Genomic DNA, 56,893 nt, shown 5'->3' with positions numbered 1-56,893 from the left:
CGGCAGCGGGACCGGCTCGGACGACAGGTTGGCCAGGCAGACCAGCCCGTCAGGGCGGGTGAAGGCCAGCACCCCGGGCGGCGCCTGCAGCCACTCCAGCGATCCGCCGCCGAAGCCGGAGGCGGCGCGGCGCAGCCCGAGGGCCGTCCGGTAGAGGGTGAGCATCGAGTCCGGGTCGCCGGCCTGCCGGTCCGCGGCGTACGCCGGCCAGTCCGCGGGCTGGGGCAGCCACGGGTCGTTCCACGGCTCCGCGCTCCAGGGCAGCGGGACCCGGCAGCCGTCCCGGCCGGGGTCGGTGCCGCCGGAGCGGAAGTGCATGGGGTCCTGGATGCGGCCGCGCGGTACGTCGGCTTCCGGCAGCCCCAACTCCTCGCCCTGGTAGACGTACACGGCTCCGGGCAGGGCGAGGGTCAGCAGGGCCGCGGCGCGGGCCCGCCGGGTGCCGAGCGCCGGGTCGGTCGGCGTCCCGAAGGCCTTGGCGGCGAAGTCGAAACCGGTGTCGGCGCGCCCGTAACGGGTGACCGTACGGGTCACGTCGTGGTTGCACAGCACCCAGGTGGCCGGGGCGCCGACGGGCGCGTGCTCGGCGAGGGTCTCCTCGATGGAGGTGCGCAGCCGGTCCGCGTCCCAGGGGCAGCTGAGGAAGGAGAAGTTGAAGGCGGTGTGCAGCTCGTCGGGGCGCAGGTAGCGGGCGAAGCGCTCGGAGTCCGGCAGCCAGACCTCGCCGACGAAGATGGCCCCGTACTCGTCTGCGATGGCGCGCCAGGAGCGGTAGACGGTGTGCAGGTCGTCCCGGTCGATGTAGGGGTGGACCTCGCCGGGCCAGGGTTCGGGCGAGCGGCCGGCCAGGTCGGGCAGGGCGGGGTCCTTGGCGAGCAGGGCCGCGGAGTCGATCCGTACGCCGGACACGCCGCGCTCGAACCAGAACCGCAGGACTTCCTCGTGCTCCCGGCGTACGGCGGGGTGGTCCCAGTTGAGGTCGGGCTGCTGCGGCGTGAACAGGTGCAGGTACCACTCCCCGTCCGGTACCTGCGTCCAAGTGGCGGCGCCGTTGAACTGCGAGGGCCAGTCGCCGGGCGGCAGTTCTCCGTGCTCGCCGCGGCCGGGCCGGAAGTGGAAGAGCTCGCGCTCCGGGCTGCCGGGGCCGGCGGCGAGGGCGGCCTTGAACCAGGCGTGCTGGTCGGACACGTGGTTCGGGACGATGTCGACAATGGTGCGGATGCCCAGCTCGCGGGCCTCGGCGATGAGCTTCTCCGCTTCGGCCAGGGTGCCGAAGGCGGGGTCGATGGCGCGGTAGTCGGCGACGTCGTAGCCGCCGTCGGCGAGCGGGGAGAGGTACCAGGGGGTGAACCAGAGGGCGTCCACGCCGAGTTCGGAAAGATAGGGGAGCCGGGCCCGGACGCCCGCGAGGTCACCGGTGCCGTCCCCGTCGCCGTCGGCGAAGCTCCGTACGTACACCTGGTAGATGGCGGCCGAGCGCCACCAGTCGGCGGCGTTTTCGGGCAGGGGAAAGTCAGCCACGGAGGGGTCCTTTCACGGCGTTCTTTTCGCAGGGGGCGGCCGGGCAGGGCGGCGGTTCGGGGTGGTGGTCACCCCTTGAGGGAGCCTGCCGTCAGGCCGCTCATGATGTTGCGCTGGAAGATCAGGAAGATGATGAGCGTGGGCGCCGAGGCCATCGCGAGCGCGGCGACGAGATGGTTCTCGGGTACCCCCCTGGCCAGTGAGTAGATGCCGACGTTGAGCGTCTGCAGGGCCGGGTCGGGGAGGGTCAGCATGGGCCAGAGGAAGTCTTTCCAGACCCCTACGATGGCGAAGATCGACACGACGCCGAGGACGGGCCGGGACATCGGCAGGACCACGGAGCGCAGGGTGCGCAGGGCGGAGGCCCCGTCTATGGCGGCGGCATCGAGGATCTCGCCGGGGATGGAGTCGAAGAATCGTTTCAACAGGAAGATGTTGAAGGCGTTCGTGACCGAGGGCAGCCAGATCACCCAGGGCGTGTTGAGCAGGTTCCGCTCGATGATCGGCATGTCCAGGACCGTGAGGTACTGCGGTACGACCAGGACGGTGGCCGGGATCATCAAGGTCGCCAGCATCATCCCGAGCACGACCTTGCCGAAGACGGGCCGGAGCTTGGACAGCGAGTACGCGGCGGCGACGTCGAGGACGAGTTGGAAGGCCAGGGCCCCGAAGGCGTAGTAGAGGGTGTTGAACAGCAGCTTGGCGAGGTCCATGACCCGCCAGGCCGCCGAGTAGTTCTCGGGGTGCAGGGAGTCCGGCACCAGGGTCGGCGGGACCTGGGTGAACTCCTGGGTGCTCTTGAGGCCGTTGACGACCATCCAGTAGAGGGGCCCGAGGAAGACGACCGTGAAGCCGATGAGCACCACGGCGAGGGCGGTCCAGTAGAGGACCTTGCCCCGGGTGCGGCCGAGTTGGGCCGGTGATATCAGCGTGCGCTCTGCCATGTGAGTGCTCCCGTCAGTTCTCGTTGTCGCGGCTCAGCCGGACGTACACGGCGGAGAAGCCGGCGAGCAGGACGAGCAGGCACAGGCCCAGGGCCGCGGCGCCGCCGTACTGGTTGAAGCTGAAGGCGTACTGATAGATGAGGACGACGACGGTGGTGGTCGATCCCTCGGGGCCGGCGCCGCCGGTCAGCATGAAGGGTTCGACGAACACCTGCATCGTGGCGATGATCTGCATGAGCAGCATCAGCGAGAGGATGAGCTTGGTCTGCGGGATCGTGACGTGCCAGATCTTGCGCAGCACCCCGGCCCCGTCGAGCTCGGCCGCCTCGTAGAGCTCGCCGGGGACTCCCTGGAGGGCGGCCAGGTAGATCAGGGTCGCGCCGCCCATGTTCATCCACGTGGAAGCGATGACGACGGAGAGCATCGCGGTATCGGTGGATTGCAGCCAGTCTTGCGCCGGCAGGTGCAGGAATTCCAGGATCTTGTTGAAGATGCCGTAGCCGGGATCGTAGAAGTACTTGAAGAGCAGGATCGAGGCCACCGGCGGCATCATCACCGGCAGGTAGACCAGCAGCCGCAAGTATCCCTGCGCGTGCCGGAATTCGTTGAGCACGACCGAGACGACGAACGGGACGACGAAGCCGAGGATCAGCGCGAGCCCGGTGAAGAGCAGGGTGTTGCGCCAGGCCTGCCAGAAGGCCGGGTCGTTGAAGACGTAGCGGAAATTGTCCCAGCCGACCCAGCGGACGGTGCCGCCCTCGGTCTTCTGGAAGGCCAGCAGGAACTCCCGGACCATCGGGTACCAGGAGAAGAAGGAGAAGCAGAGGACGGCGCCGATCAGAAAGCCGTGGGCCGAGAGGTTCCGCTTGAACGCCCGGGCGAATTCCTCGCGGGAGTTACCGGACAGGGTGGGAGCCGACATCGCCGCTCGCTCCTTGGTGGGTCGTCGCCATCGATATGCGGGGGTGCGGGGGCGGGTCCGGGCCGGGGAGGCCGCGCCCGGACCTCCCCGGCCGGTCCGGCTACTGGTTGGCCAGCACCTGGTTGACGGCCTTCTCGGCCTCCGCGAGGAGCTGCGCCGAGTCGGCGTCCTTGTTCGTCAGGACGCCCGACATCACCTTGTCGAGGACCTTGTAGACCTCCTGGGCCTTCACCGGCTCGGCCTTGCCGGGCACCGGGTTGTCCAGGAACGGCTTGAAGTTGACGACGGGCATGGTGGCGTTGGCGGCCTTGAGCTCGTCGTCCTTGGCCTTGCTGGCGCCGGTGAAGAAGGCGGGCTGCGGAAGTCCGACCGGCAGGCCGTCGGTCTTGTTGCGGTCGTACTGGAACTGGCCCTTGCCGACCGAGAGCGTCTTGAAGTTCAGCCAGGCGATGGCGGCCTTGACCTTGTCGGGCGAGCTGCCCTTCTTGATCATGTAGCCGTTGCCGCCGGCGAGCGTCGCGGCGCCGCCGGGAATGGGGCCCATGCCGAAGTTCTCGTACTTGGCGGAGAGCTGCTGGACCATGTAGCTGATGTCGTCGGGCGCGGCGAGGAACATGCCGAGCTTGTCCGAGGCCATCTGCTTCTGCAGGTCGCCCCACTTGAGCAGCTGGGTCTTGCCCATGCTGTCGTCCTCCCAGCGCATGGCGCGGAGGTTGTCGACGACCTGCTTGCCGGTCGGGTTGTTGAAGGCCGCCTTGCCGTCGGCGCCGACGATGTCGCCGCCCATGCCGTACATCGCGGCGGTGAAGTGCCAGCCGCCGGTGTTCTCGACGCTGTACTCGCCGTAGCCGGAGGTGCCGTTGCCGAGTGCCGCGATCTTCTTGGCGGCCGCGCGGACCTCGTCCCAGGTGCGGGGCGGCTGGTCGGGGTTGAGCCCCGCCTGCTGGAAGAGCTTGCGGTTGATCAGCAGGCCCATCGTGTAGTTGCTGGTGGGCAGGGCGTAGAGCTTGCCGTCCGCCTTCAGGGTGTTGACGACGTTCTTGTCGACGTCGTCGAAGGCGGGGACCGACTTGGGCGTGACGTACGCCGAGATGTCCTCGGCCCCGTCGTTGTCCAGGACCTGCTTGAGGTCGGTGAAGTAGGCGTAGAACACGTCGGGCTGCGACTTGGCCTTGAGCATCGCCGTGAAGCGCGGGGGCTCCAGACACTGGCCGGGGGTGGAGCGGCCTTCGATCGTGACGTTCGGGTAGAGCTTGTTGAACGCCGCCACGTCCTCCTTCCACTGCTTGAGCTCGGGCGCCTTCGCCGCGGGCGGCATGCAGTCGATGGAGATGGTGACCTTGGTCTTCGGGTCGAGCGGCGCGGCGGCGTCCGCGGAACCGCCGGTCGGCTGGTTCTTCTCCTCGTCGCCACCGCTACTCGTACCGCAGGCCGCGAGGGCCGTGACGGCGAGCGCCGAGACGAGGGCGGCCGCGGTGGTGCGGCGGATGTTGGTTCTCATCGGTGGTCCCCTTCGAGCATCAAGCAGGAGGCGTGGGGCGAGTGTGGGGGCGAGCGCGGCACACTCAACCACCACCGACAGATGAACGCAATATCTCGCGCAGATTTCGCAAGACCTTGGCAGTTGCGCGACGGACAGGTCGGACAGAGAACGCAAAACAGGGCCCCGAAACGTCAGCAGACGTTGCGGGGCCCTGAGTTCGAGGGGCGGAGCGGAGCGGGGTGTTACGCGGGCCGGGGGCGCGGGACCTGCGCCGTGGAGCCGCGCACCACGAGCTCCGGCTCGAAGAGCAGCTCGCCGGGCTGCACGGCGTGCCCCTGGATCTGCGCGGTGAGCAGCTCCACGGCGGCCCTGCCCATGGCTTCGATGGGCTGCCTGACGGTGGTCAGCGGGGGTTCGGTGCAGTTCATGAAGGCCGAGTCGTCGTAGCCGACGACGGAGACCTCTCCCGGCACGTTCAGACCCCGGCGGCGGGCGGCCCTGATGGCCCCCAGGGCCAGCGGGTCGCTCGCGCAGATGATGCCCGTCACCCCCCGGTCCAGCAGCCTGGAGGTGGCCGCGTGGCCGCCCTCCAGGGAGAACAGCGCCCGTTCCACGTGCTCGGCGGGCAGCTCGGAGCCGGCCGCCGCGGCCACCGTCTGGGCGGCCACCAGCTTGCGCAGCGAGGGGATATGGTCGGGCGGACCCAGCACCAGGCCGATGCGTTCGTGCCCGAGCGAGGCCAAGTGGCGCCAGGCCTGCTCGACCGCGACGGCGTCGTCGCAGGACACGCACGGGAAGCCGAGGTCCTCTATCGAGGCGTTGATGAGCACCACCGGGACCTTGCGGTCGTGGAGCAGCCGGTAGTGCTCGTGCGGGGCGTCGGCCTGGGCGAACAGTCCGCCCGCGAAGACGACGCCGGACACCTGCTGTTGGAGCAGGAGCTCGACGTAGTCGGCCTCGGACACCCCGCCGGTGGTCTGCGTGCAGAGCACCGGGGTCAGCCCCTGCTGGGCGAGCGCCCCGCCGATGACCTCGGCGAAGGCCGGGAAGATGGGGTTCTGCAGTTCCGGGAGTACCAGGCCGACCAGCCGGGCGCGCTCGCCGCGCAGCTGGGTGGGGCGCTCGTAGCCGAGGACGTCGAGGGCCGTGAGCACGGACTGGCGGGTCGTCTCCGAGACGCCCGGCTTGCCGTTGAGCACCCGGCTGACCGTTGCCTCGCTGACCCCCACCTTCTTCGCTACTTGAGCAAGTCGTCGCGTCATGAGCGCAAGAGTAGCGCAAACAATGCAAGTTCCTTGCAGTTCGATTACGGCCAGTTTGGCCCATCGGAATCCGGTACGGAACCCCCTGCGCCCGGGTGGCTGCGCGATCACGCCGAGCAGCGGCGGGGCACCCCGAGGGGGTGCCCCGCCGCTCTCTTGGTCGGGCTCCGGGTCAGACCCTTGACGGGCCGCCCGCTACGGCAGTTGGTTGATCTTGAACGTCGAGGTCGTGTTGCGCACGTCCACGGCGTTGTCGCCCATCCTCAGGTTCTGGATGGTGACCTCACCCACGGCCGGCCCCTGTCCCGCCTCGGGCATCTCGTTGGCCCAGAGGCCGAACCCGGACTTGGCGTCGAAGGCGTCGCCGCTCTTCTTGGCCCCGGTGATGGTGATGTCCTTCAGAATGGTGTCCTTGATGGGATTGACGGGCTGCCCTCCGATGTACTGCGTCTGGAACATGATTCCGCTGTACGTCGGATCGATGATGTCGACGTTGTTGATCCGGATTCCCTGGAACACCTTGGAAGCCGAGAAGATCCAGATTCCGGGGAAGGTCTGGGCTCCCCAGAAGTGGCCGCCGGACCGGACGATCGAGATGTTCTCGAAGGTCGTCGGGTCGGTCCCGAACCCGTTCATCGGGTACCCGAAGTCCAGCGAGCTGATCGTGATGCCCGAGTAGACGAGGATGTCGGCGATGTAGATGTTGCGGAAGGTGTTGTTGAAGCCGCCGTAGACGGCCACACCGGCCGCGCGCCAGGTCAGGATCGCGCTCAGGTTCTCGTAGACGTTGTTCTTCATGTCCGCGCCGCCCGCGTCGATGGCGGAGAACAGCGCGAAGCTGTCGTCACCCGTGGAGCGCGCCTCGATGTTGGTCACGAGGTTGTCCGTGCTGCCGTTGGTCATGTTGATGCCGTCGGCGAAGGTGTCGCGGATCCGCGAGTTCTTGATCGTGATCCGGTCGGTGTTGGCGCCCCAGTAGAGGCACACCTGGTGTTCGTTCCAGATGTTGTCGATGGTCATGTCGGTCACGTTGGAGAAGTCGAAGACCTTGCCGGGACCGTCGATGCGCGAGGTGTAGTTGCCGAAGTAGGCGAAGCCCGAGAAGGACGAGCCCTTCGCGGTGCCCTCCGCGCGCCAGCCGTTGTCGGTGTTGTCCTGCGTTGCCGGGGCGTGGAAGCGGGTGAACCACGGTCCGGCGCCGACGACCTGCACGGCCTTGCCGTACACCTGGAACTTGCTCGCCGTCTGGTAGTCGCCCGGCGGCAGGTAGACGCCGACGAGCTTGCCCGTGGTGTCCATGCGGACCTTGTCCAGGGCGTTCTGCACGTCCTGGTGGGTGAAGCCGGCGGGCACGGTGTAGGTCGCCGGGTCGGGGTTGGGGATGACCGTGGCCTGCTCCAGGCTCACGAAGTCGATCGCGTAGGTGGAGGTGTTGGCCGCGTCCTTCTGGAGGCGGATCTTGCTGCCCTGCGGGACGGTCTCGCCGAGGAGGATGTTGGCCTCGTCGTAGATGTGCCGCGGCGCGCCCGCGCTCGGCGCGTTGCCGGGACCGGCCTCAGCGCCGTAGAGCCAGGCGTACTTGGAGGTCAGCGGCAGGGCCTTCTTGAGGACGCCGTTGACATAGACGTTGATGGTGGAGTCGATGCCGCCGCCGCCCGGGGCGTCCGGGATGGAGAAGCGGGTGACCAGGGTGTTGGTGGCGGCGCGGGTGGTGAACTCGACGTACTCGCCGGTCGCGTCGAGGTTCACGGCCTTGCGGCCCGAGGCCTCGCCGGCGATGTCGCCGACGGTGCGGTTGGGGCCGACGACGTTGGCCCCGCCGCCGACCACGCCGTCCTCCGCCTCGTACGTGTCGAAGGGCATGTTCGCCCCGCGGCCGACGAAGAAGGGCTTGGTGGAGGTGTTGTTGCCGCGCTTGACCGGCAGTTCGTTGGCGTCGTCGGCGAGGACCACCTTGACGGTGTACTTGCCGTTGGCGGCCGTCCAGTTGCCGAGCGGGATGGGGGCCGTGGTGGCTCCGGCCGCGAGCGCGCCGCTGAAGGAGCCGGCCAGCGTGCGGACGGTGGCGCCGCCCGCGTCCTGCAGGGTGAGGGTGACGTGGTGCGTGCCCGCGGCGGCGGCCACGGTGCCCTGGTTCTTGACGGTGACGGAGAAGTCGACCGTCTGGCCCGCGGACGGGGCGCTCGGCGACCAGGTGACGGCCGAGGCCACCAGGTCCGAGCTGTCGACCGGCCGGATGACGAGCGGCGGGCCGGTGAGGCTGTTGTTCGTCTCGTTCTGCTCGACCACCGCGTTCGCCTCGTCGACGACCGCGCTCAGCGGGTACGTGCCCGCGTCGCGCGGGCCGATGCCGGCCGTGACGGTCGCCGTGGCGCCCGCGGCCAGGGCCGGCACGCCGGCGGTGGCGACCTTGGAGCCGCCGAGCTGGAAGGAGACGGCGGTCGCGGCCGCCGGGGCCGGGCCGGTGTTCTTGACGGTGGCGGACAGCGTGACGGAGTCCGATTCGACGGGGGCCGCCGGGCTCGCGCCGAGGGCCGTGACCTGGAGGTCCGGGTTGGGCGCCGGGACGCCGATGACCTGGAACTCGGCGATCTGGCCGTTGGAGGAGCCGGTGTTGGACGTGAAGCGCAGCTGCACGTCCGCGACGCGGGCGTTCAGCGGGATGGTGACGGTGTTCGAGCCGGCGGCCGGGTTGAACACGTAGTCCTTGGCGGCGACCAGACTGGTGACGCCAGGGGCGCCCTGCTCGCGGCCGAGGACCTGGATGTTCTGGGTGCGGGTGCCCCAGCTGCTGTCCGGGTTCAGCTTGAGGACCAGGCGGTCCACGTCGGCGTTGGAGCCGAGCGCGACCGTCAGGGTGCTCGGGTAGGCGCCGCCGGCGCCCTCCCAGTAGGTGCTGGTGCTGTTGTCGTTGGCGTTCTCCGCGACGAAGGTGTGGATCACGGAGGAACCGCTGATGGGCCTGCCGACGGCCAGGTTGGAGCCGCCGCCTCCGCTGCCGTTGCGGGTGACGGAGTTGCTGTCCCCGGACCGGTTGCCCGCTGCGTCCTTGGCCCGGACGAAGTAGCTCACGGTGGCGGTGGCCGGCTGGGTGTCGGTGTGGGTGGTGGCGTTGCCCGCGACCGTGGCGACCGGCACGTTGTTGGCGAACACCTCGTAGCCGGTGACGCCGACGTTGTCGGTGGAGGCCTGCCAGGTGAGCTTGATCTGGCCGGACGCCGGCTCGGTGAAGGCCAGGGAGCCCGGCACCGTCGGGGCCTGGGTGTCACCGGTCTCGCCGGCGCGGGTGACGCTGTTGCTGTTCGCCGACTGGTTGCCGGCCGCGTCCTTGGCCCGGACGTGGTACGTCACGCTCGCGGAGGCCGGCTGGGTGTCGGTGTAGGTGGTGGCGTTGCCGGCGACGCTGGTGCGCAGCTGGTTGTTGGCGTAGACGTCGTAGCCGGTGACGCCGGTGTTGTCGGTGGAGGCGTTCCAGGTGAGCTTGATCTGCCCGGTGGCGGGCTCGCTGTAGGCGAGTGCGGTCGGGGCGGTCGGGGCCTGGGTGTCCCCGGTCGTCGGTCCGTAGATCTCCAGCTCGGACAGCTGCCCGCCGGGCTGGACGGAGTTGAGCGATATCCACACGCGCACGTGGCGGGTGGTGGTGGCGTCGAAGGCGATCGTCACCGCGTTCGCGCCGGCGGCGTTGAAGTCGTAGGCCTTGGAGGCGGTCAGGTCCGTGTAGTCCGTGCCGTTGGCACTGCCCTGGATCTTGAGGGTCTGGGTGCGGGCGCCCCAGTTCTCGGGCAGCTTGAGGACCACCTTGTCCACGCGGACGGAGGAGCCGAGGTCGGCCTGGAGCCACTGGGGCATGGCGTTGTTGACGCTCTCCCAGTAGCTGGCCGTGTTTCCGTCGTTGGCGTTGCCCGCGACGTAGGACTGGGTGCTGGTGCTGGCGGTCAGCGTCTTGCCGAGCGCCAGGTTGGTCCCGGACTCGCCGGGGGCGCGGACCTCCAGCTCGGAGAGCTGGGCGGCCTGCCAGCCGGTGTTGGCGGTGATGTCGATCCGCACGTACCGGGTCTGGGTGGCGGGGAAGCCGATGGCGACGGTGTTCCCCCCGCCCTGGCCGAAGGTGTACGTCGCCGAGCTCACCAGGGTGCTGTAGCTGGTGCCGTCGGCGCTGCCCTGGACGGACAGGGTCTGGTTGCGGCTCTCCCAGCCCGCGGGGAGCTTGAGCACGACCTGGTCGATCCGGGTGGTGGCCCCGAGGTCGGTCTGCACCCATTGCGGGAAGGTCGAGCCGGCGCTCTCCCAGTACGAGGACTGGTTCCCGTCGGTGACGTTGGCGGCCGTGTAGCCGCCGTTCGTACTGCTCGCGCCGGCGGGGCGGCCCGCCGAGATGCTCGGTCCGCCGGCGGCCACGGCGGTGAGAGCGGGCCAGCCCAGCATCAGCAGGGCCGTGCTGATCAAGGCGGCCAGGGCCCGCCATCTCCAGTTGTGCCTTCTCATATGTCCTCGTCCCTCGACATGAGCTTTCTGAACCATGGGAGATAGGAATTTGCGGTCTGCCGTGCGAGAGTTGCAGAGCATTGGCGAGTCGTCTACAACTCTGACCGCACTTTTATGCCGTCATCACTTGCGCAAGCTGGGCGCAAATAACGCAAGCCATTTGCGTGAGTGAGAAGAATTCCGCTTACGGGCCCGCCCTGACCGGCACGACACCCTCTAGGGTTCCTAGGCATGCGGTTCCCCCACATGAGCGCTCGGCGCCTCGGGCTGCCCAGACGGGCCGTCTCCCAGATCCTGCTGACCCAGCTGGCCATCGCCGCCGGGGTCCTCGCCCTGGCCACCGGACTGTTCCTGGCCCCGCTGAGCGCGCAGCTCGACGACCAGGCCATGCGGCGCGCACTGGCCATCGCCCAGAGCGCGGCGGCCGATCCGGCACTGGCCGCCGGCCTCCTCGCATCGGGGCCGGCTGCGGACGGCCCCGTGCAGGCCTCCGCCGAGCGGCTCCGTCGAGCCACCGGCGCCGAGTACGTGGTCGTCATGGACCTGGCCGGAATCCGCCGCTCGCACCCGAGCCCCGACCGGATCGGCCGGCCCGTCTCCACCGACCCCGGTGACGCCCTGGCGGGCCGCGAGGTCATGGAGATCGACGAGGGCACCCTGGGCCGCTCCGCACGCGGCAAGGTCCCGCTGCTCGCCGCCGACGGCGAGATCGTCGGCGCCGTCTCGGTCGGCATCGCCTACGACAGCGTCCAGGGCCGCCTGCTCGGCGCCATCCCGGGCCTCCTCGCGTACGCGGGCGGCGCCCTGGCGGCCGGGGCCCTCGCCGCCTACCTGCTCTCCCGCCGGATCCAGCGGCAGACCCGGGACCTGGCCTTCTCCGATATCGCGGGCCTGCTCGCCGAGCGCGAGGCCATGCTGCACTCCATCCGCGAAGGCGTGATCGCCCTCGACCGGGAAGGCCGGGTCCGGCTGGTCAACGACGAGGCGGCCCGACTGCTGGGCCTCGCGCCCGACTCCGCCGGCGCGGTCGCCGGGCGCGCTCTGGACGACGTACTCGGCGCGGGCCGCACCACCGACGTCCTGGCCGGCCGCGTCACCGGCCACGACCTGCTCACCGTCCAGGGCCCGCGGGTGCTGGTCGCCAACCGGATGCCCACCGAGGACGGCGGAGCCGTGGCCACCCTGCGCGACCGCACCGAGCTGGAGCACCTGGGCCGCGAGCTCGACTCCACCAAAGGCCTGATCGACGCCCTGCGCGCACAGGACCACGAACACGCCAACCGGCTCCACACCCTCCTCGGCCTGCTCGAACTGGGCCTGTACGAGGAGGCCGTGGAGTTCGTGACGGAGGTCGTCGGCGTGCACCGCAGCACGGCGGAGCAGGTCACCGAGAAGATCCACGACCCGCTGCTCGCCGCGCTGCTCGTCGGCAAGGCCACCGTCGCCGCCGAGCGCGGCGTCCCGCTGCGCCTGGCCGACCGCGCCCTGCTGCCCGACCGCCTCGTCGACCCGGGCGGGCTGGTCACCATCGTCGGCAACCTGGTCGACAACGCGCTGGACGCGGCGGCGGGCTCGCTCGCGCCTCTGGTGGAGGTCGACATCCGGGCGGAGGGCCGCACGGCCGTCCTGCTGGTCCGCGACAGCGGCCCCGGCGTCCCGGCGGCGCGCCGCGAGGAGATCTTCACCGAAGGCTGGTCGACCAAGCAGCCCCGGGCCCACCGCGAGCGCGGGCTCGGTCTCGCGCTGGTGCGGCGCCTGGCCGAGCGGCAGGGCGGCACGGTCCGGGCCGGCGAGACAGCGGACGGAGGGGCGGAATTCTCCGTCGTACTCCCGGAGGCCCTGCGATGAGCGCGACCCCGGACGGGATCCCCGGCGTGTCCGGTGGCGGCGCCGACCGCGGTGAGCCCGGCGACTTCGACGTATTGGTCGTCGACGACGACATGCGTGTTGCCCGGATCAACGCGGCCTATGTGGCGAAGGTTCCCGGCTTCCGCGTGGCGGCCCGGGCCCATTCGGCGGCGCAGGCCCTGGCGCTCCTCGACTCCCGCCCGGTGGACCTGATCCTCCTCGACCACTACCTCCCGGACGAGAACGGCCTGGACCTGGTCCGGCGCCTGCGCGAACGCGGCCAACACACCGACGTCATCATGGTGACGGCCGCCCGCGACCTGGCCACCGTCCAGGCCGCGATGCGCCTCGGCGCCCTCCAGTACCTGGTCAAGCCCTTCACCTTCGCCGGCCTGCGCACCCGCCTGGAGGCCTACGGGGCCCTGCGCCGCACCCTGGACACGGGCGGCGAGGCCGAACAGGCGGAGGTCGACCGGATCTTCGGCGCCCTCGCCGCGGCCGGCGCCCCCAACGACCTCCCCAAGGGCCACTCCCCCACCACCGCCGAGCTGGTCCGCCGGATCCTGCGCACCGCCGAAGGCCCGCTCTCCACCCAGCAGATCGCCGACCTCGCGGGCATCAGCCGCCAGACCGCCCAGCGCTACCTCAAGCTCCTCGACCGCTCCGGCCGCGTCACCCTGGCCCTGCGCTACGGCGAGACGGGCCGCCCGGAACACCGCTACTCCTGGCAGCCCCCCGCCACCGGGCCCGCTCCCCGGCCCCCTGCGAGCTGACGCCGGCGAGCTGACGCCGGCGAGCCGGCCTAGACCGCCCCGGCGCCGGTCAGGGAGCGGACTTCCGTCTCCGCGTGCCGCCGCTCGTCCGGCTCCTCCGCCGAGGTGACCGTGCCCAGCCAGCCCGCCAGGAAGCCCAGCGGGATCGACACGAGGCCCGGGTTCTGGAGCGGGAAGTACTGGAAGTCCACGCCCGGGAACAGCGATTCGGGGCTTCCGGAGACCACCGGCGAGAGCACGACCAGCAGCACCGCGGGGACCAGGCCCCCGTACACCGACCAGACGGCCCCCCGCGTGGTGAAGCCGCGCCAGAACAGCGAGTACAGCAGCACCGGCAGGTTCGCCGAGGCCGCCACCGCGAAGGCCAGCCCCACCAGGAACGCCACGTTGAGGTCCTGCGCGAGCAGTCCCAGCGCGATCGCCACCGCCCCGATCCCGACGGCGGCCACCCGGGCCACCGTCACCTCGCTGCGCTGCCGGGCGTGACGGCGCTTCAGCGAGGCGTACAGGTCGTGCGCGACGGAGGCCGAGGAGGCCAGGGTGATCCCCGCGACCACCGCGAGGATCGTGGCGAAGGCGATGGCGGCCACGAAGGCGAACAGCACCGCGCCGCCGGTGGATTCGGCCCCTCCGCCCAGGAACGCCGCGAGCAGCGGAACCGCCGTGTTCCCCGAGGCGTTGGAGGCCTTGACCTGCTCCGGCCCGAGCAGCGCCGCCGCCCCGAAGCCCAGCACGATGGTCATCAGGTAGAAGCCGCCGATCAGCCCGATCGCCCACACCACCGACCGGCGGGCGGCCCGCGCCGTCGGCACGGTGTAGAAGCGCGACAGGATGTGCGGCAGCCCGGCCGTCCCGAGGACCAGCGCGAGTCCGAGGCTCATGAAGTCGAAGCGGGCCGTCCAGTCGCCGCCGTACTTGAGCCCGGGGCCCAGGAAGCGGTCCCCGTAACCGCTGCGCTCGGCGGCGCTGCTGAGCAGCTGGTCGAAGTTCCCGTGGAAGCGCAGCAGCACCAGCACGGTCAGCGTGATCGCCCCGCCCATCAGCAGGACGGCCTTGACGATCTGGATCCAGGTCGTGGCCCGCATTCCGCCGAAGGACACGTAGATGACCATGAGGGCGCCGACCCCGATCACGGTCAGCGTCCGTGCGGTCCGGCCCGAATCGGACAGCAGCAGGCCGACCAGGCTGCCCGCGCCGACCATCTGCGCGATGAGGTAGAGCACGGAGACGACGACCGAGGAGGTCCCCGCCGCGATCCGCACCGGCCTCTCGCTCATCCGCGCGGCGACCACGTCGGCGAGGGTGAAGCGGCCGCAGTTGCGGACGAGTTCGGCGACGAGGAACAGCACGACCAGCCAGGCGACGAGGAAGCCCACCGAGTACAGGAGGCCGTCGTAGCCGAAGAGCGCGATCAGGCCGGAGATGCCGAGGAAGGAAGCCGCGGACATGTAGTCGCCGGCGATGGCGAAACCGTTCTCCATCGGGGAGAAGAGCCGCCCGCCCGCGTAGAACTCCTCCGCCGAACCGTGCCGGTTTCGGCTCACCCACGTGGTGATCCCCAGGGTGACGGCGATGAAGACGCTGAACAGCAGCAGCGCCAGGGTCTGGTGCTCGGTGGTCACCGGCCCGCCCCCCGCGCCCGGGTGCGCTCCCCGGCGTCCGCCCGGCGGACCTGCTCCTGTTCGAAGACCGTCCAGCGCAGGTCCAGGGCGGCCCGGTCGCGCCTGAGCCGCGCGTGCCGGGCGTAGGCCCAGGTCAGCACGAAGGTGCTGAGGAACTGGCCGAGGCCCGCGAGCAGGGCCACGTTGACGGAGCCGACCACGGGCCGGGCCATCATGCCGGGCGCCGTGGTGGCCGCGATCACGTAGGCGACGTACCAGAGGAAGAACCCGGCGGTCGCGGGGACGACGAACCTTCGGTAGCGGCTGCGCACCTCCTGGAAGGCCGCGCTGCGCTGCACTTCGAGGTAGATGTCGGACGCGCCGGGCGCGTGCGGACCTCCTGGGGCGGAGCGCGGCGGTGACGTTTCCGCACCCTCGCCGGCCGATCCGCCGGGCCCCGCGCCTACGCCGGCACCCGCGCCCTCGCCCCATCCGACGGCCAGCGCGTCGTACCAGGGGTCGTCCAGCCGGATCGTTCCGGCATCACGACCTTCGTGCTTGTCCACCGAACTCTCCTTGTCCGCTGCCGCATTGGCCGCGTGCCCACAAGGATGTGCGGGAGGAACCGTTTCCGGACTGGTGTCCCGGTGCTCTTCACTCCATCAGGTGATGGAGTGAAGAGCACCGGTGTGCCAGGACTCAGGAGGTGCCACCGGGGGCACCCGTGGTTCCCGCCGTCCGGTCAGGCGTCGATCCGGGAGCGGTCCAAGGTGGCGGCGGAGCTGGTGATGAACTCCTTGCGCGGGGCCACCTCATTGCCCATGAGCAGGTCGAAGACCGACTCGGCCGAGTCCAGGTCGCCGATGTTGATCCGGCGCAGGGTGCGGAAGCGGGGATCCATGGTGGTCTCCGCCAACTGGTCCGCGTCCATCTCGCCGAGACCCTTGTAGCGCTGGATCGAGTCCTTGTAGCGGATGTTCTTGCGCTGGTACTCCAGCAGGTTCTGGCGCAGCTCGTTGTCCGAGTACGTGTAGACGTACTTGTCCTGGCCCTTCTTCGGCTGGACGAGCTCGATCCGGTGCAGGGGCGGCACGGCGGCGAAGACCCGGCCCGCCTCGACCATCGGGCGCATGTAGCGCTGGAAGAGCGTGAGCAGCAGGCAGCGGATGTGCGCGCCGTCCACATCGGCGTCGACGAGCAGGACGATCTTCCCGTACCGGGCGGCGTCGATGTCGAAGGTCCGGCCCGAGCCGGCTCCTATGACCTGGATGATCGCCCCGCACTCGGCGTTCTTGAGCATGTCCGAGACCGAGGACTTCTGGACGTTGAGGATCTTGCCGCGGATGGGCAGCAGCGCCTGGAACTCGGAATTGCGCGCGAGCTTGGCGGTGCCCAGGGCCGAGTCCCCCTCGACGATGAACAGCTCGCTGCGCTCCACGTCGTCGCTGCGGCAGTCGGCCAGCTTCGCGGGCAGCGAGGAGGTCTCCAGCGCGGTCTTGCGGCGCTGCGCCTCCTTGTGCTGACGGGCGGCGATCCGGGTCCGGGCGGCCGCGACGATCTTCTCCATCACGGCGCGGGCCTGCTGCTTGTCGTCGCGCTTGGTGGAGGTCAGGAAGGCCTTGAGCTCCTTGGCGACGACGGCCGCGACGATCCGGGTGGCCGCCGAGGTGCCGAGGACCTCCTTGGTCTGGCCCTCGAACTGCGGCTCGGCGAGGCGGACGGTGACGACGGCCGTCATGCCCTCCATCGCGTCGTCCTTGACCACGTCGTCCTCGGCGACGCGCAGCAGCTTCGCCGAGCGCAGGACCTCGTTCACGGTCTTGGTGATCGAGCGCTCGAAGCCGGAGATGTGGGTGCCGCCCTTGGGGGTGGCGATGATGTTCACGAACGACTTGACGTTCGTCTCGTAGCCCGTGCCCCAGCGCAGGGCGATGTCGACGCCGAGCTCGCGGGTGACCTCGGTGGGCGTCATGTGGCCGCGGTCGTCGAGGACCGGGACGGTCTCCTTGAAGACGCCCGTGCCGGTCAGGCGCAGGATGTCGCAGGCCGCCTTGTCCTGGGCGAGGTACTCGCAGAACTCGCTGATGCCCCCGTCGAAGCGGAAGGTCTCCTCGGTCTTGCCGGACCCTTCCAGGGCGCGCTCGTCGCGCACGACGATGGTCAGGCCGGGCACGAGGAAGGCCGTCTGGCGGGCGCGCTGGTACAGCGTGTCCAGCGTGAGCTTGGCGTCCTTGAGGAAGATCTGGCGGTCGGCCCAGTAGCGGATCCGGGTGCCGGTCTTGCCCTTGGCGACCCGCTTGCCCTTGCGCAGGCCGTTGGCGGGATCGAACGGGCTGTCGGGGCCCTGCTCCGTGAACATGCCGGGGACGCCGCGCCGGAAGCTGATGGCGTGCGTGGAGCTGCCCCGGTCGACCTCGACGTCGAGTCGGGCGGAGAGGGCGTTGACCACGGAGGCGCCGACGCCGTGCAGGCCGCCGGAGGCGGCGTAGGAACCGCCGCCGAACTTTCCGCCGGCGTGCAGCTTGGTCAGGACGACCTCGACCCCGGACAGGCCGGTCTTGGGCTCCACGTCCACGGGGATGCCGCGGCCGTTGTCCCGGACCTCCACGGAGGCGTCCTCGTGGAGGATCACCTCGATGTGGTCGCAGTAGCCGCCCAGGGCCTCGTCGACGGAATTGTCGATGATCTCCCAGAGGCAGTGCATGAGGCCACGGCTGTCGGTGGACCCGATATACATGCCGGGGCGCTTGCGGACGGCCTCGAGGCCTTCGAGGACGAGCAGGTGCCGCGCGGTGTAGTTGGAGCCGTCCCGGTCTGCTCCGGTCAGCAGTGCGCTGGAAGGCACGGACGTGTCGGCGGTCACGCAGTTCGCTCCTCGCTGAATTTCTTTGTCTGGCCCGGTCGGGCGCAGAGGTGGCTCGGCTGCCGCTGGAAGGGTACCGAGGCCTGGTAGAGCCGATGCAACGCCACCCCACGCCCTTCGTCAGCCTAGTCCAGATGCGCACGGATGTTCGATCCCCCGTGGGGGTGAAGGAAACATCACGTTCCCTTCCACGCATGAACCATTTAGTGTTCGGGCACGTCCTCATGAACAACCGGCACTCAGCCGGAGAGGGCGGAACTGCAACAAGCGAACGACCTGACAACGCGAAACCGTAAAGCAACGCAATACGGCTCCTTCGCCGCCAACCGGCAGCAGCCGGCCAGCTTCGGAAGGAAGTTTCGAGGAAAAGCCGCGAGCGGGAACGTTTTCGGCCTGGTTGGATGTTGACCCTGGTACGACAGCTCGTCGAGCTAGAGAAGAGGCGACGTGACTACTGTTCTGACACCCGCGACCCCGCTGACGGCCGCTGACCGATGCGACCGCTGCGGCGCCCAGGCATATCTGCGCGTCGTCCTGCTGAGCGGTGGTGAACTGCTCTTCTGCGCCCACCACGGACGTAAGTTCGAGCCGGAACTCAAGAAGATCGCCGCGGAAATACAGGATGAGACCGAGCGGCTTACGTCCGCTCCGGCGGCCAGTGCCGCCGAACCCGAGGACCGCTGACACAAGGCCTGCACCTCGCATCCGACGAGCCAGGACCGGCCAGGCCGGTCGACGGGCGGCACCTCTGAGACCCAGGGGTGCCGCCCGTCCTCATGCCCGGACCTGCCCGGATCCGGGCCTCAGCGCCTGGACGGGGGCCAGTCTTCCGCCACGGGGGCCCTTCCGGGCCCCTGAGCGGGCCGTACGCCCACCCCCAGGCCCGCGCGGACCTCAGGGCGCTCCCGCTTCGCCTGGGCCGCCTCCGGGCCGTTGGCGAGCTCGGCGACGAAGCCGAGCAGCGGTGCGATCCGCGTGTACACCCCCGGGCTGTCGGCGCGCCCGCAGCCGCGCCCCCAGGACACCAGTCCGATGAGCCTGCCCTGGGCCACCAGCGGCCCGCCGCTGTCCCCCTGGCAGGCGTCCTTGCCGCCCTCGCGGTCCCCCGCGCACACCATGGAGTCGGCCCGGTACTGCCCGTCGGCGTCCCCGGGGTAGGCCCGCCCGCACACCTCGTCCGCCAGCACCGTCACCCTGGCGGCCCGCAGCGCGTAGGCGTAGTCGCCGAATCCGCTCGTGTCGCCCCAGCCGTACACGGCCGCGTCCGTTCCCGCCCCGTACGCCGGATGCCCGGCGCCGGCCATCGGCAGTACGTACTGCGGCGGCACGGCTTCGTCCAGTTCCAGTACGGCCAGGTCGCCCGCGTTGCTGGCGGGGTCGTAGCCGGGGTTCACCCGGGCGGAGCGCACCGCGATCTCCCGCCCCTCGGCGGCGCGCAGCTCCGTACGCCCGGTGATCACCCGGAAGTCTCGGACCGAGTCGACCGGGCCGCCGAGCACCTGGCGCGCCAGGCAGTGCGCCGCGGTCAGCACCTTGGTCGGGGCGACGAGCACACCCCCGCAGAACTGTCCGCCCCGCGTACCCCCGAACCGGTCACGGCTCGCGAGGGCCACGACCCACGGGGCGTCCGCCACCTTGACCGGCTTTCCGCCTATCACCACGCTGTCCGCCGCGGCTCGCGGCGCCTGGCTCAGCGGCGCCGCCGCCGCTCCCGCCACCAGGGTCAGCGCGCCCGCCAGGACACGGGCAAAGGGACGACGCATGAGGCCTCCTGACTCCGAGTGTGCATGACTCCACCCAGAGTGGGACGCCCGGTGGCCGTGCGCACCCGCGCGACCACCGGCGACGACCTGCACGGGCCCGCGAGGACCCGCCCGCCGGCCGGTCCGGGTCAGTCCAGGTAGTCGCGCAGGACCTGGGACCGGGAGGGGTGACGGAGCTTCGACATGGTCTTCGACTCGATCTGGCGGATGCGCTCGCGCGTCACCCCGTAGACCTTGCCGATCTCGTCGAGGGTCTTGGGCTGGCCGTCCGTGAGGCCGAAGCGCATGGAGACCACGCCCGCCTCGCGCTCGCTCAGCGTGTCGAGCACGGAGTGGAGCTGTTCCTGCAGCAGCGTGAAGCTCACGGCGTCGGCCGGGACGACCGCCTCGGAGTCCTCGATGAGGTCGCCGAACTCGCTGTCGCCGTCCTCGCCCAGCGGGGTGTGCAGGGAGATCGGCTCGCGACCGTACTTCTGGACCTCGATGACCTTCTCGGGGGTCATGTCGAGTTCCTTGGCCAGTTCCTCCGGGGTGGGCTCGCGGCCCAGGTCCTGGAGCATCTGGCGCTGGACGCGGGCCAGCTTGTTGATCACTTCGACCATGTGCACCGGGATGCGGATGGTGCGGGCCTGGTCGGCCATGGCGCGGGTGATCGCCTGCCGGATCCACCACGTGGCGTACGTGGAGAACTTGTAGCCCTTGGTGTAGTCGAACTTCTCGACCGCACGGATCAGACCCAGGTTGCCCTCCTGGATCAGGTCCAGGAAGAGCATGCCGCGGCCGGTGTAGCGCTTGGCCAGCGAGACCACGAGGCGGAGGTTGGCCTCCAGCAGGTGGTTCTTGGCGCGGCGGCCGTCCTCGGCGATGATCTCCAGCTCGCGCTTGAGCTTGGGCGCCAGCTTGTCGGAGTTGGCGAGCTTGTCCTCGCCGAAGAGCCCGGCCTCGATGCGCTTGGCGAGCTCGACCTCCTGCTCGGCGTTGAGGAGGGGGACCTTGCCGATCTGCTTGAGGTAGTCCTTGACGGGGTCGGCGGTGGCGCCGGCCACGACGACCTGCTGGGCGGGGGCGTCGTCCTCGTCGTCCGAGATGACGAAGCCCTTGTTCTCCCCGCCTTCCTCGTCCTCGTCGGACTCGCCCTTGGCCTCGGCGGAACCGTCCTCCGTGCCCTCTTCATCGCCGTCGTCGGCGTCCTTCTTGCCCGCGGTCTTCTTCGCGGCGGTCTTCTTGGCCGCGGTCTTCTTGGCGGGCGCGGCCTTCTTGGCCGTCGTCTTCTTCGCCGCCGCCTTCTTGGCGGCGGGTTCGGTCGCGGTCCCCTCCGCGAGGGCGTCCACGGTCAGCAGAGCCTGCTCCGCGGCCTCCGCGGCCTCCGCCGGCGCGGCCGCCGTTTTCGCCGCCGCCTTCTTGGCAACGGGTTCGGTCGCCGTCCGCTTGACGGGGCTCTTCGCTGCGACGCTCTTGCGGGTGGTGCGCTTGGGCGACTCCGCGGCACTGACCATCAGCGTCACACCCTCTTCCTCGAGGATCTGGTTGAGGCTGCGCAGAACATTCTTCCACTGGGTCGCAGGAATCTGGTCAGCCTCGAAGGCCCGACGCACGTCATCGCCGGCGATCTGCCCCTCGGCCTTGCCCCGCTCGATGAGCGCCATCACAGACTCGGAATCGGCGATCTCCGGCGGGAGCGTACGGGATGTGCTGGCCGACACGAACAACCTCTCGGAACGATGGAAACGGCTTCCGACCCCGGGCCTGGTGGTGCTGGACCGGAGCCGACGACCACCGACTGGGGATGGGCCGGGGGCGCGGGCAGGGGCCGGGGAGCTGTACAGCACCCGCAAGGGCTGCTGTCTTCCCTCCGTCGGCCATCACCTCTTAGGTCATCGCGTGACCTCGCTGAGCGTTACGCCCAATCTTCGTGGCCCGAGTCACACCCCGTTGAGCGGTGGGACGCACCGGCACCGGGCAGCTCTTGGACCGTCATGGCGGCGTACACCTCCTCGTGGGAAGCGGGCGGGGAGGGCCCCGGGTGTGAGGCCCCTCACCTACCGATTGTTCGGTTGTCCGCGCAATTTGGCTACAGGCAGCCCCAGGCTGTGGACAAAGTGGCGGCGGGGCCCTGGGATGGGTGCAGGACGTCCAGGAGAGGCAGGCAGCGGGCGATGGCGGATGAACAAATGGCCGGAGCGGGTTCCGGAGTGGTGCCCGGGGCGGGGGGCGCATCCGGGGGCGCACTCCCGGGTACCGGCGCACCGGCGGGCCCGCCGGTGCCGCCCGGAGCGCCCGGACCGGGCGGACCGCCCGGACCGCCGCGCCCCCTCGACTCCATCGACCGCTCGATCGTGCGCCTGCTCCAGGCGGACGGCCGCGCCTCGATACGGTCCGTCGCCGAGCAGGTCCACGTCTCCCGGGCCAACGCCTACGCCCGCATCAACCGGCTCATCGACGACGGCGTGATCCGGGGCTTCACCGCCCGCGTCAACCACGAGCGCGCCGGGCAGGGCGCCTCCGCCTACATCACCCTGAAGATCGTCCAAAACTCCTGGCGGACGGTCCGCGAGCAGCTCCGCGAGCTCCCGGGCGCCGCCCACATCGCCCTGGTCAGCGGCGATTTCGACGTCCTGCTCCTGGTCCACACCCCCGACAACCGCACCCTGCGCGAGCTGGTCCTGACCCGCCTCCAGTCCATCCCGGAGGTCCTCTCCACCCGCACCCTGCTGGTCTTCGAGGAAACGGACCTGCTGGCCCGCGACCCGTCCGCGGGCCCGACGATCTCCGAGGACTGAGCCTCCGCCCCGCCCTGCCCCGCCCCGCCTGCGCCGAGCCGGAGGCCGGGCGTGCGCCCGGTCAGCGCTGGGTGCGCAGGCCGTCCAGGGCCATGCTGACCACCGCGTCCGCCAGCTGGTCCGAGGTGGTGCCCGGGTGCGGGCGGTACCACTCGACCAGGGAGTTGACCATGCCGAAGAGGAGGCGGGTGGCGAGGCGGATGTCCACGTCCGCCCGCAGGTCGCCCTCGGCGGCGGCGGCCTTCAGGAGCTCCGCGACCTGGTGGTCGAACTCGCGGCGCCGCTCCAACGCCCAGCGCTCGGTGCGGGTGTTTCCCCGGACCCGCAGCAGCAGCGTCACGTACGGCAGTTCCGCGACGAGGACCTCGACCGTGCGCCGGGTGACGTACTCGACGCGCTCGACCGCGCGTCCCCGTACCGCCCCGGGCTCGCCCAGCACCGCGAAGAGCTCGTCCAGCGCCCGGCTGACGGCCCGGTGGAGCAGCTCCTCCTTGCCCGCGACGTGGTGGTAGATCGAGGACTTGGAGATGCCGGCGGCCTTGGAGAGGTGCTCCATCGAGGTGCCGTCGTAGCCGCGCTCGTTGAAGACCTGGACGGCGACGGACAGGAGGGTCTCGGGCGTGTAGGTGTCCCGCTTGGCCGTCGTCATTCCGTCTCCCCCGCCTCGTCGTACGCCTCGTCCCCGTCCTCGGCGTCTTCCTCCCCCGCCGCGTACCCCAGCTTGTACAGCGCCAGCGAGGGCGCGTACCGGCCGCCCGGACAGCGCGCGTCGAGGTGGTGCAGCAGGTCGTACGCCCAGTCGCGGCCGAGCCGGTCGTGCCATTCGGCGGGGCCCGCGGGGTAGTTGACCCCGAGCCTCATCGCCGTGTCGATGTCCTCGGCGACCGCCACCCCGCGCGCGACGGCATCGGCGGTGAGGTCGATCAGCATCGCGACGGTCCGGGCCACGATCATGCCGGGGACGTCGCCGATGACGGAGACCTTCTTGCCGAGCTTCTGGAACAGCCCGACGGCCTCCGCGAGGGTCCGCTCGCTGGTGTCCTCGCTCACCGAGAGCGCGACGCGGGTCGCGGCGCGGTAGTCGAAGGCGAGGTCGAAGTAGACGACGTCGGCGAACTCGATCGAGGTCTTGCCGTCGGCGAGCACGAGCTGCCCCTCGCCGGGGAGCTGGATGTACGGGCCCCCGTGGCCGACGGCCGTGACCGCGATCCCGGCCTCCTCCAGGAGCTCGGTGAGGCCGGCGGCGGGCCCGAGGTCGCCGACCACGGTGACCGCGCCCGGAGCGTCCTCGGGTCCGGCCGTGTGCGGGGCCGGGGCCTTCGCGTCCGGGCCGTACGGGTACCAGCCGTGCCCCGACTTGCGGCCGAGGCGGCCCGACTGGACCAGCCGGCGCTGCGCGAGGGACGGGGTGAACTTGGGGCTGCGGAAGAAGGACTCCCACACGGAGCGGGTGACGGCCTCGTTGACATCCTGGCCGATCAGGTCGGTCAGCGCGAAGGGGCCCATCTTGAAGCCGCCGCTCTCGCGGAGCACGGCGTCGATGGTGGCCGGATCGGCGCCCTGCTCCTCGTACACCGCGAAGGCCTCGGCGTAGAAGGGGCGGGCGATCCGGTTGACGATGAAGCCCGGGGTGTCGGCGCAGCGCACCGGCGTCTTCCCCCAGCCCAGCACGGTGCGGTACGCGCGCTCGGCGGCGGCCGGTTCGGTCGCGAACCCGGAGACCACCTCGACCAGCGGGAGCAGCGGGGCCGGGTTGAAGAAGTGCAGGCCGAGGAAGCGGCCGGGGTGCGCGAGGCCCGCGGCGAGCTCGGTGACGGAGAGGGAGGAGGTGTTGGTGGCCAGCAGCGCGTCCGGCGAAACCACCTCTTCGAGTGCGGCGAACAGCGCGCGCTTGACGGAGGCGTCCTCGACGACCGCCTCGACGACGAGGGCGGCGCCCGCCAGCCCGGACAGTTCGGCCGCCGAATCGATTCGGCCGATCGCGTCCTCGGCCTCGGCCCGATCCAGCCGGCCCTTGGCGGCCATCCGCTCGACGCGGTCCTGCACGAAGCCGACCGCGTCGGCGGCGAGGACGGCGTCGATGTCGTAGAGCAGCACGCGGTGACCTGCGAGAAGGGCGACCTGGGCGATGCCCTGCCCCATGGTCCCCGCGCCGACTACCGCCACTGTGCGGGACCGCTCGATTGCTGTCATGACCCGATCCTCCCGCACCGACTTGTCCACAGGCCCGCCGGGCCCTCTTGTCCCGACCGATCGTTCGGTTACTCTAACTCCAGTCTGCTCTTCTTCATCCCTTCTTGCCCGACCCGATCGCCTGATCCCGCCCGGCTCAACGAGGAGTTGGTCCCTGATGGCCGCCGAGCTCACCGTCCCCCAGCTGTCCGCCAAGCACCGGCCCACCCTGGACCAGGCCCTGGCCACGATCCGCAGCCGCGCCTACTGGTCCCCGCACCCCGAGCACCCCAAGGCGTACGGGGAGACCGCCGGAGCCGACGGCCTCGCCGCCTTCGAGGCGCTGCGCGGCACCCGGCTCGACCTCGGGCAGCCCGGCACCGACGACTGGACGGGCGCGGAGACCTCCCCGTACGGCGTGGAGCTCGGCGTCGAGTACCCGCACGTGGACCCGGACGTGCTGCTGCCCGCGATGCGGGCCGGCATGGCGGCCTGGCGGGACGCCGGTCCGGAGACCCGCGCCCTGGTCTGCATCGAGATCCTGGCCCGGATCTCCGCGCGGACGCACGAGTTCGCGCACGCGGTCATGCACACCAGCGGCCAGGCCTTCATGATGGCGTTCCAGGCGGGCGGCCCGCACGCGCAGGACCGCGGCCTGGAGGCGGTTGCCTACGCGTACGAGGAGCAGACCCGGGTCCCGGGGCAGGCCGACTGGTCGAAGCCGCAGGGCAAGAAGGACCCGCTGGAGCTGGGCAAGACCTTCACGGCCGTCCCGCGCGGGATCTCCCTGATGATCGGCTGCAACACCTTCCCCACCTGGAACGGCTACCCGGGGATCTTCGCCTCCCTCGCCACGGGCAACCCGGTGCTGGTCAAGCCGCACCCGCGCGCCGTGCTCCCGCTGGCGCTGACCGTCCAGGTGGCCCGCGAGGTCCTCGCGGGCGCCGGCTTCGACCCGAACCTGGTGGCGCTGGCGGTGGAGCGGCCGGGCGAGGGCATCGCCAAGGAGCTCGCCGTCCGCCCCGAGATCAAGGTCATCGACTACACCGGGTCCACCGAGTTCGGCGAGTGGCTCGAGGCCAACGCCCGCCAGGCGCAGGTCTACACGGAGAAGGCCGGCGTCAACACCGTCGTCCTGGACTCCACCGACGACTACAAGGGGATGCTGTCCAACCTGGCCTTCTCGCTGTCCCTGTACAGCGGCCAGATGTGCACCACCCCGCAGAACCTGCTGATCCCGCGCGACGGCATCGAGACGGACGCCGGGCACAAGTCGTACGACGAGGTCGTCGCGGACCTCGCCGGCTCGGTCGGCGGTCTCCTCGGCGACGACGCCCGGGCCAACGCGCTGCTCGGCGCGCTGGTCAACCCGGACGTCAAGGCCCGTCTGGAGGCGGCGGCCGGGCTCGGCGAGGTCGCGCTGGCCTCGCGCGAGATCACGCACCCGGAGTTCCCGGGAGCCGTCGTGCGCACGCCGGTGATGGTGAAGCTGGACTCCTCCAAGCCGGACGAATCCGCCCCCTACCTCTCCGAGTGCTTCGGCCCGGTCTCCTTCGCGGTGGCGGTCGACTCCACGGCGGACGCCCTCGAACTGCTGCGGCGCACAGTCCGCGAGAAGGGCGCGATGACGGTCGGGGCGTACACGACCTCCGCGGACACCGAGCGGGCCATCGAGGAGGTCTGTCTGGAGGAGTCGGCGCAGCTCTCGCTGAACCTGACGGGCGGGGTCTATGTGAACCAGACCGCGGCCTTCTCCGACTTCCACGGTTCGGGCGGCAACCCCGCGGCGAACGCGGCGCTGTGCGACGGGGCGTTCGTCTCCAACCGCTTCCGCGTGGTGGAGGTCCGCCGCCAGGCCTAGACCGGCTCTTCCGGATCCTGCCGGGGCCCGCCCCAGTGGAAGAGGGCCATCGCCACGCTGGTGGCCAGGTTGTAGCTGGAGACCTGCGGGCGCATCGGCAGGGACACCAGGTGGTCGGCGCGGGCGCGGAGCTCGGGCGAGATGCCGTGGCGTTCCGAGCCGAAGGCGAGCAGGGCGTCGTCCGGGAGGGTGAGGGCACGGATGTCCTCGCCCTCCGGGTCGAGCGCGTACAGCGGGCCCGGCGGCAGGGTGTCGAGGTCCACCCGGTCCACGGTGGTGGCGTAGTGCAGTCCCGCTCCGGCACGGACCACGTTGGGATGCCAGGGGTCGAGGTCGCCGCGGGTGACGACGCCGGTGGCGCCGAAACCGGCGGCGAGGCGGACGACGGCGCCGACGTTGCCGAGGTTGCGGGGGTTGTCGAGGACGACGACCGGGGCCGTCCTGGGCAGCGCGGCGAGCCGGGCCAGCCCTTCTGCGCGGCTCGGCCGGACCGCGAGGGCCGCCACCCCGGTGGGGTGCACCCGGCCCCCGCCCAGCAGCGCCTTCAGCGGTGCCCGGCGCACCAGCCGGGCGACGTCCGCCGCCACGTCCGGAGCCAGCTCGTGCGCGAGGTCCCGTACGGCATCCGGCTCGTCGGCGACGGCGATGCGCACGTCCGCCCCGAAGCGCAGGGCGTGCTTGAGCGCGTGGAACCCGTCGAGGAGGACGAGGTCCTCCCGCGCGGCTGCCTCCCGCCACTGCCGTTCGGTGCCGTCCGTGACCTGGGGATCTTCGGGATCCGCGTGCTGCTCGCTCATACCGCCGAGCCTACGGTCCCCGGCCGTTCCTCCCGCTCCCGCTCCGGGCCGGGCCCCGGCTCAGCCTCCGCCTCCGCCTCCACCTCCGGAGCGGGCCGGCGGCCGCGCGGGCGCAGCGCCGCGGCGCGCGCGCCGAGCCAGAGCAGGAACGCCGTCGGCAGGAAGACCGCGTCCGCGGCGATCATCGCCAGCGAGAAGAACGGCAGCCCGAGCAGCACGGCGATCCCCACGTGCTCCAGCATCATCAGCGCCAGCAGCACGTTCTTGATCCGCCGGTTGAACAGCGTGAACGGGAAGGCCACCTGGACGGCGACCGTCCCGTACGACAGCAGCATGACCAGCGTGCCGCTGCCCGCCAGGAAGGCCGAAAGCCCGGGCCACGGGGTGAAGTAGTCCAGGCCCAGCGGGTAGTACAGGGCGGTGCCGTCCTGCCAGCGCGAGCCCTGGATCTTGTACCACCCGGCCGTCGCGTAGATCAGGCAGACCTCCGCCATGATCACCAGCATCCCGGCGTTGTGCACCAGGTTGGCCAGGACGTCGAGGACCGCGCGGCCCTCCCCCTCCGGTTCGTGGCGGTCGACCATCCACCACAGCGCGGCGAGCACCCACAGCGCCGCGAAGGCCACCAGCCAGCCGGTGGTGAACCGGTCGGTCACCGCCCCGTACGCGAACACCGCGCCGAGCACGCCCCACAGCACCGGCCCCGCGGGCCCTGCCGAGGCACTGCCGAGCCGGCGGGCGCGGCGGGCGTCCAGCGACCACACGCGGGCGCAGCGGGTCAGGACGAGGTAGATCGCCATCAGGTGGATGACGTTGTCCCCGCCGTCGCCCATGAAGACGCTGCGGTTCTGCAGGGACAGCACCCCGACCATGAACAGCACGGACGTCGCCCGGGTGCGCCAGCCCAGCAGCAGCAGCGCGCTCGACAGCACGGAGACGGCGTAGACGATCTCGAACCAGAGGGACGAGTCCGACCACATCAGCACCGTGAAGGCGTGGTTCGAGTCGATCAGCCGGCGCGCCAGCTCCCAGCTCCAGGGGCCGTCCGGCCCGTAGAGCTCGTGGCGGTACGGGAACTCGCGCAGCAGGAAGAACAGCCAGGTGCCGGCGAAGCCGATGCGGACCACGGCGCTCTGGTGGGGGCCCAGAGCCTGACCGGTGACCTTGGCCAGGGCCCGCCCGGCGGCGGTCCGCCAGGCCGTGAGTCGCCCGTCCGTGGCCTGCCCGGCCGTGGCCCGCCCGTCCGTGGCCCGCCCGTCCGTGGCCTGCCCGGCCGTGGCCTGCCCGGCCGTGGCCTGCCCGGCCGTGGCCCGCGGGCCGCCGCTCACACCGTCCACCACGGCAGCTCCCGGTAGTACGTCTGGGTGTCGGTTTGCTCGTCGGACCACTCGGGCGCGCGGACCGCCGTCGTCGCCGCGCGCAGCTGGATCCGTACGATCCGGCCCACGGCGAGGCGCCCGCCCTTGCCCACGGCCATGTCGGCCTCCGTCCGGGGGTCGAGGCGGTCCAGCGCGATGCGGCGCAGGTACTGCTCCGCGAGTTCGCCGCGCTCGCCGTTCGCCTTGTTGTCCTCGTCGTGCGAGCCGGTGAAGAAGTCCCAGGCCCGGCGGAGCTCGTTCTGCTCGGTGTGGCTCGGCAACAGGCTGTGGCGGATGGCCCGCCCGTCCTCGGCGGACAGGTCGCGCCAGTTGCCGACGACCAGCAGGCCCTCGTCCGTCCGCACCTCCACGCGCACCTCGACGGAGATGTTCTGCTGGAGCGGGTTGGGTGCGAAGAGCTTCCAGTTCTGTTCGAACTCGGGATAGACCCAGCCGTCGACCGTCTCCGCGTGCTGCTTGCTCACCGTGTTGGACGGCGCGACGTGCAGGAAGACCAGCGCCAGGTGCCAGCAGGCGGCCACGGCGACCGCACCGAGGGCGAGGGCGGCGACGACCCGGTACGGGGCGGACAGACCGGCGATCCCGGGTGCCCTGGGCGGGGGCGGTGCGTGGGGCGGCGCGGTGGGCGGTGCATGGGGCGGTGCGGCGAGCGGTGCGGCGGGTGGTGGTGCGTCCCCTTCCGCAGGCTCGTGCTCGTTCGAATCCATCCCGCCCCGATCATCTGGCGTCCACAGGGTTGACCACAGAGGTTGACACCCTACGGGCCGTCGTCCCACCATTGAAGGGCATGAACCGAACGATCGGTCGGTCGGGCGGACGAGGCGGAAAAGACTCCTGACAGGGGGCCGTGATGGTGGCAGTGACCCCGGCAGTGACCTCGGGGGCGGGGCAGGACGCGGGACGGGATGCCGGGATCGGCGTGAGCGCCGACCTCGGCGCCCAGCTCGCGGCGGCCTTCGATGCCGCCGTGGCGGCCGATGAGCGCGTGGAGCCGCGCGACTGGATGCCCGACGAGTACCGCGCCACCCTGGTCCGCCAGATGGCCCAGCACGCCCATTCCGAGATCATCGGCATGCAGCCCGAGGCGAACTGGATCACCCGCGCGCCCTCACTGCGCCGCAAGGCCATCCTGATGGCCAAGGTGCAGGACGAGGCCGGCCACGGCCTGTACCTGTACAGCGCCGCCGAGACGCTGGGCACCAGCCGCGACGAGCTCCTCGACAAACTCCACGCCGGGAAGCAGAAGTACTCCTCGATCTTCAACTACCCCACGCTGACCTGGGCCGACGTCGGCGCCATCGGCTGGCTCGTGGACGGCGCGGCGATCACCAACCAGGTCCCGATCTGCCGCTGCTCCTACGGGCCGTACGCGCGGGCCATGGTCCGGATCTGCAAGGAGGAGTCCTTCCACCAGCGCCAGGGGTACGAGCTGCTCCTCGCCCTCTCGCGGGGCACCGAGGCCCAGCACGCGATGGCGCAGGACGCCGTCGACCGGTGGTGGTGGCCCTCCCTGATGATGTTCGGCCCGCCCGACGCCGAGTCGGGGCACTCGGCGCAGTCGATGGCCTGGCGGATCAAGCGGCACTCCAATGACGAGCTGCGCCAGCGCTTCGTCGACATCGCCGTCCCGCAGGCCGAGTCGCTGGGCCTGACCCTGCCCGACCCGGACCTGAAGTGGAACGAGGAGCGCGGGCACCACGACTTCGGAGCGATCGACTGGACGGAGTTCTGGGAGGTCCTCAAGGGCAACGGCCCGTGCAACGAGGAGCGGATCGGGCAGCGCCGCGCGGCGCACGAGGAAGGCGCCTGGGTGCGCGACGCGGCCGCCGCGTACGCGCGGAAGCAGGCGGCGGCCACAGCAGCGGCAACAGCAACCACCACCACCGGAAGCGAGGCGCGGGTATGACGCAGAACTGGCCCCTGTGGGAGGTGTTCGTCCGCTCGCGGCGCGGCCTCTCGCACACGCACGCGGGCAGCCTGCACGCCCCCGACGCGGAGATGGCCCTGCGCAACGCCCGCGATCTCTACACCCGGCGCGGCGAGGGCATCTCCATCTGGGTCGTGCCCTCCACCGAGATCACCGCCTCCTCGCCGGACGAGCGGGACCCGTTCTTCGCCCCGTCCGCCGACAAGCCCTACCGGCACCCCACCTTCTACGAGATCCCCGAGGGGGTGAACCACCTGTGACCAGCACCGGCACCGGCAGCGGCCTCAGCACCGGCCTCAGCACCGAAGCGGGTCCCGTCGCCGAGGCGGCCCCCGCGGCCCCCACCGCCGCCGTCCTCGCCCTCGGCGACGACGCGCTGATCCTCTCCCACCGCCTCGGCGAGTGGGCGGGCCGCGCACCCGTCCTGGAGGAGGAGGTCGCCCTCGCCAACATCGCCCTCGACCTGCTCGGACAGGCGCGCGTCCTGCTGTCGATGGCGGGCGACGAGGACGAGCTGGCGTACCTGCGCGAGGAGCGGTCCTTCCGCAACCTCCAGCTGGTCGAGCAGCCCAACGGCGACTTCGCCCACACCATCGCGCGCCAGCTCTACTTCTCGCTCTACCAGCACGAGCTCTACGGGGAGCTCGCGCTCGGCGACGGCCCGTTCGGGCCGCTCGCCGCGAAGGCGGTCAAGGAGACGGCCTACCACCGCGACCACGCCGAGCAGTGGACGCTGCGGCTCGGCGACGGGACCGCGGAGAGCCGGGCCCGGATGCGCGCCGGGCTGGACGCGCTGTGGAGGTACACCGGGGAGATGTTCCGGCCGGTGGACGGTCTCGACGGGGCCGACGGCATCGACTGGGCCGCCCTGGAGGGCCGCTGGCTGGCCGCCCTGGGCGCCGTCCTGGAGCGGGCCGGGCTGGAGCTGCCCCAGGGCCCGCGCCACGGCGCCTGGGCCGCCGGAGCCGGCCGGCAAGGACTGCACACCGAGCCGTTCGGCCGCCTGATCGCGGAGATGCAGCACCTGCACCGCAGCCACCCGGGGGCATCGTGGTGACCGAGGGCCAGACCCGGCTCGAGGTGGAGCTGGCCGCGCTGGCCGGCTCCGTCCCCGACCCCGAGCTGCCCGTGCTCACCCTCGCCGAGCTCGGCGTGATGCGCGGGCTGCGGATGTTCGAGGACGGCCACGTCGAGGTCACCCTCACCCCCACGTACACCGGCTGCCCGGCCATCGAGGCCATGTCCGAGGACATCGAGCGGGTCCTGACCGGCCACGGCATACCGGACGTCCGGGTGCGCACCGTCCTGGCCCCCGCCTGGTCCACCGACGACATCAGCGCCGAGGGCCGCCGCAAGCTGGCCGAGTTCGGCATCGCCCCGCCGCGGCCGCACTCCGCCGGCGGACCGGTCCCGCTCACCCTGTCCGTCCGCTGCCCCCAGTGCGGATCGACCGACACCGAGCTGCTCAGCCGGTTCTCCTCCACCGCATGCAAGGCGCTGCGCCGCTGCACCGCCTGCCGCGAACCGTTCGACCACTTCAAGGAGCTGTAGATGGCCGTGTCACCGCCGTCGCCCACGCCGGGGTCCGCGAGCCCGGCGAGCCCGGCGCGCCCCGCGCGCCACGGCGCGTTCCACACCTTGACGGTGGCGGCGGTCGACCGGCTCACCGAGGACTCCGTGGCGCTGACCCTCGCCGTCCCGCCGGAGCTGCGCGCCGAGTACCGGCACGCCCCCGGCCAGCACCTCACCCTGCGCCGGCAGTCCCCCGGCGGGTCCGGCGGCCCCGACAGCCCCGGCACGTCAGAGGTGCGCCGTACGTACTCGATCTGCTCCCCCGCGCCCGCCGCCGACGGGCCGGGCCCCGCGACCCTGCGCGTCGGGGTGCGGCTGGTGGAGGGCGGGGAGTTCTCCACGTTCGCCCACAAGGAGATCACCGCCGGGGACACCCTGGACGTGATGGTCCCGGCCGGGCGGTTCGTCCTGGACCCGGCGGCCGCCCCGCCCGCCGCGCACTATGCCGCGATCGTCGGCGGCAGCGGGATCACCCCGGTGCTGTCGATCGCCGCCACCCTGCTGGCGGCCCGGCCCGACGCCCGGTTCTGCCTGGTGCGCAGTGACCGCAGCGCGGCCTCGACGATGTTCCTGGAGGAGGTCGCCGACCTCAAGAACCGCCATCCCGACCGGTTCCAGCTGGTCACCGTCCTGTCCCGGGAGGAGCAGGAGGCCGGGCTGCCCTCGGGGCGGCTCGGCGAGGAGCGGCTGACGGAGCTGCTGCCCGCGCTGCTGCCGGTCGCGGAGGTGGCGGGCTGGTTCCTGTGCGGGCCGTACGGGCTGGTGACCGGGGCAGAGCGGGCCCTGGGCGCACTCGGGGTGGTGCGGACCCGGGTCCACGAGGAGGTCTTCCACGTCGAGGACACCGCCCCGTCGGTGCCCGCCGACAAGGCCGGCGCCCCGGCCGGCGCCACCCACGCCCGGGTCACGGCCCGGCTCGACGGCCGCTCGGGCACCTGGCCGGTCCGGGAGGGCGAGTCCCTGCTCGACGCGGTGCTGCGGGCCCGCGCGGACGCCCCGTACGCCTGCAAGGGCGGGGTGTGCGGCACCTGCCGGGCGTTCGTGGTGACGGGCGAGGTGCGGATGGACCGGAACTTCGCCCTGGAGGAGAAGGAGACGGAGGCCGGGTTCGTCCTGGCCTGCCAGTCGCACCCGGTGTCGGAGGAAGTGGAGATCGACTTCGACCGCTGAGCGGCCCTCCGCGCCGCCCCCCTGTCCATTTTCAAGAACGTGTTCTATCTTGACGCACCGTCAGACAGAGCACGTTCCGGGCACGCGGGAGGACAGGCAGTGGACTTCACCTTCACCGAGGAGCAGCAGGCCGCCGTCGAGGCGGCCAAGGCCGTCTTCGCGGGCGTGGCCCCCGACAGCGTGCCCAGTCCGGCGCTCACCCCGAGGGCCGTCGCCGAGGAGTTCGACCGCGCGCTGTGGGCCAAGCTCGCGGGCTCCGACCTGCTGAGCCTGGTCCTCGCCGAGCAGCACGGCGGCCCCGGACTCGACGCGATCGCCCTGTGCCTGGTGCTGCGCGAGGCGGGCCGGGTGCTGGCCCGGGTGCCGCTGCTGGAACACTGCGCCACCGCCATGGCCGTCCAGGCCCACGGCAGCCCGGAACTGGCCGGCGCCCTGCTGCGCGAGGCCGGGCAGGGCAGCGTGGTCCTCACCGTCGCCGCGCACGGCCGCAGCGGCCACGACCCGGCCGAACTGGCCGTCACCGCACGGCGGGACGGCGCGGAGTGGGTGCTGGAAGGGGTGCAGACCTCGGTCGCCTGGGGGCACAACGCCGACTGGATCGCCGTACCGGCCCACACCGGGGAGGGCGAGAGCGTCCTCGCGCTCGTCCCCCGCCCCGCCGAGGGCCTGTCCCTCGCGGAGCAGTACTCCACCAGCGGGGAGCGGCTCGCCGAGGTCACCCTCGACGGCGTACGGGTCCCGGCCGCGCACCTCATCGACGCCCCCGGGGCCTGGGACCACCTGCGCCAGCTCCTCGCCACCGGGACCTGCGCGCTCGCGCTCGGCCTCGGCGAGGGCGTCCTCGCCATGACCAGCCAGTACACCGGCAAGCGCGAGCAGTTCGGCTTCCCGGTGGCCACCTTCCAGGCCGTCGCCGTCCAGGCCGCCGACCGCTACATCGACCTGCGCGCCATGGAGGTCACCCTCTGGCAGGCCGCCTGGCGGCTCGACGCGTCCACGGGCGGGGCGGGCGGCCCGCTGCCGAGCGCCGGCGACGTGGCCGTGGCCAAGATCTGGGCCTCCGAGGGCGTACGGCGCGTCGTGCAGACCGCGCAGCACCTGCACGGCGGCTTCGGCGCCGACACCGACTATCCGCTCCACCGCTACCACGCGTGGGCCAAGCAGCTGGAGCTCCAGCTCGGCCCGGCCGCCGTGCACGAGGAGGCGCTGGGCGACCTGCTGGCCGCCCACCCCCTCGCCTGAGGCAGGCGTCAGACGTCAGACGTCAGGCGTCAGACGACGAAGCCCGGGGCGCCCGCGTCGGTGACGACCGGGCGGCCCGCGGCCTCCCAGTCCTGCATGCCGCCGGCCACGTTCACGGCGTCGATGTCCTGGCCCCGCAGGTACTGGGCCACCTGGGCGGAGCGCCCGCCGACCCGGCACATCACGTAGACCGGGCGCTCGTCCTCGATCTTCTCGGTCAGCTCACCGATGCGCGCCACGAACTCGCTCATCGGGATGTGCAGCGCACCCTCGGCATGGCCGGCCGCCCATTCGTCGTTCTCCCGAACATCGAGGACGAAGGCCTCGGAGGGCAGTGCGGAGGCGGCCACCGAGGGAAGCGGTCCGGAGTTCATGTCTGTCGCCTTCTCTCGTCACGGATAGGTGAGCCAACCTATCCGAAGCGGCCGCGCACCCCCTACGGAGTGCCCAGCGCCGCCAGCTCCGCCTCGCGCTTCTCCACGTCGCCGAGCAGCTGCTCGGCGATCTCCTCCAGCAGCCGGTCCGGATCCTCCGGGGCCATCCGCAGCATCGACCCGATCGCGCTCTCCTCGAGCTCCCGGGCCACCAGCGACAGCAGTTCCTTGCGCCGCGAGAGCCACTCCAGCCGCTCGTACAGCTCCTCGCTCTCGCTCAGCCGCTGCTCGGCCGGCGCCGGGCCGGCCGCCCACTCCTGCGCCAGCTCGCGCAGCAGCTGCTCCTCGCCGCGCCCGTAGGCGGCGTTGACCCGCACGATGAACGCATCGCGCCGCTCGCGCTCGGCCTCGTCCTGGGCCAGGTCCGGATGCGCCTGGCGGACCAGCTCGCGGTAGAGGCGGCGGACCTCCTCCGAGGGGCGCACCCGCTCCGGCGGCCGCACCTGGCGGTCGGTGAGCATCGCGGACGCGTCGTCGGGCATCCCGTCCGAGTCCAGCCAGTCGTGGAACAGCTCCTCCACCCCGGGCATCGGCATCACCAGCGAACGGGCATCGCGGGCCCGGCGCAGGTCCTCCGGGTCCCCGGTGCGCGCCGCCTTCGCCTCCGCGATCAGGGCGTCCAGCTCGTCGAGGCGCGAGTACATCGGGCCGAGCTTCTGGTGGTGCAGGCGGGAGAAGTTCTCCACCTCCACCCGGAAGGTCTCCACGGCGATCTCGAACTCGATCAGTGCCTGCTCGGCGGCCCGCACGGCGCGCTCCAGCCGCGCTTCGGGCCGTTCGTCGGCAGCGGGGCCCGGGCCTTGACCGGGGCCGGGCTCGGGCGCTTCGGGAACTGTCTGCTCGCTCACCCGGCCAGCCTAAGGCCCTGCCGCCCGGGTGTTTCACGTGAAACATCCACCGGTTTCACGTGAAACATCACCCCGTGGTGCTCAGACTCCGGACTCCGCCGCGATCCGTCCGGACCGCACCGCCGCCACCAGCACGGCGTGGTCGGCCTCGCTCCGGTCGGCGTAGGCCACGGCGAAGGCTGCCATCGCCTCGTCCAGCTCCTCGTTCTTCCCGCAGTAGCCGGCCAGCAGCCGCGGATCGGCGCTGTGCGCGTGGGCCCGCGCCAGCAGGGCTCCGGTCATCCGCCCGTAGTCGTCGAACTGCTCGACGGCCAGCGCCGCCGGGTCCACGCTGCCCTTGCGGTTGCGGAACTGGCGGACCTGGAAGGGCCGCCCCTCCACCGTCGTCCAGCCCAGCAGGTTGTCGGACACCACCTGCATCCGCTTCTGCCCGGCCACCACCCGGCGGCCCTCGTGCTCCTCCGGCGGGGAGACGAAGCCGAGCCCGGGCAGGTGCGGCAGCAGCACCGAGGGCCGGGCCTCCTTCACCTGGAGGACCAGCGCCTCGCCCCGGTGGTCCAGCAGCAGCACCACGTAGGAGCGGGTGCCGACGCTGCCGGTGCCCACCACCCGGAAGGCCACGTCGTGGATCGCGTACCGGGCCAGCAGCGGATGCCGGTCCCCCTGGAGCGTCTCCAGGTACGGGCCCAGCGCGGCCGCCACGGCGGCCGCCTCCCCGTCCCCGACCCGGCGCAGCACCGGCAGCGCGTCCACGAAGGCCCGGCCCCCGTCGGGCGTGGCCTCGGTGGACCGGGCGGCGAACCGGGCGGAGGTGTTGTTGCGGGCCTTCTCCGAGACCCGCTCCAGGGTGCCCAGCAGGTCCCGGGCGTCGGTGTGCGAGACCAGCTCCTCGTCCGCGATGGCGTTCCACGCGTCCAGGGCGGACAGCCTGGCCAGCAGCCGCATGGTGCGCCGGTAGGCGCCGGCCGCGTCGCGCGCGGCCGCCCGGCAGGTGTCCTCGTCCGCGCCGGCCACCCGGCCGGCCAGCACCAGCGAGGTCGCCAGCCGCTTGAGGTCCCACTCCCACGGACCGAAGACGGTCTCGTCGAAGTCGTTGAGGTCGATGACGAGCCGGCCGCGCGCATCCCCGTACAGGCCGAAGTTGGCCGCGTGGGCGTCGCCGCAGATCTGCGCGCCGACCCCGGTCACCGGGCCGCCGGAGAGGTCGTGAGCCATCAGCCCGGCCGCCCCGCGCAGGAACGCGAAGGGGTTCGCGGCCATCCGTCCGACGCGTATCGGCGTCAGCCCGGCGACCCGGCCGGCATTGGACTCCTCCACCGCGCGCACCGCGTCGGGGCGGTCCGCCGGGGCCTCGAAGAGCGCGTGGGCCGACCGTGGCACGCGCGTGCGCAGCGCCTTGCCGGCCTCCCTGGTCGAGCCCTTCGCCGGTCCCGCGTCGAAGCGCGGTGCGAACCCCTCGACCCTCGGGATCCGTTGGTCCGACCCCGGCTCCACCACACGCGCTTCCGTTACCGCCGTCATGCGTTCCGCCCCCTGATCACCATCGGTTCGGCCCAGACCGTACCTAGAGCCCGGCGTCCCTGGCCAGCAGGGCCGCCTGAACCCGGTTCTCGCACTCCAGCTTGGCCAGGATCCGGCTCACGTACGTCTTCACCGTCGCCTCGCTCATGTGCAGCCGCCGGCCCGCGTCCGCGTTCGACAGCCCCTCCCCCAGCAACGCCAGTACACCGCGCTCGCGTTCGCTCAGCTCCGCCACCCGGCGCCGGGCCGCCTCGGCGCGCCCGGCGGACTGCCCGGACGCCAGCTGGTCCACCACGTGCCGGGTCGCCGCCGGGGACAGGTAGGCGTCCCCGGCCGCCGCCGCCCGCACGGCGCCGATCAGCTCGCCGGGCGCCGAGTCCTTCAGCAGGAACCCCGCGCCGCCCCCGCTCAGGGCCCGCAGCACGTTCTCCTTCTCCCCGAAGGTGGTCAGGATCAGCGCCCGCACCTCGGGCACCGCCCGGCCGAGCTCGTCCAGTGCCGTCAGCCCGTCCATGACCGGCATCTGGATGTCGAGCAGCACCACGTCCGGCCCGTGCGCGCGGGCCAGTTCCACCGCCTCCCGGCCGTTCGCCGCTTCCGCGACGACCTCGATGTCCGCCGCCGAGGTCAGGATCATCCTGATCCCGGCCCGGATCAGCGGCTCGTCATCCGCGATCACCACGCGGATCACCTTGGCTGTCACCCGTGCTCCCCTACTCGGCCTGGTACGCCTGCTTGTCGACGAGCTTGCCGTCCTTGAAGCAGAACCGGAAAACGCTGTTGCTGCCCAAGTCGGAATCATCGTCCGCCAGCAGGGCCACGCACGCGGCGCCCTGCGGGCGCGGCGGTCCCTTCCGGTCGAGCCCCTCGGTCAGGATGCTGTCCCCGCTCGGCAGCCGGGAACGCACCGCGTCCTCCGCCTCGCCGACCTGCACCCCGTCGTAGTCGGCCCGGCTGATCGTCGTGTCGCTCACCGAGCCCACGAGCAGCGCCACCGCCGCCCCGATCACGATCAGCAGCACCACCACGGCCGCGACCGCGATCCCACAGCCCAGCGCCACGCCCCCGGTCCGGCCGTTCCCGCGCAGCAGCTTGCGGTCGACGGCGACCCAGTCCACCGGCGCCGCGCCGATGCCCAGCACCTGCTGCCCGAAGTCGTCGGCGACCCCGCCCAGTCCGACCGCCCCGGCCCCGCTCTCCTGGGCCCCGGCCGGCTCGCTCCCGTACGGAAGCACCCCGGCGACCCGGAAACCGCCGTCCTCGGCGGCCCCCGCGTAGACCATGCCCCCGACCAGCCGGGCCCGTTCGCGCAGCCCCGTCAGCCCCTGCCCGCCGGACACCACCTCGCCGGCGCCCGGGCCGGCCGCCGGACCGTTGGCGATCTCCACCACCAGCGAGTCGTCCTCGTAGCGCAGTTCCACCGTGATCGGCGCCCCCGGAGCGTGCTTGTAGGCGTTGGTCAGCGCCTCCTGAGCGATCCGGTACGCCGCGTGGTCGCACGCGGCGACCAGCGGCCGGGGCCGCCCCGCCGTGGTGAGCCGTACGTCGGTCCCCGCGATCCGTGCCGCCTCCACGATCCCGGAGATGCCCGCCACCCCGCGCGCGGCCGGCTGCGCCTCCTCCGCCGACGGCGCCTCGACCCCGTCCCGCAGGATGCCGACGACCTCGCGCAGCTCGTGCATGGCCGCGACGGAGGCCTGCCGCAGCACGCCCACCGCCTCGCGCTGCCGGTCGGTCAGCACCGGATCGACCTCCAGCGCACCGGTGTGCACCGAGATCAGCGCGAGCTGGTGGCCGAGGCTGTCGTGCATGTCCTGGGCGATGCGCTGGCGTTCGCGCAGCCGGGCCTGCCCGGCGACCATCGCCCGCTCGCGCAGCAGTTGGGCGTTGCGCTCCTGGAGGGCGCGCAGCAGCGTATTGCGCTGGGACCAGTAGCGGCTGGCCAGGCCGGGCATGACCACCATGGCCAGGAACATGAGCGTGCCGAAGACGAGGATCAGCACGGGGCGGCCCAGCGACCAGTCCTTGACCACGCTGAGGACGATGGTCGCCGCGAAGGCCGCGGTGAAGGCGCCCAGCGCCCGCCCGACGCCGACGATGCGCCGCCCCGCCGACCAGCCGAGCGGGATCGCCACCAGGAAGGCCCCGGGCAGGTAGACGCCCACCGCCGAGCCCGCCACCAGCGTGAGCACGGGCAGTCTCCGCCGCAGCAGGGTCAGCACCACCACGGCCACGACACTGGCCGCCATCCGCATCCCGGAGCCCTTGTCGAGCTCCTCGACGCCGAGCCCCATCAGCGCCAGTACCGCCGCCAGCGCCAGGTCCCCGGCCAGCGTGCGCCGGGTCCAGGGCTCGGGCCCCTTCAGCCAGTCCCATCCCGCACGTGCTCTCGCCGTCGCATCCACGCGCCCGACCCTAGACACCGCGGCCGACCCCGGTCTGCTCTCTTTCGTCGCGCCCCGCCCAACGAAAGTCTCCCGGCGCATCCCGCCCCGCCCGGCCCGGATTCGTACGGTTCGCGCGGGCAAAGCAAAACGGTCGCCATCGTGATTACGATGACGACCGTTTCGTCGTTGCCAAGAACACTTTTTTACCGGTGTTCCAAGTGCGCGAGGGGGGATTTGAACCCCCACGTCCCGAAGGACACTGGCACCTGAAGCCAGCGCGTCTGCCGTTCCGCCACTCGCGCAAGTGGCTACCAGTGGCTCTTCCCTTGCGGGCCGTTCCCCTGGCGACATCGGAACATTAGCACGTCGGAGGGGGTGGATTCACATCGCTTTCCGTGCTCCCCGGGGCACCCGTGCGGACCGCCCCTCCCGCACTCGGCTCCAGGTGCGGGACACTGTCCCGGGGCGCCCCTACGATCGCTTGTGAGGACCAACACTCCTGGGCTCGTGACCGATGGGGAACCACCCGAATCCGCCATGCGTGGATACGATCAGTAAGCAGTACAGGGCGACAACGACGGAGGAGGTGCCCCATGGGAGTCCTGAAGCGGTTCGAGCAGCGACTCGAAGGTCTGGTGAACGGCACCTTCGCCAAGGTGTTCAAGTCCGAGGTCCAGCCGGTGGAGATCGCCGGCGCCCTCCAGCGGGAGTGCGACAACAACGCGACCATCTGGAACCGGGAGCGGACGGTCGTCCCGAACGACTTCATCGTGGAGCTGAGCACGGGCGACTTCGAGCGCCTGAGCCCCTACTCGGGCCAGCTCGGCGACGAGCTCGCGGGCCTCGTCCGCGACTACGCCAAGCAGCAGCGCTACAGCTTCATGGGCACCATCAAGGTCCAGCTGGAGAAGGCGGACGACCTGGACACCGGGCTCTACCGGGTCCGCAGCCGTACGCTCGCCTCCAGCACCTCCCAGGCCCCCGGCCAGCCGGCTCCGGGCCAGGGGCACCAGGCCCCGCCGGCCCAGCCCGGCGGCTACGGGTACCCCCCGGTCTCCGCGCCGCCGATGCCGGCGGGACCGCCCCCGGGCGGACCCGGCGCGCGCCGGCCGGCTCCCGGCGGACCGGGCCCCGCGGCTCCCGCGTCCCCCGGTGGCTCCGTGCGACGCCACTGGATCGAGATCAACGGCACCCGCCACCAGATCTCGCGCCCCACGCTCGTACTCGGCCGAAGCACCGAAGCCGATGTGCGGATCGACGACCCCGGCGTCTCGCGCCGGCACTGTGAGATCCGGACCGGAACGCCCTCGACGATCCAGGATCTAGGGTCCACCAACGGCATCGTGGTGGACGGGCAGCACACCACCCGCGCTACGCTCCGCGACGGTTCGCGGATCGTCGTGGGCAGCACCACCATCATTTATCGGCAAGCCGAAGGGTGAAGCGGGGGCAATGTCAGAGCTGACCCTGACGGTCATGCGGTTGGGTTTCCTGGCCGTTCTGTGGCTGTTCGTCATCGTGGCCGTCCAGGTCATCCGCAGCGATCTCTTCGGTACGAGAGTCACGCAGCGCGGTTCCCGGCGCGGCCAAAGCGCCACCGGCGCCCCGCAGCAGCAGGGCCGCCAGGCGGCGGCTCCACCGCAGCAGCGCCAGCGCCGCGGTGCGCCGACCAAGCTCGTCGTGTCCGAGGGCACCCTCACGGGTACCACGGTGGCCCTCGCGGGCCAGACGATCACCTTGGGCCGCGCCCACGACTCCACGATCGTGCTGGACGACGACTACGCCTCCAGCAGGCATGCCAGGATCTATCCCGACCGTGACGGTCAGTGGATCGTCGAGGATCTCGGGTCCACCAACGGCACGTATCTCGACCGGACCCGGCTGACCACTCCGACGCCCATTCCGCCGGGCGCCCCGATCCGCATCGGCAAGACCGTCATCGAGCTGCGGAAGTAGTACGAGAATGAGCGAGCGGAGCGAGCGAGCCGCAGCGGTCCGTCCCACCGGGGACACGGACCCGAGCGCGCTCCCGACCGGAGGGTGGGCAGTGTGGCTCGAGACCGGTTGTACCCGGAGGCAGCGTCGTCGACAGGGCAGGTGCGCATGAGTCTGTCCCTGCGGTTCGCCGCCGGATCGCACAAGGGCATGATCCGGGAGGGGAACGAGGACTCCGGCTACGCCGGGCCGCGCCTCCTCGCGATCGCCGACGGCATGGGCGGCCAGGCCGCCGGTGAAGTCGCCAGCTCCGAGGTGATCTCCGCCCTCGTCCAGCTCGACGACGACGTCCCGGGCTCCGACATGCTCACCGCGCTCAGCACGGCGGTGCAGCGCGCTAACGACCAGTTGCGCGCCATGGTCGAGGAGGACCCCCAGCTCGAGGGCATGGGCACCACGCTCACCGCCCTCCTGTGGACGGGCCAGCGCCTCGGCCTGGTCCACGTCGGGGACTCCCGCGCCTACCTGCTCCGTGACGGCATCCTCACGCAGATCACCCAGGACCACACCTGGGTGCAGCGCCTCGTCGACGAGGGCCGGATCACGGAGGAGGAAGCCACCACGCACCCGCAGCGCTCCCTCCTGATGAGAGCGCTCGGCAGCGGCGACATCGTCGAACCCGACCTCTCCATCCGCGAGGTCCGCGTCGGCGACCGCTATCTGATCTGCTCCGACGGGCTCTCCGGCGTGGTCTCCCACCAGACCCTGGAAGAGACCCTCGCCGACTACCACGGCCCGCGCGAGACCGTGGCCTCGCTCATCCAGCTCGCGCTGCGCGGCGGCGGCCCCGACAACATCACCTGCATCGTGGCCGACGTCCTCGACACCGACAGCGGCGACACCCTGGCCGCACAGGTCAACGACACCCCGGTCGTCGTCGGCGCGGTCGCCGAGAACCAGCACCACCAGTTCTTCGACGGCGGCAACGCCATGCAGACGCCCGCCGGCCGCGCCTCCGGGCTCGGCCGCCAGGCCCCCCCGCCCGCGGGCGCCTTCGGGCCCCCCGGCAGCGGAGAGGCCCCCGGGTACGGCGGGTACGGCGCCCAGGGACAGGGCGGCGGAGCCGGCGGCGGGTACGGCGGCTTCGGCGAAGCCGACCCGTACGACGGCGACGCGGGGTACGAGGACACGTACGACCACCCGCGCCGGCGGCGCGGCAAGGGCCGCAAGTGGACCACGCGCACGCTGACCCTGCTGGTGGTCCTCGGACTCCTCGGCGGCGGTCTGTACGCGGGCTACCGCTGGACGCAGACGCAGTTCTACGTGGGCGTCAAGGGCGAGCACGTCGCGCTGTTCCGCGGCATCAGCCAGAAGCTCGGCCCCCTGGAGCTCTCCAAGGTGGAGACCGACCGCCCCGACATCGAACTGAAGTACCTGCCGGCCTTCAAGCGCAAGCAGGTCGAGGCGACCATCAGCGAGAGCAGCCTCGACGGTGCCCGCGAGAAGATCGACCAGCTCGGCACCCAGGCCTCCGCGTGCAAGAAGGACGAGGAGCGGCGCGCCGCCGAGGCGCAGGGCAACCAGACGCCCGGCCCCGCCCTGACCGCCGCCGAGCAGCAGGTCGTCGGCCTGTGCGAGAAGCAGTAGACATACGCGGGCACAGGGGGCCTGCCACACCATGAGCGTTGTCACCAACACGACCACCATCGGCGCCATCGAGCTGCCGAGCCGGCGGAACACCGAGCTCCTGCTGCTCGCCTTCGCCGTGGTCATCCCGATCTTCGCCTACGCCAACGCGGGCCTGTCGATCCACGGGAAGCTGCCCCCGGGCATGCTCACCTACGGTCTCGGCCTCGGCGTCCTGGCGGGCATCGCCCACCTCGTCGTACGCCGCTACGCCAAGTACGCCGACCCGCTGCTGCTGCCGCTCGCCACGCTCCTCAACGGGCTGGGCCTGGTGCTGATCTGGCGACTCGACCAGTCCCCGCGGCTGCAGAACACCGCCAAGCGCCGCTACGGGGTGTTCTCCGAGTCGGCGCCCCAGCAGATGCTGTACACGGCGCTCGCCATCGCGATGTTCGCCGCCGTGCTGCTGATCCTGAAGGACCACCGGGTCCTCCAGCGGTTCACCTACATCTCGATGGCCGCCTCGCTCGTGCTGCTGATCCTGCCGGTCGTCCCGGGCCTCGGCGCCGACGTCTTCGGCGCCAAGATCTGGATCAGCGTCGGCGGGTTCTCGATCCAGCCCGGCGAGTTCGCGAAGATCGTCATCGCGATCTTCTTCGCGGGCTACCTGATGGTCAAACGCGACGCCCTGGCGCTGGCCAGCCGCCGCTTCATGGGCCTCTACCTGCCGCGCGGCCGCGACCTCGGCCCGATCCTGATGATCTGGGGCATGAGCCTGCTCGTCCTCGTCTTCGAGAACGACCTCGGCACCTCGCTGCTCTTCTTCGGCATGTTCGTGATCATGCTGTACGTCGCCACCGAGCGCACCAGCTGGATCGTCATCGGCCTGCTGATGAGCGTGGGCGGCGCGGCCGTCGTCGGCGCCACCGCGAGCCACGTCAAGGCCCGCGTCACCGCTTGGCTCGACCCCTTCGCCTGCTACCAGAAGTCCGGCGCCTGCGAGCAGGTCGGCCAGTCGATCATGAGCTTCGGCTCCGGCGGGGTCCTCGGCACCGGCTGGGGCCAGGGCAACTCCGACCTCATCGGGTTCGCCGCCAACTCCGACTTCATCTTCTCCACCGTCGGCGAGGAGCTCGGGCTCGCCGGGGTCATGGCCTTCCTCCTGCTCTACGGCCTGATCATCGAGCGGGGCGTGCGCACCGCCCTCGCCGCCCGCGACCCCTTCGGCAAGCTCTTCGCGATCGGCCTCTCCGGCGCCTTCGCGCTCCAGATCTTCGTCGTCGCCGGCGGAGTCATGGGCCTCATCCCCCTCACCGGCATGACGATGCCCTTCCTCGCCGCGGGCGGCTCGTCCGTCCTCGCGAACTGGATCCTCATCGCCATCCTCATCCGGATCAGCGACACCGCACGCCGCCCTGCCCCGGCCCCGGCACCGTCCCCCGACTCCGAGATGACCCAGGTGGTCCGCCCGTCATGAACAAGCCCCTGCGCCGCATCTCGATCTTCTGCGGGCTGCTCGTCCTGGCACTGCTCGTGCGGACCAACTGGCTCCAGTACGTCAAGGCGGAAGAGCTGAGCACCCGCAAGGAGAACCGCCGGGTCCAGATCGCCCAGTACGCCACCGAGCGCGGCAACATCATCGTCGAGGGCAACCCGATCACCGGCTCCGCCGTCACCGACGGCAGCGACTACAAGTTCAAGCGGACCTACCTCGACGGCCCGCTCTGGTCCCCGGTGACCGGCTACGCCTCGCAGGCCTTCGGCTCCACGCAGCTGGAGTCCCTCGAGGACGGCATCCTCACCGGCAACGACGACCGGCTCTTCTTCGACCGCACCATCGGCATGTTCACCGGCGAGAAGAAGCAGGGCGGCAACGTCGTCACCACGCTGAACTCCGCCGCGCAGAAGGCCGCGTTCGACGCGCTCGGGACCAAGAAGGGCGCGGCCGTGGCGATCGACCCGCGCACCGGCGCGATCCTCGCCCTGGTCAGCACCCCCTCGTACGACCCGACGTCCTTCGCCGGCAACTCGAAGGCCGACGAGAAGTCCTGGGTCGAGCTCAAGGACAGCGAGGACAAGAAGCTGGTCAACCGCGCCCTGCGCGAGACCTACCCGCCCGGCTCCACCTTCAAGGTGGTCACCGCGGCGGCGGCCCTGGAGAACGGGGTCGTCACGGACATCAACGCGCCGACCGACACCCTCGACCCGTACATCCTGCCGGGCACCAAGACCGAGCTGATCAACCACGCCTCGGGGTGCGGGAAGGCCAGCCTCAACGAGGCCCTGCGCGTCTCCTGCAACTCCGTCTTCGCCAACATGGGCGACAAGGTGACGCGGGACAACATGGTCAAGACCGCGGAGAAGTTCGGCTTCAACAACGACAAGATCGACACGCCGGTCCGCGCCTTCGCCAGCGTCTACGACAAGACCATGGGCAAGGACGGCAACGCCCTCAGCTCCATCGGCCAGTTCAACACGGCCGCCACCCCGCTGCAGATGGCCATGGTCACCGCCGCCATCGCCAACGACGGCAAGCTGATGAAGCCGTACATGGTCAACCAGCTGGAATCGCCCGGCCTCGACGTCATCGAGAAGCACGAGCCGCAGGAAATGAGCCGGCCCCTCTCCGCGGACAACGCGAAGAAGCTCCAGGAGATGATGGTCAACGTCGTCGAGAAGGGCACCGGCACCACCGCCAAGATCAGGGGCACCGTCGTCGGCGGCAAGACCGGCACCGCCCAGCACGGCGAGGGCAACAAGAAGCGCCCGTACGCCTGGTTCATCTCCTACGCCGAGAACCCCGACGGCTCCTCGCCCGTCGCCGTCGCCGTCGTGATCGAGGACAGCAGCGCGGACCGCGAGGACATCTCCGGTGCCGGTCTCGCCGCACCCGTTGCCAAGGCCGTCATGGAAGCCGTATTGAAGAGCAGCAAGGGGTGACGGGAGAGGCCGTGCACCACGAGAGAGCCGCAAGGGGCATACAGGTGTGACCCAGGTCACCGATCGCGCCCGGATCCGTGCGTACGGTACCGGTCCGATATCAGCCTGTGGTCACGAACCGATCACCGACGATCGGCCGGTAGCCTTTGCGCGAACAGCACACCGCCGGACCACACACGGGTGCGGTCGGGACTGACGGAGAGGGCTGCAACGTTATGGAAGAGCCGCGTCGCCTCGGCGGCCGGTACGAGCTGAGCCACGTGCTCGGCCGCGGTGGCATGGCCGAGGTCTACCTCGCCCACGACACCCGGCTCGGCCGTACCGTCGCCGTCAAGACCCTGCGCGCCGATCTCGCCCGCGACCCGTCCTTCCAGGCCCGGTTCCGTCGCGAGGCCCAGTCGGCCGCATCGCTCAACCACCCGGCGATCGTCGCCGTGTACGACACCGGCGAGGACTACGTCGACAACATCTCCATCCCGTACATCGTGATGGAGTACGTCGACGGCTCGACCCTGCGCGAGCTCCTGCACTCGGGCCGCAAGCTGCTGCCCGAGCGCACCCTGGAGATGTGCATCGGCATCCTCCAGGCGCTGGAGTACTCGCACCGCGCCGGCATCGTGCACCGCGACATCAAGCCCGCCAACGTCATGCTGACCCGGACCGGCCAGGTCAAGGTCATGGACTTCGGCATCGCCCGCGCCATGGGCGACTCTGGCATGACCATGACGCAGACCGCGGCCGTCATCGGCACCGCCCAGTACCTCTCCCCGGAGCAGGCCAGGGGCGAGCAGGTCGACGCGCGCTCCGACCTCTACTCGGCCGGCTGCCTGCTGTACGAGCTCCTCGCCGTCCGGCCGCCGTTCATCGGCGACTCCCCGGTCGCCGTGGCGTACCAGCACGTACGGGAAGAGCCCCAGCCCCCGTCGAACTTCGACTCCGAGATCACGCCCGAGATGGACGCGATCGTGTTGAAGGCGCTGGTCAAGGACGCCGACTACCGCTACCAGTCGGCCGACGAGATGCGCGCCGACATCGAGGCCTGCCTCGACGGCCAGCCCGTCGCCGCCACCGCCGCCATGGGCGTGGCCGGCTACGGCTACCCCGACCAGGGCCACGGCTACGGGCACCAGGGCTACGACCAGCCCACCACCGCCCTGCGCACCGCCGACCCGGGCCAGACCTCCATGCTCCCGCCGATGCCCCCGGGCGACGCGGGGTACGGGTACGGGGACCAGGGCGGCTACGACCAGGGCGGCCACGGCCGCCGGCCGCAGAAGAAGAGCAAGGCCTCGACGATCCTGCTGGTGACCGCCGGCATCCTCGTCCTGGTCGGGGCGATCCTCATCGGGCGCTCCCTCTTCAGCGGCGGCGCCGACAACCGGCCCGTGGTGCCCAAGCTCATCGGCGAGACCTTCGAGCAGGCGCAGAAGAACGGCGACAACGTCGGCCTCACCGTCCAGAAGGAGGGTGAGATGCCGTGCGACGCCGCGCCCAAGGGCAGCGTCTGCGAGCAGAACCCGGCCGAGGGCACCAAGGTCGACAAGAAGTCCGTCGTCAAGGTGAAGGTCTCCACCGGCGCGCCCAAGGTCGCCGTCCCGAACGTCATGAACCTGGCGGTCGCGGATGCGGAGAAGGCGCTCACGGAGAAGGGCTTCGTGGTCGACAAGAAGATGGTCGAGTCCAACCGGGACCCGGGCACCGTCCTCGACCAGAACCCGAAGGGCGGCGAGGCCGAGAAGGGCTCGACGGTCAGCCTCCAGGTGGCCAAGGAGCAGTCCAAGGCCACGGTCCCGGACCTCACGGGCAAGACCAAGGAGCAGGCCGCCAAGGCGCTGACGGACGTGAAGCTGAAGCTCGGCAGCGTCACGGAGATCGATTCCCCCGGGTCCCCGCCGAAGACGGTGGTCGCGCAGGACCGCCAGCCCAACGACTCCGTCGAGGTGGGCTCCACGGTCAACATCTCCATCGCCAAGTCCGTCCAGCAGGTCCCGGTCCCGAACCTGGCCGGCAAGACGGTCAACCAGGCCAAGGCGGAGCTCGCCTCCAAGGGCCTGGTCTTCGGTTCCGTGCTCTCGGGCCCGAACGACGGCAAGGCGATCGTCCTGACCTCGGACCCCGGCCTCGGCCAGCAGGTCCCGGCGGGCACGGTGGTCAACGTCAACACCCTCGCCGGCGGCCAGCAGAACGGCGGCAACAACAACGGCGGCGGAGGCTTCTTCGGAGGCCTCTCCGGCCGCTGACGGCGAGCGGCGCACCGGCTTCGGCCGATCCGGCGCGAAAAGGGTCCGGCCCCCCTCATCGAGGGGGGCCGGACCCTTTTGCCGTCCGCGCCGTCCGGCGGCGCCACAGCCCCCACCAGGGGCTTCCTGACCGGCAAGGCGGTTACTGGCGGAGCTCCACCGGCGGGGTGCGCTTGTCGTCGACCTTCTCCGTGCGGACCAGCTCGCCCCACACGATGTAGCGGTACTTCGAGGTGTACACGGGCGTGCAGGTCGTCAGGGTGATGTAGCGGCCCGCGGCCGTCCTGCCGGATTCCTTGGGGACCGGGCTGATCGCGTCCACGTTGTACCGCGAGGTCTGCTTGAGCTCCGCGAAGACCTTGTAGACGTACCAGGTGTCGCGGGTCTCGAAGACGACCGCGTCGCCCTTGCCGAGCTTGTCGATGTTGTGGAACTTCGCCCCGTGGCCGTCGCGGTGCGCCGCGAGCGTGAAGTTGCCCGTCGCGTCCCACGGCAGCGCCGACTTGATCGGCTCCGTGTAGTACCCGGCGACGCCCTCGTTGATGACGTCGGCCTGCGTACCCCGTTTGACGAGCACCTCGCCGTTCTTCATCGCCGGCACGTGCAGGAACCCGATGCCGCCCTGGGTGTCCAGCGCCCCCGGCTCGGCGGGCGCCGACGGGGCGGCCGCCGGCAGGTCCCACTGTTCGCGGACCGCGTCGCCGCGCGCCGAGGCGTCCCGGTCCGCGAGCACGTTCGTCCACCACAGCGAGTAGGCCACGAACAGGCCGAGCACCAGGCCCACCGTGATCAGGAGCTCGCCCAGCAGGCTCAGGAACCCCGCGAGGAGACTGCGGTTCGGGGGCGGTGCGGCACGTGACACTGCGGATCCTCTACGGGCTGGCCAGTTCGGGCGGAGCACCCTGGCTGCGGGGGCGTTCACCGGTCATCCTGCCCCATACGATCAACCGATAGGTGCTGGTGAACTCCGGGGTGCAGGTGGTCAGGGTGATGTACCGGCCCGCGGATGTGAAGCCCGAGCCCTCGGGTACGGGCCCCAGGACCGCGACGTTCTTCGTCGACGTCTGCGCCAGCTGCGAGGCCATCTCGTACGTGTAGTACGTGTCCCGCGTCTCGACCACGATCTTGTCCCCCGGCACCAGCCGGTTGATGTAGCGGAACGGTTCTCCGTGCGTGTTGCGGTGGCCCGCCAGCCCGAAGTTGCCCTGGGCGTCCGAGGGCATCGCCGACTTCACCGAGTTCTCGCCGCCGTCGTAGTGCCCGACCAGTCCCTTGTCGAGCACCTTCGGCTTGCTGATGCCCTCGGCCACCGGCACCTTCACGTCCAGCTTCGGGATGTGCAGGATCGCGAAGCCCTGGCCGGGCTCGAAGGCGGTCACGGGCGGGGCGGCCGCCCCGGGCGCCGCGTCACCGCCCTGCTGCCAGTTCTGCTGGAGGGAGCCGGCCGCGTCCTGGGCCGTCCGGTCCGCCAGGAAGTTCGTGTACCAGATCTGGTAGACGACGAAGAGCAGCATCACCAGGCCCAGCGTGATGAACAGCTCCCCGCCGAGCCGGCTGAGGACCACCAGCGGGCTGCCCGAGGCGGACCGCCTGCGCCGCCGGCCCCGGCCCCGGCTGCCCGTACGCGTACGGGAGCGCTTCGCGGCCTCCTGCGCCGCCCTGCGCCGCGCGGCCCGGCCCTCCGTGGGCGCGGACGGCGCGACCGACGTCACGCGACGGCCTTGCCCACCACCGGGGCCAGCCCCACCGAGCGCTCCACCGCGCCCGCGTCACCGCAGCGCACCAGCCAGTTCGCGAGCATCCGGTGGCCCCACTCGGTCAGCACGGACTCGGGGTGGAACTGCACGCCCTCGACGTCGTGCTCGCGGTGGCGCAGGCCCATGATGATCCCGTCCGCGGTGCGCGCGGTGACCTCCAGGGCGTCCGGGAGGGTCTGCGGCTCGGCGGCGAGCGAGTGGTAGCGGGTCGCGGTGAACGGCGAGGGCAGTCCCGAGAAGACGCCGAGGCCCTCGTGCAGCACCGGCGAGGTCTTGCCGTGCAGCAGTTCCGGGGCCCGGCCGACGACGCCGCCGTAGGCGACGGCCATCGACTGCATGCCGAGGCAGACGCCGAAGACGGGGACGCCGGTGTCCGCGCAGTGGCGGACCATGTCCACGCAGACGCCCGCCTCTTCCGGGGTCCCCGGGCCGGGGGAGAGCAGGACCCCGTCGAATCCGTCCTGGGCGTGGGCGAGAGCGACCTCGTCGTTGCGCAGCACCTCGCACTCGGCGCCGAGCTGGTAGAGGTACTGGACCAGGTTGAAGACAAAGCTGTCGTAGTTGTCGACAACCAGAATGCGCGCGCTCACGGAGTGGCTCCCGATCCCTCGTCCACCGTCACATCGTTGAACGGGAGCAGGGGCTCGGCCCACGGGAAGACGTACTGGAACAGCACGAACACCACCGCGAGCACCAGCACGAGGGAGATCAGCACGCGTACCCACGCGTTTCCCGGCAGATGCCGCCAGATCCAGCCGTACATGCCGCCTGTGTCCTTTTCGTCCACGATCGTTCAACGCACCGCGGGGGCGGTACAGCCACAGCCTAAAGCCAGCCGCCCGGAGCGGAGGGTCACCTTGCCAAACCCTCGGGCCTTCCCTGGGCCACCGTCCGCGTCAAGGTCAGCTCGGCCCAGACGACGAGGCGGTGACTGTGTCCCCATTCCGGGTCGCAAGTGGTCAGGGTCAGGTACCGGCCGGGTCCGGTGAAGGGCGAGCGGCTCGGCACCGGGTCCACGACCCCGAACTCGTCGGGCAGCACGCGCAGGGCCTCGCGCCGGACGGTGTACGTGTACCAGGTGGTCGCGTCCTTGAGGATGACGGCGTCGCCGGGGCGCAGCTCCGGGACGTCCTTGAAGGGGTCGCCGTAGGTGCGGCGGTGGCCGGCCACCGCGAAGTTGCCCTCCCCGCCGAGCCGGGCCGAGCCGGCGTAGTGGCCCAGGCCCTTCTTCAGCAGGTCGGTGCCCGTGCCCTCCAGGACCGGCTTGTTCCACCCCGGGCCGAAGCGCGGGACGTACATCTCGGCGAAGGCCTGGTTCGGGGGGTATCCGGCGGGCTGCGGGGCCGGGGGTGGCGGGAGTGGTGGGAGTGGTCACGGCTGGCGTACCTCTCGGCTCGGCAACACACGGAGAACGATCGTTCTCCAGCTCCTCCCCCACCCTAGAGAACGACCGTTCTCCATGCAAGCGATCCTGGTCTACGCTGCCGGTATGCCCGTTGCCCCGATGAACGACGAAGAGGCCCGCACCCGCCTGCTGGACACCGCGGAGGCGCTGTTCTACGCCGAGGGCATCCAGGCCGTCGGCATGGACCGCATCCGCGCGGAGTCCGGCGTCGCGCTCAAGCGGCTCTACCGCCTCTACCCCGCCAAGGAGTCCTTGGTCACGGCGTACCTGGAGCGGCGCGACCAACGCTGGACGAGCGGGCTGCGCGACGCGGTGACCGGGAGCGCGGACCCCGTCGGGGCGGTCTTCGACTGGCTCGCGCGGTGGTTCTCGGAGCCGGACTTCCGCGGCTGCGCGTTCCTGAACGCGTACGGGGAGCTGGGCACGGGCCCGGCCGGCGTGCTGGACGTGGTGCGGCGGCACAAGGCGGAGCTACGGGCGCTGCTGGCCGAGGTCGCCGGCCCCGGCCCCGGTCGGGAGGGCCTGGCGGAGCAGCTCCTGCTGCTGGTCGAGGGCGCGACGGTGGTGGCGGCCCTGGAGCCCGGCCCGGGGCCGGCGCTGCGGGCGCGGGAGGCGGCGTACGTCCTGGTCCGTGGCGGGCGGGAGTGATTCACACGGCTGCCGAGTGATCGGGAACGCGTCGTACACGGCAGGGTCGCATCATCAGCTTTTAACTGGCCGCGGGCCCCTTGTCCACCGGTAGACCGCATTCGGCGGTCATCTGCCGGTTCCGCCGTCTTCCCTTGCGGAGGAAACACCCTTGTCTGCTTCCCGCTGCACGTCCGCGGCTCTGGTCGTCGCGGCCGTCACCGCGACCTGCCTGCTCCCGGTGGCGCCCGCCTTCGCCGACGACTCGCCGCACGTCCGCTTCTCCCAGCCGTACGTCCCCTCGATCGCCGCGGGCAAGACCGGCCGCGTCGTGATCGTGGCCAGCGCGGGCGCCGACGCGGCGCAGCGCGGCAGCTTCCGGATCACCGCGCCGGAGCAGACGACGTTCCCGGAGGCAGAGTTCTACTGGAACAACGACCGGGCCGCCGCTCCCTGTACGCGTTCCGCTGATGCGCGCCAGATGACCTGCGACGCCGGTACCCGTGCGGGCTTCTCCTTCCCGGCGCGGAGCGACACCCGGCTGGGCGTACTCGTGCGGGTGGACGCGGATGCTCCCGAGGGCACGACGCTCGGCGGCGGTGAGTGGGCGGACGGAAACGACGCGCCGGCCCTGTACGCGGTGTCCACTCCCGTGACGGGCCCCAAGGGCGACGACGGCCACGACGGCCGTCCGGGCCACGACGGCAAGCCCGGCCACCACGGCAAGCCGGGCCGCCCCGGCCCCAAGGGCGACAAGGGAGACCAGGGGGAGCGCGGCGAACGGGGCGAGCGGGGCGAACGGGGCGAGACCGGCCTGACGGGCCCCGCAGGCCCGAAGGGCAACAAGGGAGACAAGGGCGCCAAGGGCGACAAGGGCAGCACCGGCCAGACGGGCCAGACCGGCAGCGCGGGACCGGCGGGCCCCCGCGGCCCCGAGGGCCCGAAGGGCGACACCGGTCCGTCCGGAGGCGAGAAGGGCGACACCGGCCCGACGGGACCCAAGGGCGACAAGGGCAATAAGGGAGACACCGGCAACACCGGCCGTCCGGGCACCGTGGGTCCGCAGGGCCCCCGCGGACCCCAGGGTCCGAAGGGCGACACCGGCCCGTCCGGAGGCGAGAAGGGCGAGAGGGGCGACAAGGGCGAGCGCGGCAGCACCGGCAAGACCGGCCCCGCCGGGCCGGCGGGCCCGAAGGGCGAGCGCGGCGCGCGCGGCGAGAAGGGCGAGCAGGGCAAGCCGGGGAAGCCGGGCGCGTGCAAGTGCGGCAAACACCACGACAAGGACCACGGCAAGGACAAGGACAAGCACGACAAGGGCCAGAAGCCGAAGGCCCGCATCGTCAGCGACAAGCTGCACATCCGTACCGGCCCCGGCACGCACTACGGCAAGACCGGCGTGATCAAGCACGGCGGCGAGGTCCAGGTGCTGTGCAAGACGAACGGCACCGAGGTGGACGGCAACTCCCTCTGGTACAAGCTCGCCGACGGCCGCGGCTGGATCGCCGCCCGCTACGCCCAGAACCTGAACCGCATCCCCACCTGCTGACCTGACCCGAGCAGACCGTCGAACGCACCTTCGGTGCGCACCGAGGCCCCGAGCCCCGGTGCGCACCGAAGGTGTTCGCGTGTCCGGGCCGCCCCTACTGGGCCGCGCCGCGCGGGAAGGTGATCTCGACGCGGCGGTTCTTCTTGCGGCCTTCCTCGGTGTTGTTGTCGGCGATCGGGTAGTCCTCGCTGTACCCGCGCACGTCGAAGACGACGGCGGGGTTGGTCACGGTCTTCGCCAACTCCGCCTGCACGGCGTCGGCGCGCTGCTTGGAGAGCTCCTGCCCGTGCTCGTAGCTGCCCTGGTCGTCGGTGAACCCGAAGATCCGGACCCGGGTGGCCTTCTGGGTGTTGATCTCCTGCGCGATGGCTTGCAGCCGCGCGGCGGCCTGGGCGTTGAAGACGGCACTGTTCTCGGGGAACATCACCTCGGACTGCAGCGCCATCATGACGGTCTGATTGGTCTCCTGCCGCCGCTGCTCACCCCCGAGGTCCTCGACGACTTCGGCGATGTCCAGCACCTTGACCGGAGCGAGGGTTCCGCCCTGAGGGATCTTCAGCCCGGGGGCGTTGGCGTCGAGGGGCACCGGGGCGGAAGCCGACGGCTCTGTTCCGGGGGGCACCGTCGGATTGTCGTCGGCGTAGGCACTTGTCGCGCCGATGAAATGTGCGCCGGCTATGACCAGCCCGGCGACTGCCGTGGCGGCGGTGGTGCCGTGGCGATTTTTCATGGCGTCACCCTGAGATCTTGATGGTGGCCGTGGCGAAGGTGGGGAGCGTGAAGTCAACCTCGGTGGTGGTGGCTGGAGGCATTGGGAATTGCGCGAAGAACGGAACGGACTGCCCTGCATTGATGTTCGAGATGCCCGTGGTGCACAGACAGCGGCCGTCCGTGTCGCGGAGCACGTAGTACCGCTTCTTGCCGGCCTTGTCCACGAGGGTGGCGCCGGCGATGGACTCGCCACTTGAGGTGAGTTCATTCCCCCTCCACGCCGTGGTGTGCGTGAAGTCGTTCGCAGTCGTGTTCTTGATTTGCCCACTCACGGTAATGAAGCCACCCTGGTCGCGATTGGCAGCATTGACCGTCAAGACGATGCCGCTCTCGCCATTTACGGTGGCGAGCACCTGCGTGGGCGTACTGCTCGGAACCGGAGCTTTGGAACCGCCGTCTTGAGGCTGTGATGCCGACGAATTCTGCGGCTCGTTCGGCTTCTTATCATCATCGCCACCACACCCGGCCAACGTGAGGGCCAAGACCGCCGCAACCGCTACGGCCGCTCCCCCGCGGACCTTCACCTTGTGCCGAACGTTCATGTACGCCGCTTCCTTGTCTCTCATGGCCTTCAGCCAACCAAGCGCACGCTGAAGAGGGTTCTCGCCAGCTTCGACAACTGACCTGGATTCAGGGGATCCAGGTCGATGGGCCGACCATCACACGTAATGTTCACCGGACCAGGCTCCGGTATCCCGCCGTCGGGGGGAACGGGCGTCGCTGTTGGTGCCGGTTCCAGCCCCAGGGAGCAAAGAGGCTTGATCACCGCTGTGGCGACAGCCTCCCCGTGCATCGACCCAGTGCCCGGCACAACAGACTCTCCGACAGTCCGTGATGTCTTCACCGAGACCGTGAACCTCGGAAGGACCACTTCGCACCGAACCGTTGTCGCGTCGTTCCGCTGTGCGAAACTCTCCGCCTCCCCGCAGGCGCCCTTCACATCAAAGCTCTCGCCATTGAGGATCCTCTCCCAGTCGGTCGGCTTGAGGTCGATCAGGTTGACGCCCACAAAGACGTCGTCCCGGGCCTCACGAGCCGCTGCCAACGCCGCGGCGTCGGCAGCGCTCTGCGCCTCGCTCCGGGTGTCACCCGCCATCCCCACGGCGAAGAAGGCGAGCGCGACGAAGAGCAGACCCACCACCGCGATGACGTAGATGGGGAAGGCCTGCCCACTGTCGTCCAGCCGCCTGCCCGTGCTCATTTGCCTGCTTTGATCAGCCCGATCTGGTCCTTGATCTTGTTGGTGATCGTCGTACCGATTCCCGTGCCGACGATCGCCCCGATGATCACCACGACCACCAGGATGATTCCCAGGTATTCGAACGCGGTCTGGCCCCGGTCGAGGTTCGCGTAGCGCTTGCGGAGTCGTGTCACCGTCGTGTCCGTCCATCCGCTCAGCCGGATCTTGGCCTCGACGGACGCTTTCAGCAGCGAGTTGTGCGACATGAGGGTTCCCTCCCGGGCCGGTGCCGCTGTTGGTTTGCGGACAGTACGCCGAGTTACCAGTCGTTACCAAGGGTCCCGGGGCCCAATTACGGACCCACCACGCACTCCGTCTACCCATGACCACTCACCCCTGGACGGGCCGTTCCCAGCCACCGTGCAATCGCCTCGCTACGGGTAGTGCTCCGGAGCTTGGCGAAAATGCGGTTGATGTGGTTCTTGACCGTCTTCTCGCTGATGAAGCAGGTGGCTGCGATCTGCTGGTTGTTCATCCCTGACGCGATGAGCTCCATGATCTCCACCTCCCGCGAACTCAGCCCGAAGGCAACAGAGTTGTGCAGACGCTCAGAAGACTGTGCCACAGTTCGTTGCGGCTGCGAAGAGGTCCGGAGTTCCGCGAGCAGCGCGCTCGCCGCCGATGGCGTGAAATGAGGGCGGCCGTCGCGGACGTCGTGGACCGCGCGGATCAGGTCGTCGGCGGTGAACTCGCCGTGGACCAGGTAGGCGCCCGCACCCAGGAGCAGAGCCTCGCGGATGACCTCCGACTCGCGGCTGTACGTCAGCATCAGGACTGGAGCCAGCCGCACCAGGTGCGGAAGCGCCGAGATGCCGTCCACGCCCGGCATCCGGACGTCCAGCAGGACGACGGCCGGGGCGTGCAGGCGGGCAAGGCGGAGGGCCTCGCGGCCGTCCGCCGCCTGGGCGACCACCTCGATGCCCTCGGTCACGGCCAGAAGTGCGGCCAGGCCCGCCCGTACAACCGGGTTGTCGTCGGCGATCAGGATGCGGAGGGGCGTCACGGGCTTCCCTCCCCGGTCAGCGCCGCGAGCGGGAGGTCCAGGCGGATCCGGGTACCGGGGGCGGACGGTCGGGAGGCAATGGAGATGGCCGCGCCGATCGCGGTCGCGCGTTCCGTCATGCCGAGGAGGCCGAAGTGGCCTCGGCGCGAGAGCGAGGGGAGGTCGATATCGGCCGGGAGGCCGCTGCCGTCGTCCTCGACAGTGAGGGTGAGGTGGGTGGTGTCCGCGGCCAGGAGGACCACGACGCG

General features: G+C 71.0%; 49 protein-coding genes, 1 tRNA gene and 2 pseudogenes (2 of these 52 only partly in view). 19 read left to right on the top strand and 33 right to left on the bottom strand.

What is annotated here, in order from left to right; genetic code table 11:
• The 6 genes from DRB89_RS16010 to DRB89_RS15985 all read right to left on the bottom strand — a co-directional run.
• On the bottom strand, nt 1-1,521 hold the 5' portion of the coding sequence (locus DRB89_RS16010; RefSeq protein WP_239516172.1) for an alpha-amylase family glycosyl hydrolase. Its footprint begins 87 nt before the window's first position; only the first 1,521 of its 1,608 coding nucleotides appear in the window; it begins with the start codon at nt 1,519-1,521; its stop codon lies beyond the left edge, outside the window.
• Nucleotides 1,522-1,589: 68 nt separating this feature from the next.
• Nucleotides 1,590-2,465, bottom strand: coding sequence for a carbohydrate ABC transporter permease (locus DRB89_RS16005; protein ID WP_112449112.1), 876 nt, complete (start codon nt 2,463-2,465; stop codon nt 1,590-1,592).
• A gap of 13 nt (nt 2,466-2,478) precedes the next feature.
• Nucleotides 2,479-3,387 (bottom strand): sugar ABC transporter permease, encoded by a 909-nt coding sequence (locus DRB89_RS16000; protein WP_112449111.1) that lies wholly within the window; start codon nt 3,385-3,387, stop codon nt 2,479-2,481.
• Nucleotides 3,388-3,487: 100 nt separating this feature from the next.
• On the bottom strand, nt 3,488-4,888 hold the full coding sequence (locus tag DRB89_RS15995) for an extracellular solute-binding protein (RefSeq protein WP_112449110.1): 1,401 nt from the start codon (nt 4,886-4,888) through the stop codon (nt 3,488-3,490).
• 224 nt (nt 4,889-5,112) lie between these two features.
• Nucleotides 5,113-6,132 carry a LacI family DNA-binding transcriptional regulator gene (locus DRB89_RS15990; RefSeq protein ID WP_112449109.1) on the bottom strand — a complete coding sequence of 340 codons (1,020 nt, stop codon included), beginning with the start codon at nt 6,130-6,132 and terminating at the stop codon, nt 5,113-5,115.
• Between the two features lie 195 nt (nt 6,133-6,327).
• A complete protein-coding gene (locus DRB89_RS15985) occupies nt 6,328-10,617 on the bottom strand; it encodes a discoidin domain-containing protein (RefSeq protein ID WP_162688600.1) in 4,290 nt (1,429 codons plus the stop codon).
• Between the two features lie 246 nt (nt 10,618-10,863).
• On the opposite strand from DRB89_RS15985, the gene DRB89_RS15980 reads away from it, so the two are divergent.
• Both DRB89_RS15980 and DRB89_RS15975 read left to right on the top strand, forming a co-directional pair.
• On the top strand, nt 10,864-12,465 hold the full coding sequence (locus DRB89_RS15980; RefSeq protein WP_239516171.1) for a sensor histidine kinase: 1,602 nt from the start codon (nt 10,864-10,866) through the stop codon (nt 12,463-12,465).
• Nucleotides 12,462-13,238, top strand: coding sequence for a response regulator (locus tag DRB89_RS15975; protein ID WP_112449107.1), 777 nt, complete (start codon nt 12,462-12,464; stop codon nt 13,236-13,238). The genes DRB89_RS15980 and DRB89_RS15975 overlap by 4 nt, the downstream gene beginning before the upstream one ends.
• Before the next feature lie 29 nt (nt 13,239-13,267).
• On the opposite strand, the gene DRB89_RS15970 is transcribed toward DRB89_RS15975, so the two are convergent.
• The 3 genes from DRB89_RS15970 to DRB89_RS15960 all read right to left on the bottom strand — a co-directional run bounded on the left by DRB89_RS15970 (nt 13,268) and on the right by DRB89_RS15960 (nt 17,702).
• Complete coding sequence (locus DRB89_RS15970; RefSeq protein WP_112449106.1) at nt 13,268-14,860, bottom strand: cation acetate symporter; 1,593 nt, start codon at nt 14,858-14,860, stop codon at nt 13,268-13,270.
• Nucleotides 14,857-15,405: a DUF485 domain-containing protein gene (locus tag DRB89_RS15965; RefSeq protein ID WP_112449105.1), complete on the bottom strand. Its 549-nt coding sequence runs from the start codon at nt 15,403-15,405 to the stop codon at nt 14,857-14,859. Before DRB89_RS15965 ends, DRB89_RS15970 begins: the two co-directional genes overlap by 4 nt.
• A gap of 176 nt (nt 15,406-15,581) precedes the next feature.
• Nucleotides 15,582-17,702, bottom strand: coding sequence for a DNA topoisomerase IV subunit B (locus DRB89_RS15960; RefSeq protein WP_112449104.1), 2,121 nt, complete (start codon nt 17,700-17,702; stop codon nt 15,582-15,584).
• Nucleotides 17,703-18,149: 447 nt separating this feature from the next.
• Between DRB89_RS15960 and DRB89_RS15955 the strand changes: the two genes are divergently transcribed.
• Nucleotides 18,150-18,386 (top strand): hypothetical protein, encoded by a 237-nt coding sequence (locus DRB89_RS15955; protein ID WP_112449103.1) that lies wholly within the window; start codon nt 18,150-18,152, stop codon nt 18,384-18,386.
• Nucleotides 18,387-18,505: 119 nt separating this feature from the next.
• On the opposite strand, the gene DRB89_RS15950 is transcribed toward DRB89_RS15955, so the two are convergent.
• Entirely contained in the window at nt 18,506-19,465 is a 960-nt protein-coding gene (locus tag DRB89_RS15950) for a serine protease (protein WP_112449102.1), read from the bottom strand.
• A gap of 128 nt (nt 19,466-19,593) precedes the next feature.
• Nucleotides 19,594-21,168 carry an RNA polymerase sigma factor gene (locus tag DRB89_RS15945; protein WP_275431895.1) on the bottom strand — a complete coding sequence of 525 codons (1,575 nt, stop codon included), beginning with the start codon at nt 21,166-21,168 and terminating at the stop codon, nt 19,594-19,596.
• Nucleotides 21,169-21,621: 453 nt separating this feature from the next.
• Between DRB89_RS15945 and DRB89_RS15940 the strand changes: the two genes are divergently transcribed.
• Nucleotides 21,622-22,245, top strand: a complete 624-nt coding sequence (locus DRB89_RS15940) for an Lrp/AsnC family transcriptional regulator (RefSeq protein WP_239516170.1) — start codon at nt 21,622-21,624, stop codon at nt 22,243-22,245.
• Nucleotides 22,246-22,306: 61 nt separating this feature from the next.
• Here the strand turns inward: DRB89_RS15940 and DRB89_RS15935 are convergent, their stop codons facing one another.
• Complete coding sequence (locus tag DRB89_RS15935; protein WP_112446698.1) at nt 22,307-22,894, bottom strand: TetR/AcrR family transcriptional regulator; 588 nt, start codon at nt 22,892-22,894, stop codon at nt 22,307-22,309.
• Nucleotides 22,891-24,438 (bottom strand): 3-hydroxyacyl-CoA dehydrogenase, encoded by a 1,548-nt coding sequence (locus DRB89_RS15930; protein ID WP_112453181.1) that lies wholly within the window; start codon nt 24,436-24,438, stop codon nt 22,891-22,893. Before DRB89_RS15930 ends, DRB89_RS15935 begins: the two co-directional genes overlap by 4 nt.
• Before the next feature lie 157 nt (nt 24,439-24,595).
• Between DRB89_RS15930 and paaN the strand changes: the two genes are divergently transcribed.
• Entirely contained in the window at nt 24,596-26,278 is a 1,683-nt protein-coding gene (gene paaN, locus DRB89_RS15925; RefSeq protein WP_112446697.1) for a phenylacetic acid degradation protein PaaN, read from the top strand.
• On the opposite strand, the gene DRB89_RS15920 is transcribed toward paaN, so the two are convergent.
• From DRB89_RS15920 to DRB89_RS15910, 3 genes are all read right to left on the bottom strand, one after another.
• Nucleotides 26,275-27,075, bottom strand: a complete 801-nt coding sequence (locus DRB89_RS15920; RefSeq protein WP_112446696.1) for an RNA methyltransferase — start codon at nt 27,073-27,075, stop codon at nt 26,275-26,277. The genes paaN and DRB89_RS15920 overlap by 4 nt on opposite strands.
• Nucleotides 27,072-28,247, bottom strand: a complete 1,176-nt coding sequence (locus DRB89_RS15915) for an HTTM domain-containing protein (protein ID WP_239516800.1) — start codon at nt 28,245-28,247, stop codon at nt 27,072-27,074. The genes DRB89_RS15920 and DRB89_RS15915 overlap by 4 nt, the downstream gene beginning before the upstream one ends.
• 152 nt (nt 28,248-28,399) lie before the next feature.
• Nucleotides 28,400-29,233: a DUF5819 family protein gene (locus DRB89_RS15910; protein WP_112446695.1), complete on the bottom strand. Its 834-nt coding sequence runs from the start codon at nt 29,231-29,233 to the stop codon at nt 28,400-28,402.
• A 71-nt stretch (nt 29,234-29,304) separates the two neighbouring features.
• Between DRB89_RS15910 and paaA the strand changes: the two genes are divergently transcribed.
• The 6 genes from paaA to DRB89_RS15880 all read left to right on the top strand — a co-directional run bounded on the left by paaA (nt 29,305) and on the right by DRB89_RS15880 (nt 34,365).
• Nucleotides 29,305-30,360, top strand: coding sequence for a 1,2-phenylacetyl-CoA epoxidase subunit PaaA (gene paaA, locus DRB89_RS15905; RefSeq protein WP_204357626.1), 1,056 nt, complete (start codon nt 29,305-29,307; stop codon nt 30,358-30,360).
• A complete protein-coding gene (paaB, locus tag DRB89_RS15900; protein ID WP_030153111.1) occupies nt 30,357-30,641 on the top strand; it encodes a 1,2-phenylacetyl-CoA epoxidase subunit PaaB in 285 nt (94 codons plus the stop codon). The genes paaA and paaB overlap by 4 nt, the downstream gene beginning before the upstream one ends.
• A 116-nt stretch (nt 30,642-30,757) precedes the next feature.
• Nucleotides 30,758-31,438, top strand: coding sequence for a 1,2-phenylacetyl-CoA epoxidase subunit PaaC (paaC, locus tag DRB89_RS15895; RefSeq protein WP_239516799.1), 681 nt, complete (start codon nt 30,758-30,760; stop codon nt 31,436-31,438).
• Complete coding sequence (gene paaD / locus DRB89_RS15890; RefSeq protein WP_112446693.1) at nt 31,432-31,932, top strand: 1,2-phenylacetyl-CoA epoxidase subunit PaaD; 501 nt, start codon at nt 31,432-31,434, stop codon at nt 31,930-31,932. Before paaC ends, paaD begins: the two co-directional genes overlap by 7 nt.
• Nucleotides 31,933-33,123 carry a 2Fe-2S iron-sulfur cluster-binding protein gene (locus DRB89_RS15885; RefSeq protein ID WP_112446692.1) on the top strand — a complete coding sequence of 397 codons (1,191 nt, stop codon included), beginning with the start codon at nt 31,933-31,935 and terminating at the stop codon, nt 33,121-33,123.
• A gap of 99 nt (nt 33,124-33,222) precedes the next feature.
• Nucleotides 33,223-34,365 (top strand): acyl-CoA dehydrogenase family protein, encoded by a 1,143-nt coding sequence (locus DRB89_RS15880; protein WP_112446691.1) that lies wholly within the window; start codon nt 33,223-33,225, stop codon nt 34,363-34,365.
• A 29-nt stretch (nt 34,366-34,394) separates the two neighbouring features.
• Here the strand turns inward: DRB89_RS15880 and DRB89_RS15875 are convergent, their stop codons facing one another.
• From DRB89_RS15875 to DRB89_RS15850, 6 genes are all read right to left on the bottom strand, one after another.
• Nucleotides 34,395-34,739 (bottom strand): rhodanese-like domain-containing protein, encoded by a 345-nt coding sequence (locus DRB89_RS15875; RefSeq protein ID WP_112446690.1) that lies wholly within the window; start codon nt 34,737-34,739, stop codon nt 34,395-34,397.
• A gap of 62 nt (nt 34,740-34,801) precedes the next feature.
• Complete coding sequence (locus DRB89_RS15870) at nt 34,802-35,560, bottom strand: J domain-containing protein (RefSeq protein WP_239516798.1); 759 nt, start codon at nt 35,558-35,560, stop codon at nt 34,802-34,804.
• A 168-nt stretch (nt 35,561-35,728) separates the two neighbouring features.
• Nucleotides 35,729-37,168: a DUF2252 domain-containing protein gene (locus DRB89_RS15865; protein WP_112446688.1), complete on the bottom strand. Its 1,440-nt coding sequence runs from the start codon at nt 37,166-37,168 to the stop codon at nt 35,729-35,731.
• 43 nt (nt 37,169-37,211) lie between these two features.
• Nucleotides 37,212-37,871, bottom strand: coding sequence for a response regulator transcription factor (locus DRB89_RS15860; protein WP_112446687.1), 660 nt, complete (start codon nt 37,869-37,871; stop codon nt 37,212-37,214).
• A 10-nt stretch (nt 37,872-37,881) separates the two neighbouring features.
• On the bottom strand, nt 37,882-39,573 hold the full coding sequence (locus tag DRB89_RS15855) for a histidine kinase (protein WP_162688599.1): 1,692 nt from the start codon (nt 39,571-39,573) through the stop codon (nt 37,882-37,884).
• A gap of 201 nt (nt 39,574-39,774) precedes the next feature.
• A tRNA-Leu gene (locus tag DRB89_RS15850) sits at nt 39,775-39,857 on the bottom strand.
• A gap of 291 nt (nt 39,858-40,148) precedes the next feature.
• Between DRB89_RS15850 and DRB89_RS15845 the strand changes: the two genes are divergently transcribed.
• The 6 genes from DRB89_RS15845 (at nt 40,149) to pknB (ending at nt 48,296) form a co-directional block, all read left to right on the top strand.
• Nucleotides 40,149-40,997, top strand: a complete 849-nt coding sequence (locus DRB89_RS15845; RefSeq protein WP_112446685.1) for a DUF3662 and FHA domain-containing protein — start codon at nt 40,149-40,151, stop codon at nt 40,995-40,997.
• 10 nt (nt 40,998-41,007) lie between these two features.
• Entirely contained in the window at nt 41,008-41,511 is a 504-nt protein-coding gene (locus tag DRB89_RS15840; protein WP_112446684.1) for an FHA domain-containing protein, read from the top strand.
• A gap of 147 nt (nt 41,512-41,658) precedes the next feature.
• Complete coding sequence (locus DRB89_RS15835; RefSeq protein WP_239516169.1) at nt 41,659-43,137, top strand: PP2C family serine/threonine-protein phosphatase; 1,479 nt, start codon at nt 41,659-41,661, stop codon at nt 43,135-43,137.
• Between the two features lie 31 nt (nt 43,138-43,168).
• Nucleotides 43,169-44,593 carry an FtsW/RodA/SpoVE family cell cycle protein gene (locus tag DRB89_RS15830; protein WP_112446682.1) on the top strand — a complete coding sequence of 475 codons (1,425 nt, stop codon included), beginning with the start codon at nt 43,169-43,171 and terminating at the stop codon, nt 44,591-44,593.
• The gene (locus DRB89_RS15825; protein WP_112446681.1) at nt 44,590-46,056 is read left to right on the top strand and encodes a penicillin-binding transpeptidase domain-containing protein; all 1,467 of its coding nucleotides are present in this window, start codon (nt 44,590-44,592) and stop codon (nt 46,054-46,056) included. The genes DRB89_RS15830 and DRB89_RS15825 overlap by 4 nt, the downstream gene beginning before the upstream one ends.
• A 215-nt stretch (nt 46,057-46,271) precedes the next feature.
• Nucleotides 46,272-48,296: a Stk1 family PASTA domain-containing Ser/Thr kinase gene (gene pknB, locus DRB89_RS15815; protein WP_112446680.1), complete on the top strand. Its 2,025-nt coding sequence runs from the start codon at nt 46,272-46,274 to the stop codon at nt 48,294-48,296.
• 142 nt (nt 48,297-48,438) lie between these two features.
• On the opposite strand, the gene DRB89_RS15810 is transcribed toward pknB, so the two are convergent.
• From DRB89_RS15810 to DRB89_RS15795, 5 genes and pseudogenes are all read right to left on the bottom strand, one after another.
• A complete protein-coding gene (locus tag DRB89_RS15810) occupies nt 48,439-49,158 on the bottom strand; it encodes a class E sortase (protein WP_239516168.1) in 720 nt (239 codons plus the stop codon).
• Nucleotides 49,159-49,168: 10 nt separating this feature from the next.
• Nucleotides 49,169-49,897 (bottom strand): annotated as a pseudogene (locus tag DRB89_RS15805) (class E sortase); the annotation flags it as partial.
• Nucleotides 49,898-50,004: 107 nt separating this feature from the next.
• Nucleotides 50,005-50,643: an aminodeoxychorismate/anthranilate synthase component II gene (locus DRB89_RS15800; protein WP_112446678.1), complete on the bottom strand. Its 639-nt coding sequence runs from the start codon at nt 50,641-50,643 to the stop codon at nt 50,005-50,007.
• Nucleotides 50,640-50,816, bottom strand: a complete 177-nt coding sequence (locus tag DRB89_RS42960) for a hypothetical protein (RefSeq protein WP_204358141.1) — start codon at nt 50,814-50,816, stop codon at nt 50,640-50,642. The genes DRB89_RS15800 and DRB89_RS42960 overlap by 4 nt, the downstream gene beginning before the upstream one ends.
• An 89-nt stretch (nt 50,817-50,905) precedes the next feature.
• Nucleotides 50,906-51,406 (bottom strand): annotated as a pseudogene (locus tag DRB89_RS15795) (class E sortase); the annotation flags it as partial.
• Nucleotides 51,407-51,557: 151 nt separating this feature from the next.
• Here DRB89_RS15795 and DRB89_RS15790 point away from each other — a divergent pair.
• Together DRB89_RS15790 and DRB89_RS15785 are read left to right on the top strand one after the other, a co-directional pair.
• Complete coding sequence (locus DRB89_RS15790; RefSeq protein ID WP_112453558.1) at nt 51,558-52,106, top strand: helix-turn-helix domain-containing protein; 549 nt, start codon at nt 51,558-51,560, stop codon at nt 52,104-52,106.
• A 151-nt stretch (nt 52,107-52,257) separates the two neighbouring features.
• A complete protein-coding gene (locus DRB89_RS15785; protein ID WP_112449576.1) occupies nt 52,258-53,631 on the top strand; it encodes an SH3 domain-containing protein in 1,374 nt (457 codons plus the stop codon).
• A gap of 94 nt (nt 53,632-53,725) precedes the next feature.
• Here the strand turns inward: DRB89_RS15785 and DRB89_RS15780 are convergent, their stop codons facing one another.
• The 6 genes from DRB89_RS15780 to DRB89_RS15760 form a co-directional block, all read right to left on the bottom strand.
• A complete protein-coding gene (locus tag DRB89_RS15780; protein ID WP_204357773.1) occupies nt 53,726-54,361 on the bottom strand; it encodes an OmpA family protein in 636 nt (211 codons plus the stop codon).
• A gap of 4 nt (nt 54,362-54,365) precedes the next feature.
• Nucleotides 54,366-54,968, bottom strand: a complete 603-nt coding sequence (locus DRB89_RS42955; protein WP_239516167.1) for a hypothetical protein — start codon at nt 54,966-54,968, stop codon at nt 54,366-54,368.
• Between the two features lie 5 nt (nt 54,969-54,973).
• Nucleotides 54,974-55,603 carry a pilus assembly protein TadG-related protein gene (locus DRB89_RS15775; RefSeq protein ID WP_112449574.1) on the bottom strand — a complete coding sequence of 210 codons (630 nt, stop codon included), beginning with the start codon at nt 55,601-55,603 and terminating at the stop codon, nt 54,974-54,976.
• A complete protein-coding gene (locus tag DRB89_RS15770) occupies nt 55,600-55,848 on the bottom strand; it encodes a hypothetical protein (RefSeq protein WP_239516166.1) in 249 nt (82 codons plus the stop codon). The genes DRB89_RS15775 and DRB89_RS15770 overlap by 4 nt, the downstream gene beginning before the upstream one ends.
• A gap of 110 nt (nt 55,849-55,958) precedes the next feature.
• Complete coding sequence (locus DRB89_RS15765; RefSeq protein WP_112449573.1) at nt 55,959-56,645, bottom strand: response regulator transcription factor; 687 nt, start codon at nt 56,643-56,645, stop codon at nt 55,959-55,961.
• Nucleotides 56,642-56,893: the 3' end of an ATP-binding protein gene (locus tag DRB89_RS15760; protein WP_112453556.1), read on the bottom strand. The gene runs 945 nt beyond the window's last position; only the last 252 of its 1,197 coding nucleotides appear in the window; the start codon falls outside the window, past its right edge; its stop codon occupies nt 56,642-56,644. The genes DRB89_RS15765 and DRB89_RS15760 overlap by 4 nt, the downstream gene beginning before the upstream one ends.

The organism is Streptomyces sp. ICC4, from assembly GCF_003287915.1.
In the GTDB taxonomy this organism is placed as follows: Bacteria; Actinomycetota; Actinomycetes; order Streptomycetales; family Streptomycetaceae; genus Streptomyces; species Streptomyces tritrimontium.
The sequence above is the reverse complement of the archived record's forward strand: the minus strand, read 5'-3'. Positions and strand labels throughout refer to the sequence as shown.

Coding starts and splice junctions, on each gene's coding strand:
- DRB89_RS16005 (WP_112449112.1), bottom strand. CDS start 2,465: ATGGCAGAGCGCACGCTGATATCACCGGCCCAACTCGGCCGCACCCGG.
- DRB89_RS16000 (WP_112449111.1), bottom strand. CDS start 3,387: ATGTCGGCTCCCACCCTGTCCGGTAACTCCCGCGAGGAATTCGCCCGG.
- DRB89_RS15995 (WP_112449110.1), bottom strand. CDS start 4,888: ATGAGAACCAACATCCGCCGCACCACCGCGGCCGCCCTCGTCTCGGCG.
- DRB89_RS15990 (WP_112449109.1), bottom strand. CDS start 6,132: ATGACGCGACGACTTGCTCAAGTAGCGAAGAAGGTGGGGGTCAGCGAG.
- DRB89_RS15985 (WP_162688600.1), bottom strand. CDS start 10,617: ATGAGAAGGCACAACTGGAGATGGCGGGCCCTGGCCGCCTTGATCAGC.
- DRB89_RS15980 (WP_239516171.1), top strand. CDS start 10,864: ATGAGCGCTCGGCGCCTCGGGCTGCCCAGACGGGCCGTCTCCCAGATC.
- DRB89_RS15975 (WP_112449107.1), top strand. CDS start 12,462: ATGAGCGCGACCCCGGACGGGATCCCCGGCGTGTCCGGTGGCGGCGCC.
- DRB89_RS15950 (WP_112449102.1), bottom strand. CDS start 19,465: ATGCGTCGTCCCTTTGCCCGTGTCCTGGCGGGCGCGCTGACCCTGGTG.
- DRB89_RS15940 (WP_239516170.1), top strand. CDS start 21,622: ATGGCGGATGAACAAATGGCCGGAGCGGGTTCCGGAGTGGTGCCCGGG.
- DRB89_RS15935 (WP_112446698.1), bottom strand. CDS start 22,894: ATGACGACGGCCAAGCGGGACACCTACACGCCCGAGACCCTCCTGTCC.
- DRB89_RS15930 (WP_112453181.1), bottom strand. CDS start 24,438: ATGACAGCAATCGAGCGGTCCCGCACAGTGGCGGTAGTCGGCGCGGGG.
- paaN (WP_112446697.1), top strand. CDS start 24,596: ATGGCCGCCGAGCTCACCGTCCCCCAGCTGTCCGCCAAGCACCGGCCC.
- DRB89_RS15920 (WP_112446696.1), bottom strand. CDS start 27,075: ATGAGCGAGCAGCACGCGGATCCCGAAGATCCCCAGGTCACGGACGGC.
- DRB89_RS15910 (WP_112446695.1), bottom strand. CDS start 29,233: ATGGTGGGACGACGGCCCGTAGGGTGTCAACCTCTGTGGTCAACCCTG.
- paaA (WP_204357626.1), top strand. CDS start 29,305: ATGGTGGCAGTGACCCCGGCAGTGACCTCGGGGGCGGGGCAGGACGCG.
- paaB (WP_030153111.1), top strand. CDS start 30,357: ATGACGCAGAACTGGCCCCTGTGGGAGGTGTTCGTCCGCTCGCGGCGC.
- DRB89_RS15885 (WP_112446692.1), top strand. CDS start 31,933: ATGGCCGTGTCACCGCCGTCGCCCACGCCGGGGTCCGCGAGCCCGGCG.
- DRB89_RS15875 (WP_112446690.1), bottom strand. CDS start 34,739: ATGAACTCCGGACCGCTTCCCTCGGTGGCCGCCTCCGCACTGCCCTCC.
- DRB89_RS15865 (WP_112446688.1), bottom strand. CDS start 37,168: ATGACGGCGGTAACGGAAGCGCGTGTGGTGGAGCCGGGGTCGGACCAA.
- DRB89_RS15845 (WP_112446685.1), top strand. CDS start 40,149: ATGGGAGTCCTGAAGCGGTTCGAGCAGCGACTCGAAGGTCTGGTGAAC.
- DRB89_RS15840 (WP_112446684.1), top strand. CDS start 41,008: ATGTCAGAGCTGACCCTGACGGTCATGCGGTTGGGTTTCCTGGCCGTT.
- DRB89_RS15835 (WP_239516169.1), top strand. CDS start 41,659: ATGAGTCTGTCCCTGCGGTTCGCCGCCGGATCGCACAAGGGCATGATC.
- DRB89_RS15830 (WP_112446682.1), top strand. CDS start 43,169: ATGAGCGTTGTCACCAACACGACCACCATCGGCGCCATCGAGCTGCCG.
- DRB89_RS15825 (WP_112446681.1), top strand. CDS start 44,590: ATGAACAAGCCCCTGCGCCGCATCTCGATCTTCTGCGGGCTGCTCGTC.
- pknB (WP_112446680.1), top strand. CDS start 46,272: ATGGAAGAGCCGCGTCGCCTCGGCGGCCGGTACGAGCTGAGCCACGTG.
- DRB89_RS42960 (WP_204358141.1), bottom strand. CDS start 50,816: ATGTACGGCTGGATCTGGCGGCATCTGCCGGGAAACGCGTGGGTACGC.
- DRB89_RS15790 (WP_112453558.1), top strand. CDS start 51,558: ATGAACGACGAAGAGGCCCGCACCCGCCTGCTGGACACCGCGGAGGCG.
- DRB89_RS15780 (WP_204357773.1), bottom strand. CDS start 54,361: ATGAAAAATCGCCACGGCACCACCGCCGCCACGGCAGTCGCCGGGCTG.
- DRB89_RS42955 (WP_239516167.1), bottom strand. CDS start 54,968: ATGAGAGACAAGGAAGCGGCGTACATGAACGTTCGGCACAAGGTGAAG.
- DRB89_RS15775 (WP_112449574.1), bottom strand. CDS start 55,603: ATGAGCACGGGCAGGCGGCTGGACGACAGTGGGCAGGCCTTCCCCATC.
- DRB89_RS15770 (WP_239516166.1), bottom strand. CDS start 55,848: ATGTCGCACAACTCGCTGCTGAAAGCGTCCGTCGAGGCCAAGATCCGG.